Source organism: Pedobacter sp. 05T44 (assembly GCF_056395985.1).
Window position 1 is genome coordinate 57672 of the sequence record NZ_JBFTKO010000015.1, and the last position, 57671, is coordinate 115342.

A 57671-nucleotide genomic window follows, 5' to 3' on the forward strand; every position below is an offset into this window, starting at 1 on the left:
CGCTTTTACGCACACAATGGACACGATCCGGGCGAAGAAGAGCCTGCTGTTTTATATTGGTTTGAATATAAGCCGGGAAAAATTCCCTCTTGGATTCCTCATCAGATCGACGACAATTCCGGGATAGGCCTGCAAGTTGTAACTCAAGATATGAATAAGGATAAACTCATAGATATTGTTATTGGAAACAAAAAAGGAGTGTTCTATTTTGAACAATTGAAAAAGTAGCTTTTTTTGTATATTTATGATAACCAAATATTTAAATAATGAAAAAGCAATTGACGCTCCTAATTGTTGCTGTATCTTTATTGCTGGTAACATGTAAAAAAAAATCAGGACCTGATGAGCCTGAGCAAACTCCTGTTAAATTATTGTCCAGAATAATAGAGGTAAGTGGATTTCCAACACCAACCACAAAATTTACGATCTATACTTATGATGAGAAAAAGAGGATAAGTACAATTAGCTGGGCCGGAAAAGAATTTGCGACATATACCTATCATGGCGATGAGCTATTTAGCATAGATACAAAGTTCGGTAATAAGAGAAATCTTTCGGAATTTTCGTATGCTGATGGAAAACCAAAACAAATAGTCAGGAAATTTTATACCGATGGGGAATTAAAAGGAGGGGTCACGCTCGGGAATATTTATACCGGAGATAAGATTACCGAAGTTCACGTAAATGAATCTGGTACTGTGGCACAAAAGCGATTTTATCGGTATGCTGGAGATAATATTGTCGGGTATGATAGTCAAACGGATGTATTTATCATAAAGGAATCTACTTTTGGAACTAAAAAAAGCATGTATTTTAATTCACGATTAAAATACATAAATGGAATAGAGACCTTTGACAGGTTTTCACCTAATGATTTGCTTGCTTCAGTTATAAAGTATCCAAACGGCGCGGAACTTCGGCAAAAAAATACATTCACTTACGATGATGATGACTTTCCTGTAACTTTGTTAACGGAGGCTACATTTGAATCTGGCGAAAGTGCAGGAACCTTTAGATATACTTTTGAGTATAAGATGTATTGATTCTACGGATAATGTAAGTTTTCTTCGGTTTCTGCAACCTATTGAGAAATTGAAGAAATATGTATTTAATTATTAATCTATGGATGAGCAGCCCTTTTTAGTACTGATTCAGGAACATCAGGGTATCATCCATAAGATTTGCAGATTATATCGTGATAGTAAGGAAGATCGGGAAGATCTTTTTCAGGAAATCACCTATCAACTATGGAAGTCCTTTCCTTCATTTAAAAGGGAAGCAAAGGTAAGTACATGGATGTACCGTATTGCGCTCAATACCGCAATTGCTTCGTTTCGGAAAAAAAGACTTGATGTTGAATATCATCAAGTGTTGCCGGATTTGCCTGATGACGAGGTAGATGAAGAATATGCCATTCGGCAAGAAAGCTTGTTTGCAACGTTAAAACAACTTAACGAAAGTGAAAGGGCTATTGTTGCCCTTTACCTTGACGACCTTAGTTATAGGCAAATTGCTGAAATAATTGGCATAAATGAAAACAACGTAGGGGTTAAGCTCAATCGAATAAAACTCAAAATCCAAAAACTTTTAATCAGATAATTATGGAAACTGATCCACTTAAATTAGCATGGAATGCTGTACAAACGCCAGTTAAAACGAATAAAGAACTGAGCTCAATGCTTATCGAAAGCAAACACCCGGTGCTTAAGGGCATCAGAAAGCAATTTACAATAGAGATAATCGGATGGTCGGTATTTTTGCTTTGCTATTATACCATGTTTGACGGCGATCAAAAGCCCATTGCAATCAATATATTACTCGTTGTATCTATGCTTTTTGCACTTATTCATAATGTTTTGGGCTACAATTTTTCAAAAAACCTTATTAATGGAGGCACAATCAAGTCATCATTAGAAAGATACCTGTCAAAAATTAAGGTTTATGCAACGGTATCAATCTCTTCCAGGGCTTTCCTAATCACAGGTTTTCTAGTCTTTTTTACTTATAATATAAACTTTACAACAGGCAAATACGTTTTGTTGGCTGGAGTTATTGCTGTATCCCTGGTGCAATTGCGCTGGTTATTCCTTTTATGGACAAAGCGACTCAAAGTGCTCAACAATACAATTATGGAATTTAGTGTGGAAAAAGAGACTCAGTAGGACACATTTGTTTAGACTTAACTATATCGTATGTACTTGTTTCTGGATTGGTTTTTTACAGCATTACACTTAATCATTATTGGATTTAACCTGGTAGGGTGGATTTGGAGAAAGACAAGAGCACTTCATTTTGTTTTTGTACTATTAACAGCCGGCTCATGGCTGATATTAGGTATTTGGTTTGGACTCGGTTATTGCCCAATAACTGATTGGCAGTGGCAACTAAAGGAAAAGCTGGGCGAAACCAATTTACCAAACTCTTTCATAAAGTATTTTGTCGATAAAGTGACCGGGGGGGATGTATCTTCCACATTTGTTGATATTGCCACAGCTTCATGCTTTATCGCAGCAGTATTATTATCCGTTTATTTAAATTTTATTAAAAAGAAACGATAAAGGCTTATTTGAACAGGTTCATTAATGACTCAGAACAAAATGATTGGAAACAAAAAAAGCATCCTTTTAAGGGATGCTTTTCTTTAATTTATAAAATGAGTTGATTAACTGATCTTAACATTAATTGCGTTTAAGCCTTTTTTACCTTGCTCAACGTCATAGCTTACTGAATCATTCTCACGAATGCTATCGATTAAGCCTGAAGAGTGTACAAAGATTTCGCTATCGCCATTAGCTGGCACGATAAATCCAAAACCTTTTGTCTCATTGAAAAACTTTACTGTTCCTTGTTGCATTATATTGTAATTTAATTATTTTCAAATGTACATTTAATTTATTGAAAAACAGCAATTTATTAAAAATATATTCATATATTCTTTAATTGATACTTCAAGCCAACCTATTTTGATCTTTTTGAGGTTAGTAAAATAACCACCCCTGCAATCAAAACTACACCACCGATGTATGGAGGCCAGTTTACACTTTTTTCCCTGTCTGCCGAAATCTGAATAGGGCCGGCATCAATCAACTTTTCTTTTTTGGTGTAGGTAAATCCTGTCCAAATCAGCATAACAACGCCAAGGATTATCATTACTAATGCTATTGTTTTGTTCATGGCTATCTCTTTAATTTATTTTATACAACAGCCTTGTATATTAAATGTTTGATTATAATATTTTGTATTTTGCATAATGAGTTTTTTAACCGCTGAGTGGCGAAAGCTAGCTATAGCTAATTATGCTATTGATAAGAATTTACTTATTCCCTATTTGCCGGCTGGCACAGAGCTGGATTTATGGAATGATACCTGTTATGTAAGCTTAATCGGCTTTCTGTTTAAAAACACAAAGCTGTTGGGGTTCAGTATTCCCTTTCATGCAAACTTTGAAGAGATAAACCTTCGGTTCTATGTCAGGTATAACGATAATGGAGTCGTAAAAAGGGGTGTGGTATTTATTAAGGAAATAGTGCCAAAATTTGCATTATCAATAGTAGCCAATGCTATTTATAACGAAAACTATGAGGCAATGCCAATGAGTCACTGTATAAAGGAAAATGAAGAAGATCGTTATGTAGAATATAAGTGGCGGTATAACAATCAATGGCAAAGTTTTAGTGTAACGGCAAACAAAGCCCTTTCAGAAATCCAGACGGGAAGCGAAACCGAATTTATTACAGGCCACTACTGGGGATATGCAAGATATAGCTCAGAAAAAACTAACGAATATGAGGTAAAACATCCTAAGTGGGCCCAATACAAAGTAAAAAGCTTTAATATCGCTGTTGATTTTGGATTGGTATATGGACAGAATTTTAGTTTTCTTACACAGCAGCAACCTGTATCGGTAATGCTCGCCGAGGCCTCTGATATTTCTGTTGAACGAAAGAATACGATTCGTATTTAAATACTTATTATTATTGCGTATCCGGATCATATTCCAGCGGAAGCTGATCTGCTATACGTTTACGACCCCAAAATCCCTGGATCAATAGGTTTTTGTATCCTGCATAGCTACCTCTAACATCAACCTGCGCATCCAGTTGTAAAACAGATCCGGTTTCGTCCATCTCTATGATTTCCCAGCTTCCTTTTGATGGGGCAAGGGATGCCACTTTTTTCTTATCATAAACGGTATAGAGTCGCTTTTTATATTTAAAGGTGATAAAATTGCTGTCTGCGCGTTCAATAAGCTGTTCTGTGTACACTGGAGTTGGATCTATCATTAATGGAAAATCAACGTTTTTTATAACATGCGTAAGGAAGCCTTCCTCCTGAGTTTTGTTTTTATAAAGCGCTCTTAAATAGTGCATGAGCGATCCTTCATATGCCATTTTTCTATTTGCTTTCCAGGTCTGCTGCTCTTCATTTGAGCCCTTAATATCTTCAAAAATAGATTCTCCATCATAGATCGTTGCATCAGCTGTTTTATTGTATTGAAATTTCCTCAGTAAGTATTTAATACGATATCCAAGTTTTCGGTTTTCTATGATCAGAAAATCAGGCGAATTGGCTTTTAAAATAGCCTTTTCTGTAGAGAAATCAATGATATCTGTATTCAATATCTTGCATTCTTTTGCATTTTTAGATTCTCCCATGAAATATTTAGTGAATGTTTTTAGAAAATTCTTGCGCTGATTGTTATCGCCAATAATCACTTCGTCTAAAATGATTTGTTTTTCCTCTAATGTGAAATTGAGAACAACCGATTTTTCTAAAACAACTGCATTTTGTTTTATTGAGCCGTAACCCAACATATTAACCACAACCTGATAAGTACCAGGCACAATACCGGAAAATTTAAATTCGCCTTTAGTATTGGTTGTTGTTGATTTTTGAGATCCGTCAATAAATATTGTGGCGGCCTCAATTTGTTCAGCTTTGGCATTTGTTACTGTTCCAGATATGGTAAAAGTTTCCTGAGCATTTACACCAGTACAAAACAGGGTGAATAGTATAAAAATGATTGTTTGTTTCATTAGAGAGTAGTTAATCGTGTGTTTTTTATTTAAAGTTTTTTTGCTGTTATGATTATAATGTCTCGTTCTATAAAATCTCCAAGGCTACCTTTAATGTTCTCTTTCTCCTGAGTAATTTTAGCAATGGAAAAACCAGCTTTAATGAGTGTTTCTGAAACGGTTTCCTTGTCATATAGCCGAAACTTCCATTTTGTAAAAGGAAGTTTTTTCATGAAGTCTTTGTCGGCAAAGCCGATGCTGAAACTGCCGCCTGGCTTTAATACCCTGTAAATTTCCTTAGCGTAAACATCGGGGGTTTCCCAAAAATAAATGGTATTTACCGTAAATATTTTATCAAATGAACCGCTTTGGAAGTCAATGTCATGGCCATTAGATAATTCAAACGAAACAACATTCTTATCAACAAACGCTCGATTTATTCTTGTTGCCTCCTCAATCATAGTTTCAGAGATGTCAATACCAAAATAATGAACTCCTGTTGATTTGGTGATGATGGAATTTACATGGCTTCCATTGCCCTGACCGATTTCTAAAACATGATCATTCGCTTTTATGTCCAGTTGCTGTATGGTCCTGGCAATCATATTTTCATTTGAAATAGCCATTCTTTCGCCGGTTTTTATTCCATTATCACCCTTTGGTGAGCTTAGTTGGCTAGCCATTTCTTTTAAATCATCATCATTCCAGGTTGTGCTCATAGTGTATTGTATTGGCTTAAGTGTTGTGACTATTCAAATAAGATTATCTATTTCTAAAAGTAGAGATATAAGGTCAGCTTACCAAGCAAGTATTTTGTTATGGAACAAATAAATTAAAACTATTAATCGTTTGTTATATTGGAGCGTGTTTATAATTCCAGTTTAAATTTTTGCGAAATACATGATTAAAGTTTTAATAACAAGAAAAATACCTCAACGGGGAATTCAATTACTCGAAGAAGCGGGTTATAAACTGACTATTTATACGGAAAAAAGGTCCTTGCCACAGAAAGAGCTAATTGAGCTTTGCAAAAATAATGATGCTCTGCTAAGTGCAGGATCTAACAAATTAAATGCTCACTTTTTTGAGGAGTGCAGTCACCTGAAAGCTGTAGCATTGATGAGTGTTGGGTATGATAACGTAGATATTGAAGCAGCAACCTCTTATAAAATACCTGTTAGCAATACTCCTGATGTACTTAGTAATGCCACCTCAGATGTGGCCTTTCTCTTGATGCTCGCGGTATCCCGTAATGCCTTTCAGATGCATAAAAGAATTGAACGCGGTGGTTGGTCGTTTTTTGAGCCCACCGCAAATTTAGGAATAGAATTAAAAGGAAAAACACTTGGTGTTTTTGGTTTGGGAAGGATCGGGGTAGAGCTTGCTAAAAAGGCTAAGGCAGCATACGACATGAATGTCATTTATCACAATAGAAATCGCAATACTGAAGCAGAGGAAATATTGGATGCAAAATATGTTTCTTTTGATCAGCTATTATCCGAAAGTGATGTATTGTCTGTTCATGCCAATCTTTCAAACGAAACCAAGAATTTATTCAATGGATCTGCGTTCGAAAAAATGAAGCGCAGCGCTTTGTTTATCAATACAGCAAGGGGAGGCTTACACAATGAAGCCGATCTGATTAACGCAATTCAAGATAAAACCATATGGGGAGCGGGTCTGGATGTTACCAATCCCGAACCTATGGATAAAGATAATCCCTTGCTTAATTTGCCGAATGTTTGTGTGCTGCCACATATTGGTTCTGCAACTGAAGAAACCAGGGACAAGATGGCCGTTATGGCTGCAGATAACCTGATTGCCGCATTAAGTAACAAAGTAATGCCGCAGATCATTAATCGCGAAGTTTACAGTAGTAATCATTAAATTGCCACATAATTCAAATTTCATGAAAAACTTACTTTTAAAAACGATAGCTGTTTTGTTAATCTTTGTTGCCAATTCAAATATTTCTAAAGCACAACAAATACCGTCTGCTCAGTTACAGAGCAATCCTTGGACTAAGAGTCAACTTATGGAGCCTTCTGTTCTGGCAAATATGATCGAAAAAGGGCAGAAAATCCGTATTTATAACATTGGTGTTGTTGAAGATATAAAAGGTGCCACACACCTTGGCGCTGCCAGTGAGAAACAAAATGTAGAAAAGCTGACTAAAGTAATAAAAGGCCTTCCAAAAAATGAAATGATAGTAGTGTATTGCGGCTGCTGTCCAATGGATAAATGCCCTAACATCAGGCCTGCCTTTAAAGCGTTAAATGAGCAAAAGTTCACGAAAGCATATTTATTAAATTTAACAGTTAATTTAAAAACTGAATGGATCAATAAAGGCTATCCGCTAGCCCAAACCGTTAAATAAAAACCCGTCAAATATTTGCTATATTAGTTCCTAAAAAAAGAAAATGTCTCGAAAATTAGTTCCGGCTTCTACGCTCTTCTTGTGCTTGATAACGTTGCTTGTTCAGGCCCAAACAACAACATCATCAGTTGGAATCACTCCCGTTAACGCTTTGTCACATTACCTGAATAACGGTGATAACACCTACAAATGGGAAGTAAAGGACTCTTATGATCTTGATGAACTGAAAGTATACAGTATTCTGCTTACTTCGCAAAAGTGGAGAGAATACACCTGGACCCACCAGCTTAGCATAATCGTTCCAAAAGAAAATAAGTACGACGGAGCGTTGTTGTTTATTACCGGTGGAAGCATAAATAAAGAAGGCATGCCAAATTGGAGTGATAAAGGCGATGGCCTGGTTAAAAGTTTTAGTGCAATAGCAAAAGAAAACAAAGCTGTGGTTGCCATACTCAAGCAGGCACCGAATCAACCTCTTTATAATAATTTAACGGAAGATGCATTAATATCATACACACTTCATAATTACAAAAAAGATGGCGATTACAGCTGGCCATTGTTATTCCCAATGGTTAAATCTGCAAAAAGAGCGATGGATGCCGTTCAGGAATTTTCTAAACAAAAACTACATCATAGTATTAACCGTTTCGTGGTATCGGGGGCATCCAAACGTGGCTGGACAACCTGGCTTACCGGAGCTTCTGATAAACGGGTAACCGCAATTGCACCAATGGTGATCGATATGCTGAACATGCCGGTAAGTATGAACTATCAAATCAAGGTTTGGAAAGATTATAGCATCCAGATAGAAGATTACGTTAAACTAGGTCTTGTACAGGATCTGGGTACCGGGAGCAGCAATGACCTGGCCACCATGATTGATCCATATTCGTACCGCAAATCACTAACAATGCCTAAAATGATCGTAATGGGCACCAATGATGAATATTGGCCAATAGACAATATCAAGAATTATTACGACAGTATTCCCGGTCAAAACTTAATTCATTATGTGCCAAATGTGGGGCATGGGCTTGGTGACGGTAAAGAGGCCATGACTACCCTAAGCTCATTCTTTGGACTCACTATGTCAAAGTCGCCTTATCCGGTTTGCATATGGAAATCCTCTCAAAGTGAACAAGGAGTAAAGGTTAGCATTAAAACTACAGCAGATAAATTAATTGATGTTACCGTATGGCATGCTGATTCGCCGGATCTGGATTTTCGAAATGATAAATGGGAGGCCAGAAAGCTGGATGTTAAACCTAAATCAGAGATAAATACTTTAGAGCAGTATCCTGATTCAGGTTATAGAGCTTTTTATATTAATTTAAAGTACAAGGATTCTAAAGGTGGTGAGTATGTTGAAAGTACCAGAGTGTTTATGACGGACGATAAAAAGCTTTTATAGACCGTCATCTTTTCCATTAGTTGTTTTCAAGAAATGTAGTCAGTAAATTCTTTAAATAAAGTTCTGGCTTAGGCATTTTAACTACAGTGCCAGGTTCCTTATCTTGATTTTGTTTGATATAATTGGCTTTAATTTTACCCCAATCTTTAGAGTAGAGCTTAATAAACATATCTACAAAATCTTTGTCTGTGTAATCTTTTGGAAGTTTACTCAATACTGCTTCAATTTTCTCTTCTTTTCTATGTAATACTGCCATAACGATTTTAATTGTGGCCGCTAAGTTATGGAAAATTAAATATGTAATAGACCATTATCGCCAATAAGGATGCTACAAGCGTATTCAGAAAATTTACCACATCATTACTCATGTAGTTTTTGCGTTCAAAGGTAGCTCCGAGTATCGAATCTGTCAGATTGCCAAGTATTCCTGCACCGATCACAATGAGGCTCATTTTATCAAACCCAGCGTAAATTAAGCCTATTACAGACGCACCGCATGTACCTATAAGGGTTCCTTCTAAACTTACAACTCCATCCAAACCATTTGCCTCTCTTTTAAAGGTCAGGATGTTATAAAATCTACGCCCGTACACCATGCCCAGTTCAGAAGATAGGGTATCGGCAAGGGCAGATGCAAGACTGGCAGCTGCCATTAAAACATATAGGTCTGAATGATGATGGTCAACAATTGCCAAAATGCCTGTTAACCCCGCAACTCCTCCATTTGCAAATACTTGTCCGGCATTTCTCCCATTGTTATCCAGAATTTCCGGATGGTATTTTGCCTTCAGTTGTTTTTTGTGAGCCGTAGCCGATACGCCAAGAATAAAAAAGGTAACAAGCATTAGTATCCCGGTTTCTCCTATACCTGCAAATACAAAGAAACCAATTAAACCCGCGGTAAGCGCTGCAGGGAACGTTAATTTTTTTGCCCAGACACATATCCCCATCATTGCAATCAGCAATATAACAGTAACCAATAAAACGGGGAGTGATGATGTAGACATATTTAGGTTAAACCGAAGTTTAAAATAGTTGTAATGTAACTGTAGGCTCTACCGAGGAAGAGCCTGGTTTAGTATTGGGCTTGGTCTTATGTTTATCAATCCAGGCAATATAATCTTCGGGTTTAACTGGCTCTTTTAATAATCCAGAACCGAATTGCATTTGCGAAACTCTTGCTTCAATTATTTGCCTGTACTTTTGGAGTAAGTGTTGTATTTGCTGTTGGATTTTGTTTTTCGGTTTAATCCTGATGTTTTTGTTTACAGGATTTAGGAGCTGAATAGTGATCTCCTTACTGAAATAGGCCAATGCAGATTCAATTCTATCCTGCAACACTTGTTGATCTTTAAAACCTGCTTGCTTATGTAACTGCTTCACCTGGGTCTGAAACTTTTCAGACAAGATCATAAGGTCTTTAACCGATTTATTCAATTGAGCAAGCAAAGATTTAAATTCTGGCAGGTGCGATTTAACGATCTCAGAGTTTGAACTGATTGTTTCCAATCCGCTAAGCACACGGTTTAGCGAAAAATGGTTTAATACTACCTGAAGAATGAATCTTTCCTGTTCAGTAATTAAAATGTGCTCTAAGTCATCTTCATTAGCGGGTTTCATGTAATTGATCACCTCCGTATTTGACCTTAAACTTTCAGTACTGATCTTTGATTTTAAAATAAGTCCGTTTAGTGTTCTAACACGACTCAAAGCAACATAAACCTGACCGGCAACAAATGATTTTCCGGCATCAATTATTGCATTGTCGAATGTTAATCCCTGACTTTTATGAATTGTAACGGCCCAGGCCAATTTAATCGGATATTGGGAAAATTCCCCAACTTGCTGTTGTATAATGGCCTGTTCAGGATCAGCTTTATATTCAAAAGATTGCCATGAAGATTTTTCCAATAACAAATCATCCTCCTGCGGAAAAGAGATATAGATCTCACCATCTTTAACAGACTTAACCTTTCCGATCTTTCCGTTATAGAATTTCCGATTATCACCTGTGTCGTTTTTTATGAACATGATCTGGGCACCTTCTTTAAGTTTTAAGGTCTGCTCTGCCTGCAAGCCCAGATCTCTAAACTCTCCGCTTACCTCTCCCTCAAAAGTATACTCTTCACCGGTTAACTCATCTAACTTTTCTTTGTTAATTGTATTAGCCTCAGCATTATGTGAGGTGATGATAATCGGATTTAAGTCATCAGTAGAGCTGAATTGAGGGTCGTATCTTTTGTTTAACAGATCCAAACTGCTTTCACTAATCTGATTGTTTCTGATACCATTCAGAATATTAATGAATTCAGGTTCAGTTTGTCGGAATACTGTGGTAAGCTCTATTTGTAAAAGTGGGTTTCTGCGGATTACAAGCGCATCAAAGAAATAAGGCGATGGGTATGCTCTACTTAGAAACGCCCAATCTTCTCTTTTAGTAACCGGTGGTAGTTGATATAAATCTCCAATTAGCAGGAGTTGAACCCCACCAAAAGGCATGGTATTTTTTCTAACCGATCTTAGTATTGCATCAATTACATCCAGCAAGTCGCAACGTACCATCGAAACCTCATCAATAACAAGTAGCTCCAGTTCATTAAATAGATTTATCTTATCTCTGGTATAGCTTAAATCAGAAACCATAGATTGAATAGAAAGTATTCCAGATTGCAGGTTCTCTAAACTAATATCACCCGGGAAAAAGGAGCCTGGAGGCAATTGAAAAAAGGAATTGATTGTGGTTCCCTTGGCATTCATTGCTGCAACCCCAGTAGGAGCAACCACGGCCATTTTTTTTGAGCTACTCGCCTTAATCCGCTTAAGCAGGGTTGTTTTTCCGGTTCCAGCCTTTCCTGTCAGAAAAATGTTCTGATTGGTATAGTCAATAAAAGATAAAACCTTGTCGAAAATTGAATTAGAAGAACCGCCATTACTCATACAGCAAATTTAACTGAAATTTTCTCCGGTTCCGAGAATTGTTGAAATGTTCTAAGGAATATTTATCTATTGTACGGATGTTCACTAATCCATCGAAATGGTCGTTCAGCAAGCTGATACTTCTTTCTCTTCAAAGTAATTGTAGCAGGCGTACCAAATAAATTGCCTTTAAGAATCAATTTATTGCTGTCAGGAAATTGGTAATTTAGCTTGTAGGTAACTTTTGGATTATCAGTAAATGATATGTCCAGAGTCTTTGATGTTTGAAGTACTTTATAAGTACACCATGCCGTTTCAGTTCCGTTATATTTGATAACTGCGTAGTCATTTCTGTCAAATGCCACTAGTTCCAATTTGCGACTCAAAAAAGAGGTGTCGGGAAGCGGCCCGTTCTTTTCTGATTTTATCTCCTCTATATCATAAGCGCCATAAACTACGGGCTTGTTATTGGTCTTTTTGCTAATTAGGGCTATGTTTAACGCGGTAAATAACGGAATTGCTGCATAGAGTAACACTGCAGCATACTTCAATACTATTTTAGAAATTCTGGCCCATTTTGTTTTAAAAACAGGAGCCTTTAATAGATTTAGTCTTACCAGTTCTCCCTTAAAAAAGAACTTAAACAAAATCCTAATATTAGGAGAAAGGATAATTAAGCACATCAAAACAAGAGCTGTACTCAGCAACTTTACCGGGACATCATAGAAGTAGTTAATGGCCATAATATTCGCTGAAGTCATCAGACATAAAAAAGCACCAATGGTTGCTGTTTTTCTGAAAAACAATAAGACACCCATCATTTCTGCTGTAAACATAAACCATTTGTAACCATCAGAAAAACCTAAAAATCTCCATGCCAAACCCATCGGAGAAGAATCTCCATAAGTTGTTGTAAGTTGGCTTAAGTATAATGATGGAAATTGTCCATCATTAAGTTTTGCAATTCCATAATGGACAAGCATAAAACCAACATAAAACCTACACACTACTATAGTCCAGTAGAATAGCTGATCATGGCTTTTTCTATCTCTGTCTAACGCCGACCATATAATTGTTCCAAAGAAAGAAACAAGGAAGACACAAAGAAGTAACACGTAGTCGTAAGTGGTATCTCCACTACCATTGGTGAAAGTGGTGATTTGGTACGAAAGGCTCAAATATTTTTGAGCAAACCAGGGAATAAAAGACTGCAGCGCAGGTATACTGAACTTCTGAATATAATATAGGAATGGAAAAGCCCCATTATTAAAGCATAAAACAAAAAGGATGCAAAATAAAAAAAGGAATCTGGTTAAAATGAGAGAGACGTATTTGGCCATATTGTATGTTCGGTTCTGATTGCTATAAGCAATTGTTAAAGTAAGAAAATAGTTCCTATCTTGTTCTACAAGAATAGAATTTTTTAACAAATAGCAATTCAACGCATCTCTTAATGAAACAACTTCTAATAATAGCTCTAATTTCATTATCAATTACTTCATGTAATTACGCACAGCAGCCTGCAAATGTCAACTCAGAATTACCTGGTAAAGCAATCAGTTATGAGGATTGGAAAAAAGAAGCGCAAACTAATATCAGGTTAAATCCCAAGTTTGGAGATGCTGTTAAAACGGACTCTCAAAAAGAAGCAGATCAACAGCTTATAGATGATTACCTGAAGCAACAAGGTAACCACCATAAAGGTGCAGAGATACTTATAAAACTGGGTTTTGAATATCTTTATAAAGGCGATGTTAGAACAGCAATGTACAGGTTTAATCAGGCGTGGTTACTGGAACCTAAAAATGAAAATGTATTCTGGGGATTTTCTGCTGTTTATTTTACACTAGGGGATCATGAAAAAGCGATGGAACAATTGAATGAGGGACTGAGTTTGAATCCTAATAGCTCAAACTTACTTACTGATAAAGCAACAATCTATTACGCCAGATTTCCCAACAGCAACAATCCCAAGGATTTGTCTGCCGCTATTGATTTATTAATCCAGTCGTATAAGATAGATCCTAAAAATCAAAATACTTTATTTAAGCTATCGGCAGTGTATTTTATGAAGCAGGATTGTAAAAATGCCCTGAAATATTATAATGAATGCAAGAAACTGGGAGGAAGGCCTATCACCAAAGAATTTACTGAAGCAATTCAAAAGCAATGCCCATAATATCTGATCATTTTTTCTAAATTTAGGCACCTAAACCAATTTAACCATGAAATTTATTTACTCCATTATGGGTATTTTGCTTACTGCTATGTTAAGTACAGCTCAGGCACAGCAAAAAGAAACTCCCAGTAAGCACGTCAAGAATAAGGTAATTGTAGCTTATGTTACGTCGTGGGGTAAGGTTTTACCCGATCCTAAACTGGTTACACACATCAATTATGCTTTTGGCCATGTAAATAAAACATTTGATGGCGTTACTATCGAGAATGAAGGCCGTTTGAAAGATATTGTTGAATTAAAATCTAAACATCCAAAGCTTAAAGTTTTGCTGTCTATTGGTGGGTGGAAAAGTGGAAGATTTAGTGAAATGGCTGCGTCTGTGGAAAACAGAAGCAAATTTGTTGACGATTGCCAAAGAGTAGTAAGTTCATTTAACTTAGATGGAATAGATATAGACTGGGAATATCCCACAAGTTCCGAAGCTGGAATATCTTCTTCCCCAGATGATACCAAAAACTATACTTTACTGATGTCTCAGATTAGAAATAAGATTGGTCATAAAAAATTACTGACATTGGCGTCTGTTTCAAATGCAAAGTATATCGATTTTAAGGCGATTACACCAATAGTGGATTTTGTGAATGTGATGACGTATGACATGGGGACCCCTCCAAATCATCATGCAGGCCTTTATCATTCAGAGTATACCAAAGACATCAGTGTGGATGAAGGGGTGACTGCACATTTAAATGCAGGTGTACCCGCCAACAAACTAGTTCTTGGGATTCCATTTTATGGGCATGGTAAAGGTGATATTGCCTGGTATATCGATTATAAAGACATCGTAAAACTAAACGGTTATACAAAAAAATGGGATGATGTGGCTAAAGCTCCTTATTTAGTGAATGATGCAGGAGAGTTTGTATTGACCTATGAAACGCCGCAGTCTATTGCTATAAAATGCGCTTATTTGCTTGAAAAGGGAATGCTCGGTGCGATGTACTGGGACTATACCGCAGATACTGAAGACGGGGAGTTGCGAAAAGCAATACACTCCGGTGTTTACAGCAGATAAAAGAGCAATCTAAAATCATTATTTCTCTTTTTCCAGAAAATCAGCAAGCTCTGCAGATTTGTTAAACTGTGGGTTGTGATCTGCTTTAAATATCAGGTATTTATAACCCCTTTCTTTGGCCCTCTCACCATATGCATAAAAGCTGTCTTTTTCAGGTTCTGTACCTTCTTGCACAGTTAATATGTATGTCGCAGGCAATTTTAAGGCCCTAGGGTTTTTTCTTGAAACAGGCTGAGTGAAGGTTTTGACAGACTGGGGTACATCTTTTGGAAGTGGCTGGTTTGGTTTAACCCATTGGGGAATCATAAAACCATTTGTTGATGCCATTCCAATATCATTAGTGCCAGTTTTTTTGGAAGTAGCTAAACTTTCTCCATCGTTAGGCAAAATTGCATCAAGAAAAACCAGCTTTTTAATTCGATCCGGGATACTATCGGCAACTCCGGTAATTACCATGCCTCCATAACTATGACCAACTAAAATAACATTGTGTATGTTTTCATAAAGAATCAGATTAACCACATCTTTGATGTGGGTATTCAGATCAATGTCAGGAGAACTCAAGTGGACACGTTCACCTTGACCGGTTAAACTTGGTCTGTAAACAATGTTGCCGTGGTTGGACATTATTTCATCAACATTTTTAAAAGCCCAGCTACCTCCCCATGCTCCGTGAACGATTACATATACAGGTTTTTCCTGAGCTAATGCATAATTGGCGACTAATAAACTTAAAATGCAAGTGACTATTCGTAGTGACTTTTTTGTGAATAAGACCATAATATGGGGATTGGGTTAGTGTTAAAATAATAGAACGCGCACCGTACACTGTATCGGTTTAAATATAGCAATACTTATTAGTAAGGATGGCAAGATTTTGTCTGAATATTAATGTAAGCAAGCATGCAACATTTACAATACGGTAGTGTCTTATAGGCATTAACCGCTTTAAATGAAACACTACATATTTCTGTTTTTCTTGCTTTCATATACACTGGTATGTCAGGCTCAGGATCCTTCAGTGCAAAAGAAATTGCAGGCGGTGAGAACTACCGAAAGCCCAAAAATAGATGGTATTCTCGATGATCACTGTTGGATAGATGTTCCTATCGCTACTGATTTTTTTGAAATCAGACCTGTACCAGGCAGGGTAGAAGGAAAGGAGAAGCGTACGGAGATGAAGGTGCTATATGACGATGCTGCAGTATATGTTTATGCGCGGATGTATGATCATCCTGATAGTGTTTCTCATGAATTGGTTTCGCGGGATAATATTGGCAATGCCGATTTTATCTCCATAGTTTTCGACCCTTTTTACGACAAGATGAATGGCAATGGTTTTTTTGTTACCGCTGCGGGAGTTCAGTTTGATGCCAAATACTCGCAAATTGGCGATGAAGATGAGAACTGGAATGCTGTTTGGGAAAGTGCAGTTAAGATCGATGATAAAGGCTGGACTGCTGAGATGAAAATTCCTTATTCTGCTTTGCGTTTTTCTGCCAAAGAGATTCAAAACTGGGGACTAAACTTCAGTCGCCGAATCCAGCGCACAAATGTTCAAACATTTTGGAATTTTGTTAATCCCAATGTAAATGGTTTTATTAATCAGGAGGGGCTTTGGATGGGCGTTAAGGACATAAAACCACCATTACGTTTATCATTTTCCCCTTATCTGTCTGCTTATGTAAACCATTATCCGGCCAATATTCCAGGTATAAAAAACACAACCGCGCGTTTCAATGGCGGTATGGATGTTAAGTATGGTATTAACAACAGCTTTACCTTAGATATGACCTTGGTGCCGGATTTTGGTCAGGTGCAGTCCGATAACCGAATTCTGAACCTAACACCCTTTGAAGTTAAGTTTAATGAAAACCGACAGTTTTTTACAGAAGGAACTGAACTGTTTAATAAGGGAGATCTGTTTTATTCAAAGCGCATTGGCTCTATTCCAAAATACTATAATCGTTCTGATATAAGCAGCACTGAAACCATCATTAAAGATCAAAGTGAAGCCAAAGTGCTAAATGCCACAAAGGTTTCCGGTAGAACCGCAAAAGGACTTGGCATAGGTATTTTTAACGCGATAACTAAAGCCATGCAAACCGAGGTTGAAGACCAGCAAGGGAGTATAAGAGAAACTGAAACTCAACCGCTAACCAATTACAACATTCTGGTATTCGATCAGTCTTTAAAAAACAACAGCTCTGCAACTTTTATCAATACCAATGTTTTAAGGCAGGGCTCTGCCTACGATGCTAACGTAAGCGCTTTATTGTTCAACCTTAATGACAAAAAGAATGTTTACTTTTTTAATGGGGCAGGTAAAATGAGCTATCTAAAAGGAGCCACCAGCAGAACAGGTTTTAATTATGAATTTAAAGGTGGTAAGCAGAGCGGAAATTTCAGATGGAGCTATAATCAGGTATATGCTGATGACAAGTTCGATAAATCTGATATGGGCTTTTTTACCAACAATAATTTTTTAGACCAGCTTGTTAGGTTTGGATATAATAATTACAAGCCAACCTCATGGTATAACCAACTAGAAAGCTGGTTAAATTTTGAATATTCCCGGCGTGTTAATCCCGGCGATTATCAGCGTTTTGGTGTCGTTACCGGTGCCTGGGTGCAATTTAAAAGTATTTGGTCGGTTGAAGTGGATTTAGACTACGGGCCAGAGGGAAACGATTTTTATGAAGCCCGAAACGGTCAATTGTACAGAACGCCTGCCCGGTTTGGGGCATCTGTTTATGTAAATCCAAATAATGCAAAGGCATATAACTTTGGAGGAAATGTAAAGTACTTCAAAAAGGAACTTTTCAATGGAAGGGAATATAATTTCTATTTTTTCCAGAACTTAAGATTAAATGACAGGATCGCTTTTGGTCTTGATTTGAATTTTAATCCAAGCTACGATTATGTCAGCTGGATAAAAGCGCAAGGTGATCAGGCAATTTTTTCCCGATATAACCGGAACACAGTAGAAAACTCATTTGATGCAAAATATTCATTCAGCAATAAGATGGGAGTGTCTGTTGTATTGCGGCACTATTGGAGTGATAGGAGAAATAAAGAATTTTATCTGTTAACCAATCAGGGTACGCTTGCTGCTTATCAGGGTGCTCCACTTACTGCAATGGATAGGAATTACAATGTTTTTAATGTCGATTTAATCTATGTTTGGCAGTTTGCCCCCGGAAGTGAACTTACCTTGTCATATAAGCAAGCTGCCGAAACCAATGATGATTTTTATACTAAACGCTATAACAGAAATTTCGAGGATATCCTCTCTGCGCCTCAAAACAAAAGTCTGTCTGTAAAGGTCTTGTATTACATTGACTATTTAAATCTTCGCAAGAAAGGTAAATAAATTGCCATCCAAATCACGAATAGAATTGATCTGGCGATCAAATGTATTTTGTTGTTTACAAAGGAAGTTTTGGGCTATTATTTGTGTATTATTAGGTACACACAAATGTAACCACTATGAAAAAGCTTCTCATGGTTGTACTGGCTAGCTATGCCATCACAGCCCGTGCCCAGGTGCACGAATCCCAAAACTTTCTTTACCTTAATTCCGACTCCGTAATCTATGCTAAAAGGATCATTTTCCGGCCTGATTTTTCTGGATTTTGGCAGCTACGGGCCGATTCCCGAAGAATTTCGCCCGAAAAAGTAAAATTCTTTAGTAACGAAAATGGTTTCTTCGCCAATACCAGGAGAGTCACTTTCGGACGCACTGCCGAATTCGCCGAGCGTATTGCAGAGGGAAAAATTAATATTTTTCAGGAAATTCCTTATGATGAATTTCTGGACGATAGGGCATACAGATATGGAGGCAGGCCAGAGCCTGTTGTTAACCTTCGGATGTATTACAACAAAGGATTCGATAATTTGAAAAAAGTAAATTATCAAAACCTTAAAAACGACATGGCCGATAATCCGGAAAGCATGGATATGCTGGCTGGCTACAGAAGAAGTATGAATACCAGCAAAATATTATATGCTGCTGCCGGAGCATCATTTGTGGCTGGTATTGTTTCTTTTCTGGTAAAAGGTAACAATATGCAAAAACTATCGCATACTGGATTCGGTCAGAGCAGTATGAACACAAAAGGTCCAAATGTTACGGGTACTTTATTGTTCTGGGGACTTGCTGCGGGTCTTGGCGTAGGAGGGTTTGTTGTACATACATCTGGATCAAGACATCTCGAAAGCGCTGTGGATGTTTATAACAGATAGTCTTCTACTTATCCATGAATGTTGGTATATTTAAGGAAATAAACCGAACCTCAACTATCTCAAAGCTAAATGGAAAGAAGAAAATTCCTTCAACTAGGGGTGGGTTTAACAGCTGCAAGCCTATTTACACCTGCATTTGTTAAATCCAACCCTTTAATTATACCAAACAAGTTACCGCTCTGGCGTGGCTTTAATCTGTTAGAGAAATTTAATGGAGACCATAACCAACCTTTTAAAAAAGAAGATTTTCAAATGATGGCCAAATGGGGTTTTAACTTTGCCCGTTTACCAATGTCATACCACTGCTGGTCAAAACCTGATAATTGGCTTCAAATGGACGAAAATGTGTTGAAAGAAATAGATCAGGCAATTGACTACGGAATTAAATACAAGATTCATGTTAACCTTAACCTCCATCGTGTCCCGGGTTATTGTGTTAATCCACCGGCAGAGCCACTTAATTTATGGAAAGATGAGAAGGCTTTAGAAGCTGCTGCCTTCCATTGGCAAACCCTGGCCAAACGATACAAGAGGATCAATAGTAAGAAATTGAGCTTCGATCTGATTAATGAGCCTTCAAATGTTGAGGAGCCAGATTACGTGCGGGTAGTTACACGGATTGTTAATGCCATCCGGCAAGAAGATCCTGATCGATTAATTGTTATTGATGGACTCCATTATGGAACTAAACCCGTATTTGGGGCATCCGACTTAAATGTTGGACAAAGTACCCGGGGATACGGACCTATGCAGGTAAGTCACTATAAAGCATCCTGGGTTAAAGCAGATTGGCCTGTTCCAACCTGGCCTTTAAATCCAGAAAGCAACGACAAGTGGGATAAAGATCGGTTAAAACTGGAAATATTTGATCCCTGGAAAAAGCTAATGGACCAGGGCGTAGGAGTACATGTTGGCGAATGGGGAGCATACCAGCATACTCCTCATGATGTATCGCTTGCATGGATGAAAGATAATCTGGAAATATGGAAGGAAAATGGCTGGGGCTGGTCGCTATGGAATTTGCGTGGTAGTTTTGGTATTCTTGACAGCGAGCGGCAAGATGTAGAATATGAAGATTACAATGGCCATAAGCTAGATCGTAAAATGCTGGAGCTGCTACAGCAATATTAAGATAAGTATTAAGATAGGTTGCTATACTAACACAGATTCCTTAAAATACCTGGCTTTATAATCCAATGGGGATAAGCCAGTTATTTTTTTGAAAACGCCTCTAAATGCTTTGTCATCTGAATAGCCAACTTCATTCATAACTTCATAAACGGTCTTATTTCCTTTTTCAAGTGTGCTTTTAGCAACTTCTACTTTTACTCTTTGCAAATATTCCACGGGAGTATTGCCAACTGCTTTAATGAATCGTCTGTCAAAATTTCTTCGGCTAATGGCAAGCTTTGAGGCAAGTTCCTCAAAGGAAATTTTCTCGCTTAGATTTTCTTCTATATAACTTTGTGCTTTACTAATAAGTTCATCGCCATGGTTTTTTTGTGTTCTGAAAATGTGAAAAGGCGACTGTGATGATCTTTCAATGTCAATTTGAAAAATCTTTGAGCAGATAATAGCTACCTCTCTGTTAAAATACTCTCCAACCAGAAAAAGTATCAGGTTCAAAAATGAATATCCACCCCCGTTGGTATATATTCCTCGTTCAGCGGTAATGAGCTTATCAATTTGAAGATTAATATTTGGAAACAACCGTCTAAAATCAGGCGCCAAATTCCAATGCGTGCAGCAACTCTTGCCATCCAGTAAGCCTGTGGCTGCGAGCAAAAATGCCCCGGAACACATTGAGGCAACTTCAGTACCACCCATATACTGTTCCTTTATCCATGCAATTAGAGAAGCATTGTTTTCCAGCAGATCAATGTCATAAGAAACAGAGGGGATGATCAGCAGATCAGTTTTTTCTATATCATTAATATTTATAGGTTTAATAGAAAAGAAACCGTCATCAACCTTTAACTCTGGCACAAATCCGGCTATCCTTACTTCCATCATGGGTTTGTTACCCATTTTTTGCCAAATGTCATTCGCGCGTGTTAGTATTTCAAATGAACCGGTTATGCTACTCAGGTTAATTTCCCCTTCAGGAACAACTATAGTCACTAGCTTCATGGTAAAAGTTTTTATTAAAGATACCAGATTCAGATCTTAATTTAAAACTCAGGTTCTCAATAGTATTGTGTTTCTCCAAAAAGGTTAATACGCCAGCAAACGACCGCAGGCAATAATTGCTACCCATACGGTGATCGAAACAAGGGCCGATATTTTTGTGGAAAACGGAAGTTCTTGATTTTGGGCGTCAGATTTAGGTTTGAATAAGAGTTTATGAAACACCAATACAATAAGGGCTGCAATTATCAGCAAAGCCATTTTTAGCCAGAATGTTGGGTCTATACCAAGGGTTTTTGAATTGGTCATGAATAATAACATTCCAGAGGGTATAACCAACAGCAATGCTTTTCTTGACCAGGGAAGCAAATGGCAGGATAAGCCGAATATGGAAAGGCTTTTTGAAAAACCCAGCAACCGCAGGTCGAACATAAATGCAGCGCCCACTAAAATTACAATTCCTGTGATGTGTACAATTTCCAAAGCCGGGTACAACCACAAGGATTGACGAATAGCAGCCGCCAAGGCTGTATTTTCTAACCAGCTGAGGAGATCAGATATAAACAAAGGCACAGCTATCGCAATTCGTATTTTACACTGTCTACAAATATCCTTTCTGCCCTCATTTCTGTTTTTTTAGTTTTATGAGGATAAGCAACCAACCTTACTTCTGTCCCCTTTTTAATCATATCAGCAGTTAGCCCACGATCTGTCATGCGGCTGGTAGGGGCTAAATAAACTGTCCATAATTGTTTTTTGTATTTTACTTTAGCCAAGGCATGCGGATTTTCATATACCGACTCTTCAATTGTGGTTTTAAAATCCAATACTTTTTTTTGATCATAATCAGCCCAACCATGGTGGAAAGCTGTGAAGGAAACGCAGAGCAAACAAAAGATTGCCAGCGAAATGCTTTTAAAATAATTCATAACCTGCAGATTTAATGATAGTTGAATATACCAAAAAAAATCCTTTGATCAAATAGCTTCTACAGGGAGCTTCGAACTTCCAGCTTCCATGGATTCTCAACTGTGTTAATCCCTTTTGTTTTGATCAGCTTTGCCATGGTCTTTCCCATCAGCTTAAAGTCGGTAGAAAGTGTCGTGATCCCACCGGCAAGAAGCTCTTTAAGGGGGGTATCATTGTAAGATATGATCCCAAAATCAGTACCTGCGGTAAGCTGTTGAGCAGTGGCCTGCTTCAAAAGATCCACCAGGTCCCTGTCATTCACCACAATAAATAAATCACCTTTTTCTATTGTTCTTGTGGTAGTCACAGAAAGATAGTCGTGGCCAAACCCATACTTGCTGCAAAACACTTTAAGACCATCATAACGCTCCAAAGGCTCCTTTTCTTCCTTTTGAATCATATAAATGTGCCTGTATTTGCGAATCAATTCTATGGCTGATTCCAAAGCCTCGTAGGTATCTGTTTCAAAATTCTGTGCCACCGATGAATATTTTCCTTTCAAATCTGCATGGAAATGGTCCAGCAAAAACACCCTGCCCGATAAAGATTCCAACAGCGGTTCAATTCCCTGAAACTTTCCCGACATGATGATGTAATCTGTATACTTGTTATTGGCATCATTTACCAACGTTTCAAAAACCTTTCTGTTGTAATTATGAAAATACAGATCAACTGTGGCGCTATTCCCAGCCGATTCCACAAAAGAGTTGAACAGGTCTTCTTTAAATTCATTGAATTCATTGAAGAGCAGGAATATATGATGTCCTGTCTGAATTTTGGTGCTCTTCACAAAATAACCAACCCCGTGGTTGGATGCAATAATACCTTTTGACATCAGTTCGCGTAAGCCCGCAAACACTGTGTCACGCGATAGGCCATACTCAGTTCTGAAATCATTGATAGAAGGTATCCTGTCTCCATTCTTGTATTCCTCTGTGCCTATTCGATCAATCACATGGCTTACTACAAGTTTATATTTTGATTTATTTTCTTTCACGTTTGGTGTATTGCTGGCAAATATAGTTACTTGCCAGACAAACATCGTAAATAAAAAATAAAAAAATCGTACCAGTTCGTACCAGTTGTAAAATATTTATATATTTGGAGACCAAACCACACACAATGAAACACTATTTCTTATTAAGCATCGGCATTACCACTGCTCTTTTTACCGATAGCATGGCACAAACCACTGGTGTTAACCAGAATGTCCAGCTAACCCAAAGCCTTAAAGCAAACATAAATGACACTTTCTGGAGTCCTAAATTCGAGCTTTGGAGAACCACAACTGCCAACGATGTGCTGAATAAGTTCGAAGGACAACACCTGCCTGCAAAAGAACAGGAAAGTAATAATGTGTTTAACAATTTCGATAAGATTGCCCAGGGAAAAAAAGGAACAGGCAGTCATGCAGGTTTGCCCTGGTTTGACGGCTTGATCTATGAAAGCATTCGCGGAATAGGTGATCTCACCATTCAGCATCCCGATCCAATATTACAGGCACGACTTGATGGGTATATAGATCGTATCTATGCTGCTCAAAAGGCCGATCCCAACGGATATATCAATACCTATACCGATCTAATGGAACCAACCCATCACTGGGGAGATAACGGTGGGCTTTTACGTTTTCAACACGATGTTTACAATGCAGGTATGCTCATAGAGGCAGGCGTTCACTATTACAATGCCACAGGTAAAACCAAACTGCTCGAAGTTGCTACCCGTTTTGCAAATTACATGAGCAACCTGATGGGGCCTATTCCTAAAAGAAACATTGTACCAGCCCACTCCGGGCCAGAGGAAGCGGTTATGAAATTATACTGGCTATATAAAAACAACCCTGGTCTTAAAAAGAAAATGGAGGTTCCGGTAAATGAAAAGGCTTATTATGATTTGGTAAGGTTCTGGATCGAAAATCGTGGTAACCACATCAACTACCCGCTTTGGCAAACCTGGGGCAACGACAAATCAGAAAAGTGGATCAAGGATCAAAAATATAAAGAAGGAGCGGTAACCAATGCCACTCGCCCTACCTGGGGCGATTATGCACAAGATTCCATATCTGTTTTCAAACAGAAAACCATAGAAGGTCATGCTGTGCGTGCCACTTTACTAGCTACAGGTATTACAGCCGTTGCTTTGGAGAGCCATGATCCTCAGTACATACAAACTGCAGATCAGCTGTGGAACAATATGGTTGGCCGCCGTATGTTTGTAACTGGCGGTGTCGGTGCCATTGCGCACGACGAGAAATTCGGGCCAGATTATTACCTTCCAACTGATGCCTATCTCGAAACATGTGCAGCTGTAGGTGCAGGATTTTTCAGTCAGCGTATGAATGAACTAACCGGCGATGGAAAATATATGGATGAGTTTGAACGCGTGCTGTATAACAACGTACTTACTGGTGTGTCTCTTTCAGGCGACCAGTATACCTATCAAAATCCACTCAATGCACATGATCATTCAAGATGGGCATGGCATTCTTGCCCATGCTGCCCACCTATGTTCTTAAAAATGGTTTCTGAACTTCCAAACTACATCTACGCATCTTCGGGCGATCGTTTGTTTGTAAACATGTTTATCGGTAGTGATGCCAATATCCGCCTGCCTGGCAAAACCTTAATCGCCATTTCACAGAAAACCAATTACCCATGGGAAGGAAAGATTAGCCTAACTGTAAATCCTGAAAAGGAATCGGCCTTTAGTTTAAGCCTCCGCATTCCAGGATGGGCAAGGGGGAAAGAAAATCCTTACGATCTCTACCGTTCCGATCTGCCTTCGTCATATACGCTGCTTGTAAACGGCAGCCCTGCCAAAGCCACAATGGAAAATGGTTATGCTGTAATCAGCCGCAAATGGAAAAAAGGTGACCAGGTGGAACTCCAGCTGCCTATGAAACCGCGTTTTGTTACTGCAAATAATCAAGTAAAAGACTTAAGAAACAGCGTAGCAATAGCGTCAGGACCTATCGTTTATAGCCTCGAGGCAGCAGATAACACTAATGTTGAACAGTTGCAGATCGATACTACTGCAGCATTGCAATCGCAATACAAAAACAACCTGCTAAAGGGTGTGAATGTGGTTACGGGCAAAACAGCTGACGGCAAAACTTTTACCGCTATCCCTTACTATGCTGTTGGAAACAGAGTCGCAAAAGGCTATAAAGTTTGGCTGCCGCTTCCTCAAACTGCACGAATTAAGGTAGATGTCGGTCAAATTCAAAATAAATTAAGCCCGCTGATCTACGGTTCAAATATTGAAGATGTGAACCACGAAATCTACGGAGGCTTTTACGACCAGCGCATATTCGGCGAGAGCTTTGAAGAACCTTCCACTGGTGTAAATCATAACCAATGGAAAAGGTTTACGGGCTATTGGACGGCAAAAGACGGTGCGGTTGCCATTATCCCTGGCAGAAACACAAATAGTGAAGTATTCATGACCGGTTCGCATCTAATAGGTGTAGAGCCAGATCATAGTGCCAAATTGATCTATGAGCCAAAAGAAGTAAGTAACGGGACCGTTCAAGCCGAGATCAGGTTTACCGGAAAAGGAGAAAGTGGTGCCCTGCTGGTTCGGGTAGCCAATGCAGGTGTAGGTGATGATGCTTTTGATGGGTATGAGATCAGCCTGAGCAGAGACGGTAAAAAGATAGCCCTTGGAAAGCACCTGCAAAACTTTGAATCACTCAAAGAAGCAGCTGCTAGTTTTGATCCTGAAACATGGAATAAAGTAAAGGTGGTACTAAAAGGATCCGAGATTGAAGTTTTCCTTAATGGACAACAGATGCTTTCCTTTAAGGATGAGCGTAACCCCTTGCTTAAAGGAAAGATAGGTTTGCGTACCTGGAGATCGCCAATGGAGTTCAGGAATATCTCCATACAAGAAAACGGAAAAACAGAACCACTCAGCCTTGTAAATGCCGCCAATGAGCAGGTGAGCTATAATTGGGATATCATCAGTTCAGGACAAGTAAAAGCCAATTTTGAGCTCGACAGCAATGTAGCCTATAATGGAAAAAAATCGCAGGTTATCACCTTTGCAACGGGTACCGGAAAAGTAGGAGTAGCCAACAGGAGTTTAAACCGTTGGGGTATTGCATTGCGTAAAGGGCAAACTTTTCAGGGAAGGGTATACCTAAAGGCAGAAAAACTAAGCGGCCCTGTAAGTATCGCGCTTGAAAGTGCTGATGGCAGCAAAACATATGCAATCAAAAAATTAAACGGTATAGGTGCCAACTGGAAGAAGTATGCATTTACATTGACCTCTGGCACCGCAGATAAAAATGCCAGATTGGCTATCTATATTTCTTCAAAGGGTAAACTTTGGATAGATCAGGCAGTACTTATGGGCACTGGTAAAGATCAGTTTAAAGGCTTGCCAATCCGGGCCGATATTGGCAATATGCTGGTGTCGCAAGGGCTAACCTTTTTGCGTTATGCCGGAACTATGGTGAATTCCCCGGAATACAGGTTCAAAAAAATGATTGGCGATCCCGACAAACGACCCCCATATCGAGGCCACTGGAATTGGTATACCACCAACGGTTTTGGGATAGAAGAGTTTCTTAAGTTTTGTGAAGCAACAGCCATAACACCTTGTTTTGCCATAAACATCTATGAAACACCGGAGGATGCGGCTGATATGGTAGAATACCTTAATGGAAATGTGAATACAGAATGGGGGGCAAAGCGTGCCAAAAACGGACATCCAAAACCTTATGGAGTAAAATATATAGAGATCGGGAATGAGGAGGTTATTTTTAATGGCGATAACAAAAAAGCATATGAGGAATATGTAGCACGCTTTAATCTCTTGTATGCAGCCATGAAAAAGAAAGATAGTTCTTTAAAATTCGTGCATGCAGCCTGGTGGCGCCCTGAATCGCCTAATATGGAGTACGTATTCAGGGAACTTAACGGCAAGGCCGATTATTGGGATCTCCATGTAGGTGGTGATGATCCAAAGGCAGGTCTGGATACGGATAAGCAACTTGCAGATATGCAACGTATGTTTAAGCAATGGGATCCGGCAACCCAAATGAAAGTTGCCGTTTTTGAAGAGAATGGGAGCAAACATGGTATTCAGCGCGCCTTGGGGCATGCTACTAATCTGAATGCAATCCGCAGACATAATGAATTTGTACTAACTTCAAGTCCCGCCAACGCACTGCAACCTTATCAGCAGAATGACAATGATTGGGATCAGGGTCAGATTTTCTTTACCGCGGGCAAGGCGTGGGGGATGCCCCCATTTTATGCACAGAAGATGCAGGTAGAGAATTATTTACCCTTACGTGTTTTAAGTAAAGTAGAAGGTGCTCTGGATGTAACAGCAGCGCGTAGCGAAGATGAAAAGACCTTGGCATTACACATTGTAAATATCAGTGCTGAGGCCATTACTACTGCAATTGAGCTTAACGGATTTGAAGGTAGAAATCCAGAGACCGAAGTTTATGTGTTGTCGGGTAAACTTACTTCAAAGAATACACCTTCCGAACCTGAACGGTATAAAACAGTAAGCTCAAAGGTAAATCTAAGTGGAGACGCACCTAAATATAGCTTCCCGGCACATTCTTACACCATTTTAAAATTTAAGAGATAAGCAGACTTTAACTTTTAAGCCCCAACTTCTTATTTACCACATCCTTATAGGTTTCGCCAATTGGCAGGTAGTTCTTATCGATCACAATCCTGCCTCGCTCTACAAAATCAATATGGCTGGTGTTAATGATATACGACTTGTGTATCCTTAAGAAAAGATGTTGGGGAAGGATCAATTCAATGTGTTTCATGCGCTCCAATGAAAGCACTCTGCCTCCAGAGGTATGAAAACTGATGTAATCGCCCAGGCCTTCAATGTAGTGGATCGATGAAAACAAGATTTTCTGCAGCCTGTGCTCAACCTTAATAAAAATATGGTCAGGTTCCATCGCCTCCGGAGCGTTTAAATTCATTCGTTTCTTAGCCTTGTTTACTGCAATCAAAAATCTTTCAAAAGTGATGGGCTTCATTAAGTAATCAATTGCATCGTATTCGAAGCCAGTTAAGGCATATTCCGGATAGGCTGTTGTGAGGAGGACCTTTGTTTGTCTCTGACGAATGATATTCATTACCTCGATACCCGTAAGGTTGGGCATTTGAATGTCCAGGAAGATCAGGTCGACGTTGCCGTTATGAATGAGATCGACAGCTGCTGTCGGGTCTGTGGTTTTCAATATCAGTTCAAGGCCGTTTGTACGCATTACATAATCTGCCAGTAACTTAACGGCATGGATCTCATCATCGAGGACTATGCAGTGCAGGATGTTACCATTCTTCATTGTTCAGTTCAAGTTTAACTGTAAATTGATGTTCATTGTCTCTGATATCCAATTTGTAACACCCTTTAAAAAGCAGTTCAAGTCTCTTCGTTACGTTGCCTATTCCAATCCCTCCGGTAAAATCCTTGCTTTTACTCGCTTTGGTATTGATACATGAAAATATCAGCTCAGCACCAGCCATATTGATGTCTATCCATAGCCATTCTTTATTTTCCGAGACATCTCCATGTTTAAAGGCATTTTCTATAAAGGGGATTAGCAATAAGGGCGGCACCTTCATTTCTTTTACATTACCAGTTACCTTCATATTAACGGCAACAGGGTTTTCAAAACGTAATTGCTGAAGGGAGATGTATTTCTCAATGTAACTGATCTCCTGCTCCAGTTCTATTTTTTCACTGCTGTCGTAGAGCATATACCTCAGCAATTCCGAAAGTCCTGCTATTGCCGGTAAGGCTTGCTCGGATTTGTGGTAAACAAGGGAATAAATTGTATTGAGGTTGTTGAATAGAAAATGCGGGTTGACCTGTGAGCGAAGGAATGAAAGCTCTGATGTGCGGTTCTGCAGTTCTAATTCTTTTTGCTCTAATTCCTTCTGCCGGGTGTACCTTATAAAATAGAATACCATTGCAAAAATGGTGTTTAACACATAAATGAGTATGTTATTTCTAAAAAAGAGGCTTAATCTTACAGGGTCAAGAGATAGTGCTATAGTTACCACATAGCTGATAAATAGACAAACCATAAAACAAACGCTTATAATAAGCGCCATGGTAATCGTTAGCTGCATATACTTCCGTGTAGGGTAGTACTTATACATTACCAGATAGGTCGACAACACGAACAGGAATGAGATACTCATATCTGTTACCATACTTAGCAATTGCACTGTGAAACTACGTTCATCTACCAGCGTCCACTTCCCATGGAGTAAGCCTGGTAGGTGCCCACTCACATGAACTAGCATGTAAAAAATAATAAAGGCACCCAACAGAAGCCATAGATTTTTCTTCATACTCAAAAATACACTATTTAGCTCATCAGAATATGCCCCTTTTTAAGCGTTTGTCGAGGACATCGCCTTGTTCACCGATTAGTCTTTTCCTGAAAGCCCTGGGGAGCTAATTTGGTTGAAACTTAATGCTAATTATGATGAAAATTTTTCTATTACTCTGTCTAATCGCAACTTCTTCCTTGGCTCAAACAACGGACCTTAAAGAAGTAAAAATTACCACCCGTAAAAAGGCTATAGAGCGTAAAATTGACCGCACTGTAGTAAATGTTGATGGCCTTATTAACGTTGCTGGCACCAATGCATTTGAGCTCTTAGGCAGGCTGCCTGGCCTAAGGGTTACCGAAGAAGGTACAATTAACCTGATGGGTAAGGGAGCTACGGTTTATTTTGATGGCAAATTAACGTATTTGTCGGGCGCCGATCTGATGTCTTATTTAAAAACAATGGGAACAGATCAGCTGGATAAGGTCGAGCTGATACCCAATCCTCCAGCCAGGTACGATGCAGCGGGTAGTGGTGGCGTTATCAATATCTTAACAAAAAAAAGCAAACAGGAGGGGTTCAATACCGGTATAACTTTAAACGGCGGAAAGGGTATTTACAGAAAAGTAAATGGCTCCTTCAATTTTAACTATCGCATAAACAAACTAAACCTTTTCACAAATGTAGGGGCAGGTAACCCTAAAGATTTCCAGAATTCCTCGGCAACCCGAAGCTTTAAAAATGAGACAGGGAGCTTAACTTCAATACTGGAACAGCAAGGCGAAATACTTTACAACAGGCACAACAGTAATGTAAAAGTAGGAGTCGATTATTACCTGAACAAAAGAACCACCATTGGTTTTATTTTCAATGGGCTAAGGAATCGGGTTAACGAACATGGAGGGATTAAAAATTTAATGATGAATGGCAATCGTGAATTGGACTCTATGGTAAACTCCAGTCATAGCGTAAACAACCTGTTCAGGAACGGTACGATGAATTTAAATATGCTGCACCAGTTCGATAGTACAGGAACCGAGCTCAGTATGGATGTCGATTACACACACTACAATTCCACCAACAACCAGCTTTTTGGCAACAATAGTTACAATGCCTCTGGTCAGGCATTGGGCTTAGAGCGCATCAGGGGGGATCTTCCAAGAACAATAGATATCTTTTCGGCCCGGGCGGATTATTCATTCTCATTAAAAAATAATTACAAACTCAGTGCGGGTCTAAAATCAAGCTTTATAAAAACAGATAATCAGGCCAACTACTTTTCTGGCGCTGCTGAACTGGAACAACCAGATTACAATAGAACAAACGCATTCCTATATCGAGAAAACATCAATGCCTTATATGTCGAGGGGTACCGTGAATTTGGTAAGCTTGGTGTTAAGGTGGGGCTTAGGACGGAACATACCAGTTCCAAAGGGCATCAGCTGGGGAACATACAAAAATCCGATTCATCCTTTGTAAGGAATTACTTCAATGCTTTTCCGTCATTCTTCCTTTCCTATAAGCCCGATTCTACAAACCAGAATCAGTTCTTTTTAAGCTATGGAAAACGCATCAACAGACCTGCTTATGATCAGCTGAATCCTTTTCTTATGGTAGTGCAAAAGTATAATCAGGAGTCTGGTAATCCATTTCTTAGTCCCGAGTTTACCAATAATATTCAGCTCACTCATGTATTTAAAGATAAACTGACCACCAACGTTTATTATTCATTTATGTCCAATACCAGCAGCCCTGTTATCAAAGCCATTAATGATGTATATATCAAGAGACCAGAAAACGTCGGATCTGTTATCATAACAGGATTAATGCTTTCGTATAATCAGGATATTTTCAAATGGTGGAATGCCGATTTTACGGTCAATCCTGAGCGGGTACATTTACAATCCGAGTTCAATGGGATTACTGTAGATACAGCTGTGGTTATGCAGTCGTTTAACTGGTATAACCGCTTTTCTTTAGGCAAAACCTGGAGTGCCGAACTTGCTTTTGACTGGGGAGGCCGAAATTATTCCAATCAGGTAACAACTTTTGGGCTAGCGGGCATTAGAGCAGGAGTTAAAAAGCAACTGTTTTCAGGTAATGGTTCAATAGGGGTTAATGGCAGCGATTTATTCTATTCAGCCATACGCAAAGGCAGTATCCATAATGTAGCTGGTTCCAGTGCTATATTTAGAAACAGGCAGGATACCAGAACAGTTATATTTTCTTTCAGTTATAGGATCAGCAAAAATGCCAAGAACAACAAGCGCTTAAGAGACCGTAATGGCGCCTGGGATGAACAGGACAGGATTAAAGGCTTGTAAGTCTGCGGCCTAAAATAACAAGGGGGTGTTCAAAAAGTATGAACGCCCCCTGTTACTATTAACTAACCTTCCCTAATTAGTACAATCCCAACTCGGCTAAAGCTGCAAACTGTAATCCGTCATGCGCAGAATTGGCGATGACCTTTATGTATTTGAAAGTCTTTGCACTTCCAAAATCAAAGTATTGAGGCCCGTCTGCGTTTGCGGCAACATAGTTGTTTACCGAAGTAAAATTAATGCCATCAGTGCTGGTCAGTACCTCGAAATTCTTAACCGCACGGCTCAAACCACTACGTTGAGTTAAACTAAGGCCGCTTGCAGTTTTAGAAGATCCCAGGTTGATCACCACATTATGAGGGTAGGAGGTTGCTGAACTTGACCAGCGCGAATGCCAGTAAGTACTTCCACTTCCATCAATCAGTGTACTGGCCCTGCCATTTACGGCACCCTCACCGCTTGTTTCCTCAGAACTGAATGAAGCAATGCTCCAGCCTGTTTTACTAAGCTCGTTTCTGGTACTGAAATTTAAAACAGGAATCCCACCTGCAAATGTATAGCTATAGATCTGTTGAGTAACAGTGCCATTGTCGTGTACCAGTTTAACTTTTAATTCATAAGGAATCCCATCTGCCTTTTCTACCAGATCGGCAATAGGCATCACTACCCTAAAGCTGTCGGTACCTATTTTTTTCGATTCCCAGCCGATGGCGTTGTAATCGTGGTTCACACCTGTACCCTCGTTGTTCACGTTAGGATCATTAAAATAGAGAATACTCGTTACATTGCCGGTCGACGTAAATTTACCTGATACTATAATCGAAGATTGGGCGCTGGAATAGCTTGCATGTATTTTATTGATACTCGATGTTACTGAGCCATAATATGTATTGCTATTGTTGTTAAATACCTGATTGGTATTTAAAACCGCCGCATCAACAGCAGTTAAAAAAGTAGGGCTTTTACCTAGGGTACCATTGCCCGCCCACATTAAAGCCATACCTAGCGTAGCATCTTCCGAAACCTTTTGCCTGTTATGTGGCAGGTTCAGTCCGTGGCCTAATTCATGAATCATACCGCCAAACCATACACTGAATCGATTGCCGACAGCGTCCGTTTTGCCAAGATTCTGGATATCCATTTCTTCATAGTCCAATGCATAACACCACCTGCCGGTACCATAAAAAGGACCCCCGTTAGGCGTGCCATTGGCACCAATGGAATATCTTGGTATAATGATTAGCGTATGGTCGCTTGTATTGTCGGCCGGGTGAGCAGCAAAGTAAGCATTCACTTCACTAGCTACCGCTCCCGAGCCACCTGAATATGGATAGCCGCTTTTAGGTAAGCTACCTCTTATCGTAATGATCTTTACGCCATCTGAACCGTCATTGGCAAGGCCGAAAGTTTTATAACCATAGCCATTACGGTTCATTTCCTGTTTGTACCATTCCTGGGTCCACAATAACAGGTCGCTCAATCTTTTTTGATAGCCGGCCAATGTATCCAGGTCGCTGGGTACAAAGTAAACGATGTTTACATTTCGGGTTTGGGTAATAATTTCAGCGGTGGAGTCATGAACCGACAAATTTTTTTCTTCTGATTGGATGTGTTCTGCCTTCTTACATGAAAATGTGAATAGAATACTGCAAAAAACGCACGCTAATAAAAGATTACTTTTTTTCATAAAATTTGGTTAAGGATGAATTGATATGAAAAAGTAATAAAGTATCCAGCAATGTTGTAAGTCAAGGTGTTACAACTGCTGCGCAAGCGTTTGATAAAGGCTTTAAAGCCAGATGTCTCAACAGAATGTCCCTGATTTGGTTGAAATTAAGTCCGGGAATTTCCAAATAACATTTCCCTGTTTGAAATTTCTTTGCAAAGAATTAACTAAAAACGCTTCTGCATACCGAAAATTTATGCAAACGTTTGTGTGAAATTTTGATATTATTCATTTGAACTTATATCTTTAGTTTACCTGAGTTCATAATGGAAGATGAAGACCAAATATTACTGGAACAACTTAAAGGCGGAGATTACACCGCTTATGAGCTGATTTTTAAGAAATATTATAAGGTTCTTTCCACTAAAGCATATTTTATGCTGGAGGATGATATGGAGGCCGAGGACCTGGTTCAGAACCTTTTCATCGCTATCTGGCAGAAAAAGCTTTTCCTGTCCATCAATACCTCAATAAAGGCTTATTTGCTACGCTCAGTTCACAATCGTTGCTTAACAGTTCTCAGAGATAAGAAGGTATCTGAGCGTAAGCTTAACGCGTATACAGAAGAACAAAGCTGGCAGGGAGAAGAGGATCAGGAAACAAATCAGGAAAACGATTACCAGGGAAAGTTTGATCTCATATTTGAACAACTGCCAACTCAGCGCCAAAAGGCATTTAAGCTGGTATATCTGGAAGATAAAAAATATAAGGAAGCAGCAGAGGAAATGGGCCTCTCTGTAAACTCCATAAAAACCCATTTAAAACTGGCTGTAAAGGCCCTGCAGAAAAAACTCATTAATTTTAAATGAAATATTCACCTGATAATCGCTTAATTGCGTCTAATGTGTAGTAATGGAGTATAACGAGGAATATATACAAGGTCTTTTATTTGAAAAGATAGCTGGAACGATCAGTGAACAGGATAACCTTGTTGCGGAGCATGCCATTGCAAGCCACGCCGAAGTGCGAAAGTTCTGGGAGGTATTGAAAGCTAAAATGGGAAGCCCCAAAGCAGCAGCATTCCTGTCCGGACTCAATCCTGATCAGGCCTGGGAAAAGACAAGCGAAAGCCTACACCAGCAACCTGGTTCATTTTTCAGCAGAAACAGATGGGCCTTAAGTGGTATTGCTGCAATGCTGGCCATTACCCTTCCACTTGCATGGTATTTTAACTCCACCAATCAAACCCAAACATCACTTCAGAACCAGGCATTTAAAGAAGTATACCTTAAAACGGATCAGGGAAAAGCGGTCGATCTTTCCAACAATAAGCAGATTAAATTAGGCCAAACCCAAATCAATACCAAACAAAAGGAGCTAAGCTATAACGCCGGTAATGCCGATAGTCAGGAATGGGCGACACTATTTGTTCCGGTTACTAAAGACTATAAAATTAAACTGTCAGATGGTACCACAGTGTGGATGAACGCTGCATCCAGTCTGCGTTTCCCTTTCCAGTTCGGAAAACAAACAAGAGAGGTTTATTTAACCGGAGAGGCCTATTTCGAAGTGGCAAAGAACCCTCAACAAGAATTTATAGTACATACTTCTTATGCTGATGTGCATGTGCATGGAACTTCTTTTAATGTAAATGCATATACCGCTCAAAATTTCACTGCAGCGCTAGTGGAGGGGGCTGTGTCGGCTAAAAAAGATAACCAGGTTATTAAATTAAAACCTGGAGAGGAAGCCGTAATCGGAAAAGAGCATCTGGAGGTCAAAACATTTGATGCGCAAGAAGTACTTTCCTGGCGAAACGGTACTTATTCCTTCCATAACCAACCACTATCCCAGATCTCGCAGGTCTTAAATCGCTGGTTTGATGTAAAAATTGCCTGGCAAACACCAGCAGTTTCCCAGCAGACCTTTACTGGCGAAATTGACAAAAACCTGCCCCTGGATGTAGTAATCAGTAATTTGAAACTTACTTCAGGTATGCAAGCCGAGCTAAAAAATGGAATATTGACCTTTAGGTAATATTTTTTAAAACACCATTCACCCATTCGGGTAAAAGCTGCGTCTTAGAGCAAACCTTATATAAACTTTAAATGTATGCTTAAAAAACTAACCCGATTAGGCCGGCTATCTTTGCCGGTTATTTTGATCTTGTTTATTTTATTGCCAGTTCGTGCAAATACGCAAGGCATCAGCAAGATCAGCCTCAAAGGCAAGAACATTACCATTGCCACATTATTTAAAACCATTAAAAAACAAACTGGTTTAACCGTATTCTACAGTAATAAACTGTTGGACGATACCGAAAAAATCACTGTCGACTTTAATCAGACCGAACTGGCAGAAGTATTAAACTCCACGCTTAAAAGCAAAGGGCTTAGCTGGGTAGTTAAAGAAAAGTACATTGTACTGCAAAAAGCGGTCGCACCAGCTGTTCCTGTCGATAATAAAGCAGACCAGGGCGCGGTGAACAATGCACGTCAAAAAATCGGAGGAACGGTAACCGATGCTTCGGGAATGGCAATGCCGGGAGTAGGCGTAAAAATTAAAGAAACCAATGCCGGAACTGTTACTGATCAGAATGGGCGTTATTCAATTGAAGCTAATAGCGGAAACACCTTACTGTTTTCCTACGTTGGTTATACTTCACAGGAAATTCTTGTGGGTAATCAGACCAGTATCAATGTAAAACTGCAGACCGACGATACTGATTTGACAGAAGTTGTGGTGGTTGGTTATGGAACACAGAAAAAAGTGAACTTAACAGGCGCAGTTTCTATGGTTACCGGAAAGGATCTTGCTGCACGTCCGATGGGACAAACCTCAGCTGCGCTGCAAGGGATGGCGCCTGGCGTTACCATCAGGCAAAGTTCCGGAAGGCCAGGTGGCGATGGTGGACAAATTCGTGTCCGCGGCATAGGTACTATGGGCGATCCCAATCCACTAGTAATGATCGATGGAATCGAAGGTTCGATCAATAATATAGATCCCAATTTAATCGAATCCATTTCTATTCTTAAAGACGCTGCATCATCGTCAATTTATGGTTCCAGAGCGGCGAATGGAGTGGTTTTAGTCACAACCAAGCGGGCAAATGCCGATCAGATCAGCATCTCTTACAACAATTATATTGGCTGGCAAGATGCAACAAATTTGCCGAAGCTGGTAAATGCCCTCGATTATATGCTGTTAATTAACGAAGCATATGCTAATACCGGCCGTACCCCTCTTTATTCAGATGCGCTAATCCAAAAGTATAGAGAACAAAATGGTGTCAGTTCTGATCTATATCCTAATACGGATTGGCAAAAAGAAACATTAACAGGTTCCGGATTACAACAAAGTCATTTTCTAACCATACAGGGCGGTACGCAAAAGGTAAAGCTATTGGGATCTTTCGGGCTTCTCGATCAGAAAGGTATCATTGAAAATTCAGGTTTCAAACGTTATACCATACGCAACAACGCTGACATCACTTTTTCTGATAAACTGAAAGCCAGAGTGGATCTTCAATTCGTAAATGCTATCACTACCGAACCTGCGGCAACCTCGGACCCTAATGCTTCTGCCTCAGGCGAGATATTCCAGTGGATGAACGGAATTCCAGCAAATCAGATTGGCATTACTGAAAATGGCCAGTGGGGAGTGGGATGGAACGGTGTCAACCCCATATCGGCAACCAGAGATGGGGGGACAAACAGGCAGAGAGCACCATTTGGTAGTATCAATGCCACTTTAAATTATAAACCTGTAGAGTGGTTGGAGGCAGAGGCAGCTTATTCACCAAAATACGCACTTTCATCTGTCAAAAATTTCAGGAAAGCGATCCAGTCATATTTACCCAATGGCACACGTAGTTTCCTTACCCCCGCCTTAACCTCACTAACACAAAAGCAGGACCAATCATTTTTTAACAACATGAGGGCTACCATCACAGCAAGCAAGAATTTTGGTGATCACGACCTGAAATTTTTAGTCGGTGGGTCTCGGGAAGATTTTTATACCGAATCACTAAATGGTTTCCGCGATACTTATATACTTCCCCAATACCCGGTACTTAACAGCGGCTCGGCTTTAAATCAAACCGCAACCGGAGCTGCCGAAGAATGGGCACTGCAATCATTATTCAGCAGATTGAATTATACTTACAAAGGAAAATACCTGTTCGAGATCAATGCACGCTATGATGGTTCCTCTCGCTTTTCAACAGGCAACAAATATGGTTTCTTTCCATCTGCGTCAGCAGGATGGAGAATTTCGGAAGAGAACTTCTTCGGCGGACTAAAGAATACCATTAACGAAGCCAAACTCAGGCTTTCCTGGGGTAGGCTTGGTAATCAACTCATTGGTACCTATCCGTTCACCACCGCACTGGCATTGGAATCTACTGCTTTAGGCAAGCAGATCGTAAATACGGCAACCTTGAATGCCATGGCCAATAAAAATATTTCCTGGGAATCCACCGAAGAAAAGAACATTGGTATAGATCTGACCCTTTTTAGCAGACTGAACGTTACAGCTGATTATTACCAAAGGCGTACAAGAGATATTCTCCTGTCACTCGATATTCCCTTGATTATTGGCTTAGATGCTCCTTTTCAAAATGCAGGAATTGTTGATAACAAAGGCTGGGAGTTGGGTGTAAACTACAAGGGGAACGTCAAAGATTTCAACTATAATGTGAGTTTTAATCTGTCTGATGTGAAAAATACCGTGATCGATATGAAAGGCATCAATCAGGCTGCCAGGCTCCAGGTAAATCGAGAAGGTTATTCAATTGGTTCACTTTTTGGCTACGAAGCACAAGGTTTTTTTTCATCTGATGCGGAGGTGGCTGCTCACGCTAAACAGTTCGGTACGGTTAAGGCGGGTGACATCAAATATAAAGATCAAAATGGCGACGGCCTGATTACCGAAAGTGATAAGATCATCATAGGTAGTGTTATTCCCAGATTCACTTTTGCTTCCAATATTGGTGCATCCTACAAAGGCATCGATTTTTCGATGTTGATACAAGGCGTAGGTAAAGCCAATGGTTATGTGAACGGGCCTGGCGTTTTGCCCTTTAATGTAGGTGGAGCGCTTGGGGGAACGATTCGAGAGGAAAATAAAGATCGCTGGTCGCCGGAGAACCCAGGCGCTAAATATCCAAGACTCGCTTTTGGTGAATCGAACAATGAGCAGGCTTCCAGTTTCTGGATGAGGGATGCGTCTTATTTACGTGTAAAAAATATCCAGATCGGTTACACCCTGCCAGCTAATGTTATCAAAAAACTGAGTATAAACCGCCTCAGGGTATTTGCAAATGGTTCAAATGTGGCCTCGTTCGATCGCTTTCTTAACGGATACGATGTAGAAGCACCAATTGGTTCAGGAAGTGTCTATCCCCAGGTTAAACTATACAGCTTTGGTTTAGAAGCTACATTTTAAATACGAAACAGATGAAAACAAATATATACCTAATTATGTTAGCTGTTGTTTTGGTAACAGTTACACCATCATGTCAAAAGGGATACCTGGATAAAAGTCCCTTGTCAGGTCCATCAGATGAAACTTTTTTCGCCAACCAGGATGAACTTATTCTCGCTGTTAATGGTTTGTATAAATATGCAGCTTATGCTCCACTTGATGGGATGCCACTTAACCTCAGTATCGATGATGGAACAGATATCGGTTGGGACCGCAACAATAGTGCCTTACAGAGTATTGGAAAAGGTAACCAGGACAGTAACAATACTTATGCCTTAGAAATATGGAAACAAGCCTATAGAGTAATCGCTAAGTGTAATTTTATTCTGGATAATCTTGATAAAGTAAAAGACAAAACTACTCCGGCTATATTTAACCGGTCAAAAGCTGAAGCCCGTTTTATCCGCGCGTATACTTATCAGTACCTTATTGATTACTTTGGTGGTGTACCATTGGTTACTAAAATGTTAACCCTCGAAGAATCCCAGATCCCAAAAACGGCTAAAGCTGAACTGGCAGATTTTATTATCAAAGAGCTGACCGAAGCCGCCCTGGATTTGCCAAATAGTTATACAGGCGCCGATGTTGGTCGTGCTACAAAAGGGGCAGCACTATCCATTAAAGCCCGAACTGCACTAAATAATAGCAAATGGCAGGATGCTGCCGACGCTGCCAAAGCGGTAATGGACCTAAAGACCTATACACTGCACAACGATTTTGGGGCTTTGTTTAGTTATGCGGGACAAAATTCCAACGAGATCATCTGGGCATTTCAATACCTTCGTGCGTCAAAGACCAAAACTCATGCTACTCCAACTGCACTTCTGTCCAGGAATGGACAAGGTTTCTCAAACAAAGTACCCTCACAATCCCTGGTAGATGCGTATCCATGTACCGATGGATTGAATATTGATGAATCACCACTTTTTGATCCTAAGGTTCCGTACAAGAACCGCGATCCCAGACTTGGTTTTACCATCGCATTGCCCGGATCAATATATTTCAATTACCAATTCGAAACGCATAGAGACAGTTTAAAATGCTGGAATTACGATACCACACCAGCAACACGGGTCGATAATCAGGAAGCCATCAATGCCTTCGCAACCTTTACCGGCTATTGCTGGCGAAAATATGTAGACCTGGCTGATAAACCAGATCGTTCAAATTCAGAACTCAACGTAATCCAGATACGCTATGCCGAAATCCTGTTGATTTATGCCGAAGCTAAAAACGAGCTCAATCAGTTAGATCAATCTGCTTATGACGCCATTAATCTGGTAAGACAACGCCCTAGTGTAAACATGCCAGCCATTGCATCGGGTAAATCACAAACCGAGTTTCGCAGTCTGGTGCACAAAGAACGACTTTATGAGTTAGCAATGGAAGGTTTCAGACAAACTGACCTGCGCAGATGGAATATCGCTGAGAAAGCCATGACCGGAAACTTCTACGGAAGGGTGCAAAGAGGTCTGGTTGCAGCGGCGCCACAAATAGATGAGAATGGTTTAGCAGATTACACAAATGTACCTAACCGTGCCGATTTGAGGGTAATAGAAATACGCACCTTCAATAAAAATAGAGATTACCTATGGCCAATCCCTAATATAGAGGTGGTTACCAATTCTAAATTAATTCAAAACCCTAATTACTAGTTATGAAAAATCTTTTTCTTTACCTGCTGATACCCGTCCTGACCGTCGCCTCGCTGAAGCCTGCACTAGCGCAGCAACCTGCAAAAACAGATTATGACATCTGTATCTATGGAGGAACGTCCTCTGGTGTAATTGCTGCTTATACAGCCGCAAAGCTTGGCAAAACGGTACTTTTAATAGAGCCCGGAAAACACCTGGGCGGGATGAGCTCCGGTGGCCTTGGCCTTACTGATATCGGTAATAAATATGCCATCAGCGGCTTAGCGCTCGATTTCTATAGGAGAATAGGGCAGCACTATGGTAAATTTGAACAATGGGTATTTGAACCTCATGTTGCCGAAAACCTGTTTCAAGATTATATTAAAAGAGCCAAAGTTGAGGTGCTATACCAAAATCGCCTGACAACGGTTGCCAAAACCGGAAACATCATCAGCGAAATCACGCTCGAGAGTTCAACCAAAACAGCGCCAGACAATAAGGTTAAAGCCAAAATGTTTATCGATTGTTCTTATGAAGGTGATTTGATGGCAAAGGCAGGTGTGTCCTATACGGTGGGGAGAGAAGCAAATGATTTGTACAAAGAAACCTTTAATGGCGTTCAGTTCATGAAAGGACATCAGATGCTGGATGGGATAGATCCCTACAAAACTCCGGGTGATGCTTCAAGCGGATTGGTTTGGGGAATTAATCCGGGTGTGCTTGAAAAAGATGGAACAGGAGATAAAAAAGTTCAGGCTTATAACTTTAGAATCTGCTTAACTAAAAATAAGGATAACCAGATTCCAATTACCAAACCGGAAAACTATCAGCCAGAGAAATACGAATTGCTGATCAGGCAAATGGAAAAACGACCATGGAAATCCCTGCAAGATGGCTTTATCTGGAGTGGCATGCCCAATGAAAAAACCGATATCAACAACAGAAATGGTTTCTCTACTGATATGATAGGTATGAACTGGGAATATCCAGATGCGGACTATCAGAAAAGGGCCGAAATATGGAAGGCGCACGTTGATTATACCAAAGGCCTGCTCTATTTTGTAGGTAATGATCCCCGTGTTCCTGAACACATCAGGACTGAGCTTAACCTATGGGGATATCCTAAAGATGAGTATACTGATATGGGAAACTGGTCGCACCAGCTTTACATCAGAGAAGCCAGAAGGATGGTCGGAGAGTTGGTCATGACCCAGCACCATTGTCAGGGAAAGGAAATTGTTAAAGATGGGGTAGGAATGGCTGCTTATGGCATGGACTCTCACAATTGCGACAGACAGGTAATCAACGGCATGGTAAAAAACGAAGGCAATGTGGAAGAGCACGGCTTCGGACCCTATCCAATTTCTTACCGTGCAATTATCCCTAAAGAAAGCGAAGTGGGCAACCTTCTGATTCCGGTTTGCCTTTCTGCAAGTCATATTGCCTACGGTTCTATCCGCATGGAGCCTGTGTTTATGGTACTTGGACAATCTGCTGCGGTAGCTGCGGCAAAAGCTATAGACAATAAGCAGACCGTACAGAAAGTAGATGTTTCACAGATCCAGGCTCAGCTAAAAAGAAATCCACTGGAAGATGGCAGTGCACCTGAAATTCTGGTAGACAACAGTGACGCAAGCAAAGTCGTGAAAAAAGGAGACTGGACTGTTAATACGCACGGTGGTTATGGACCTGATTATTTTCTTGCAGACTCTACTTCTTCAAGTCCAAAATCAATCAGATACAAGCCAGAGATTTCTAAAAAAGGAAAGTACGAACTGTATACTTATTATCCGAAATTAAAAAATGCTGCTGCGGTTACTGTCATCAACGTTCATGATGGCACTAGCACCAAGGAGGTTTTGATAAAAGATGCAGAGGTTAAAGTAGTGGGCCAAACCTCAGGTGAATGGGTTAGTTTAGGTACATACTCCTTAAGCTCTGGTAATAAGGCCTATGTAGAGATCTCAGCAAAAGGATCAGAAGGCGCTGTAGTAGCAGATGCGTTGCTGCTTGTGCCTGTAAAGTGAAGTATAAAGCAGGGTGTAGCCTAAAATAGGCTTCACCCTGCTTTATTACGCTTACCGACAGTGCATGATGGTTATCAGGTAAATGTTCCCTAACTTGGTTTTGATTTAAACCAAATGTATAACAGACCAATCCTGACCACACAAAACGTGAAATATATTCTAGGAATCCTTCTTTCCATTACTTATTCAATTTCTGCAACCGCTCAATTGGCAAAGGTGCCCTTCGTGCCTTCACAACAAGAGATCAACCGTCCATTTGGCAAGCAAGATGAGTCCTCTTTTCTCAAACCCTCAAAAGTTTACTACCCAGAAACCTGGTTCCATTACATTGGCGGTAACGTATCAAAAGAAGGAATCACCAGGGATCTGGAAGCAATAGCAAGGTCCGGTATTTCCGGGATCCAGTTATTTCACGGGCAGTTTGGTGGTCAATGGCCAGGCGTTAGCCCACAAATTACCAGTCTTAGTGCCCATTGGGACGATGCAGTAAAGCATACCGCTCAGGAATGCCGCCGTTTGGGACTCAGGTTTTCTATGAACAACTGTCCGGGATGGGCCACTTCCGGAGGTCCATGGATTACACCTGCCAATGCAATGCGGAACCTGATCTGGAACCGAACTGATGTAGTTGGCGGCAAAACCATCAATCAGGTATTGCCAATACCAGAGCCAAGTACCGAGGAGTGGAGAGATTATAAAGACATTACCGTACTTGCTTTCCCAACACCTGTTGGAGATACCGGAAAGCCACTTATACCTCAATCTGTTAACAGCAATACCAGCTTTAAATGGGAACCCTATTTTGCGGGAGAAGCCAAAGATCCTATCCGCCTGGCACCGGCAGCACCTGCCAAACCTTATTGGGTAGAGGTCGAATTTCCAGATGCCACTGCACTTCGCAGTGTAGAATTTTCATGTGTTCAGGCCTTTAATCATGGTCAATCTTACGAGCCGGGGGTAGCAATAGCGATACAGGGAATTTTGGCCGACGGTAAAATAAAAGACATCCTGCGTGCAGAAATGCCACAGGCAAACTGGCAGGACGACCGCCCAATTACCTTCGCTTGCTCAGAACTTGCCGGCGTAAAAAAATACCGCATTTCTATTTCCAATAAATACGACATGGCGCTTAGTTCCCTTCGTCTGTTTTCTGCCGCACGCAAAAACAGCTGGGAATCGGAAGCCGCCTGGACATTAAGGAGCCTTGACCGTGCTGGTCAGAACCCTAAACAATCACCAGAAGCATTTGTTAAGCCCGATCAGATCCTTGATATTTCGGATAAGATGGCTGCCGACGGAAACTTAAACTGGCAGGCACCCAAAGGCAATTGGACAATCCTGCGCCTGGGTCATGTTAATTCCGGAAAGAGAAATGGACCGGCACCTGCCGAAGGAACCGGATGGGAAGCAAACAAGTTTTCCAAATCAGGCGCTGATGCACATTTTGCAGGTTACATAGGCCGACTTTCGGGCGCAAATGGACCACTCGCCGGAGGGCTGCTAAATGGTATGCTCATCGATAGCTGGGAATGTCATACTCAGAGCTGGACCCAGGATATGGAACCCGAATTTAAACGTGTTTCCAGTTATCAGCTTCGCAAATGGCTGCCTGCTTTATTTGGCTATGTGATTAAAGATCATGAAACCACTGCACGCTTTTTGACCGACTGGCGCAAAACCCTTAATGACCTGTTAACCAATAATTATTATGGTCGCATGTCCTCGCTGGCAAAAGAAAATGGATTATCCGTAACCTACGAAACCGGCCCCGGAGATGTAGTACCTGCCGATATCATGGAGTATTTCAAATTTGCAGATGTACCTATGTGCGAGTTCTGGCAACCCATGAGCGATGGATTTGTCGGCTCTATCAACTTCAAGCCAATCAAGCCAACGGCTTCTGCGGCAAGGATGTATGGGAAACCACGTGTAGCGGCAGAGTCGTTTACAAACATATCACTCAGCTGGGACGAACATCTGGATATGCTCAAAGAGGTCGCCAACATAAACAGTGTGCAAGGGGTTAGCCATTATGTATTTCATACTTACACACATAACCCACAAACTCCTTTTCTGGCTCCTGGCAGTTCATTTGGAGCAGGAATTGGTACGCCATTCTTAAGGGGACAAACCTGGTGGCAATATATGCCTGATTTCACAGATTACTTATCGAGGTGCACATATATGCTCGAAAGAGGCAAGCCAGTGTCTGATGTGCTGTGGTATCTTGGAGATGAAACCAATCATAAACCGGATCAGAATGCGGCTTTCCCGGAAGGATACAAATACGATTATTGTAACCCCGATGTGTTGTTGAACCGACTGAAAGTAGAAAATGGGATGGTAGTAACTCCGGAAGGCATTCGCTACCGGGTATTGTGGTTGCCGGATGCGCCACGTATGTTGCCTCAAACACTGGAAAAAATACAGTCGCTTGTACGTAATGGCGCAACGGTTGTGGGTAATGCACCTGAAGGACTTGCTACACTAACCGGTGGGGATGCAGCAAAACAACGTTTTAATGCTGCGGTAAAGGATCTGTGGGGTGGAGCTGGCAAAGGTTTAAGAAAGGTTGGTAAGGGACATGTTATTTCAGACATGACGATCGATCAGGCATTGATCACATTAAAGATCGCACCCGATGTAACCGGAGGGGATGCCTTATGGGCACACCGGAGTATCGAGGGGGCAGACTGGTATTTCGTGACTGCGCCAAAAGGCAAGGGATTTAGTGGTGAATTGAGTTTCCGGGCAAAAGGAGAGGTAGAACTGTGGGATCCGGTTACCGGCACTTCCAAACCTGCCGAAAGCCAGCCTAATGCTGATCGCACAACTGTTAAACTTAATCTGGCACAGGGAGGTTCATGCTTTGTGGTTTTCAGGAAAAAAGAAAGCACAGGAGTCGCAGTTAAATTTAAAGCAACCGAAGCAGTGGCTACCCTGCCGATCTCAGGATTATGGAAGCTCGCCTTCCCTACAGGATGGGGTGCTCCTGAAGCGCTTGAGATAACTGAACTAAAGCCTTGGAAGGACCTTGATATTTCAGCAGAAGGAAAAGCATTTTCGGGAACAGCAACCTATACAACCACATTCAATATAGATAAAACAGCACCTGACCTGGAGTATGTCCTCGATTTAGGGAAAGTTGATATGGCTGCGGTTGTAAGCTTAAATGGTAAAGAAGTTGGCAAATTATGGGCCGCACCGTATCGAATCAATTTAAAGGATTTCATTAAACAGGGACAAAATACGCTGAGTGTGCAGGTAACGAGCACCTGGTTCAATCGTCTGGCTTTTGATGCAGGGCAACCTGAAGACAAGCGTAAAACGTGGACTATAGCAGGGCCGGGCAAAGGTTCGGCTTTACGTGTATCGGGTCTACTGGGGCCTGTAAAACTTGATGTCCAAAAGTAAATTGTCACAAACACCCCTGTATTTTGTCCTTATCGTCCCTTATTGGCAATGACTATTCGCGTTAACTTTGTTTTAATCAAATGTGGATACCATGAGGAAAATAATTGCTTGTCTGTTTTTAACAATGGACGGGGTGATCCAATCACCAGGAAGTAGGGATGAAGATCCTAAGAATAACTTTAAATGGGGAGGATGGTCATTCCCTCACTGGGATGATATTATGAACCAGTCAATGGCTAAAATCACCGCTGAGCCTTATGATTTGCTATTGGGAAGACGTACATATGAAATTTTTGCTGCGTTTTGGCCACATCAACAAAATGATCCTACTTCTGAAACGTTTAACAAGGTTGAGAAATATGTAGTGGCTACCACTAAAGTGGACACCTCCTGGGTAAACACTTCTCTTATTACAGGTAATGTAGTACAGGAACTGGAAAAACTCAAAGCATCAGATGGCCCTGATTTGCTGATTTATGGAAGTGCCGGCCTGTGTCAGACTTTATTTGAACACCATCTGATTGATGTGCTGCATACCTGGACATTTCCTGTTACCTTAGGTAGCGGTCAGCGGCTTTTTGAAGAGGGTACGCAGCCAGAGCAGTGGAAGCTTGCAGATGCTATTGTGTCTTCTACGGGCGTCATCATGGCAAACTATTCTCCTGATGGGGATGTAAAAACAGGTTCTATGTCCGGTGGTTAGTGCTACAGCATATTGCCGTTAGCCACTAACTTGTATTTTAACGCGCCTTCAGCATACAGGTAGTATCCATCTTTTGCGCGCACTGTTTCAAATTCTCCAAAGGGTAATTTCAGATGCTTATTGTTAGCAGAATAACCTCCGGTAATAACATTGGCGGTCCATTTCTTTGAATCCTTAAATTCATAGATTTCAACTTTATCTGCACTAAATTGGCAAATCGTTTCCATATATTCATCATTGCCGATGGCAAGCCTAATCAAACGGAATTGTTTTCCTTCTAAAGAAACAGGGATGGGCTTGATACATCCTGCCAAAAAAATGCTGCAGAATGCAAAGTAGAGGAGCGTTTTTCTAAATGGCATAATACTAATGTACCAAATTATTAATCTTCTTAACAAAAGTTATTAGCCGCATATTTCGCGGTGATTGACTAAGCTAATTGCCGCAAATCTTACCGTCGCTAGAAAATTACTTTAAAACTGGTATATTAGAGATATGGGATACGCTCTACTATTTTTAATCCTGATTGGTTACATGATTTATGGCATTGTTAGTGTAATTAAGAACAAACAATTGAACCGTGCTGAAAAAACCGTGTGGATTATTATAATTGTTTTCTTACCTGTTTTAGGTGCGTCAATGTATTTAAGGGGTACTTTTGTGGCACGACATTGAGCCAAACACAAAATTCTTTCATTGAAAAAACTATATAAGATTCAGGGACAACTATCGAAACACGACAATAAATTAAGGTGCATTTATCACAATACCCCTAGAGAGGTATTGTTACAGTGGATAGGGAATATCAAATTTGACTATAACAATTAACAACCATATCTAATTATTAACATGGAAACTCAAACCAACTCACCACAAGTAGCTGCAAATTTAGATGTTTGCGAAACCTATCCACAGGATTTGATCAACGCAGGGAACCCCATTTCCGAAGCAAGGGCAAGAGAAAGCATCGGCTATTATCTTGCTGCCACAACCGGACCGAATGATCCTGAACATATTTTTGGTTTTGAATATGGACTGAACACACTCCGTACCTTTATGGAACAAATTGATGACTATAATAAAAACGCAGGAGAGAAAATCGTTGCTGTGCGAATTTATCATGCCGTATCGATTCGTCCTAATGATGCTTCCAAAACCCCTAGAAGAGATGAAATTTTAATACCGGTTCTTGAAAGTGGTAATGATTTGTATAAAGTGGCACCAATAGTTGGCCCCCCAATTATCGTTGGCGACACAAGACCATGCCCAAATCAATGTAAATTAACGCTCTTAACAGAATAAATCACTAATGCCGGATCTTAGAGACACTATTTTTTTTATCTCATCGATATCAGATGTCTCTGAGATCCTGCCTTTAACCGCATGGTTGTTTGTTGCTCAAAAAAAAATGCCTTACACGTTGCTGGGTATATTATTTCTTATCTCCTCGATATTAAAAATATACTCATTGATCACTGCAGAACTGCATATTAATAATATGCCGGTATTTCACCTGCTAGCTTTAGTAGAAATTGCGCTTGTTTATTGCTTTTACAACCAATTGATTTTTAGAAGAATTCATTGGCTGGGGTTAATCGCAATAACACTAGTAAACGTCTTAAATACACTTTTTTTACAGGATATCCATAGCTTCAATTCGCTTGCCTGGGCATTTAACATGATCTTGCTTATTGTGCTGGGACTAATGTACTTTTATAAGATCTATAATGACGACGATGACTATACACCCTTAAACGAAAGGCCAGCCTTTATCATTACCTCCGGTTGGTTAATTTATGCGTCCGGTGCACTTTTTACGTATTTGCTGGGCACAGAAATATTATCTGGCACACCTGATGGATTTTATAAGAATGCCTGGGTTTTTCAATGTATTTCAAATATTCTTAAAAATGTTATCATAGGGTATGGTTTCTGGTTAATTGGGAAAAAATGTCTAACCTGATCTATCTTCTGCTGGGCACATCATCAATGGTACTCATGATGGTGGCAATTATCTGGTTTGTTTTCGCATTCCAGCGAAAACTTGCGGCCAAAGCAAAAGCCTATAAAGAAATTGAAGAATTGATGCAAAAGCAGGAACTTAAGTCGGCATATGTGCTTATAGAGGCGCAGGAGCAGGAACGAAAGCGGATAGCTGCAGAATTACATGATAATGTAGGTAGTTTACTTGCTACCTTAAAGATTTACAGCGATTTATCGGTTACTCATGCTGATCCGGATTACATCAAAGAATTGAACGGAAAAATGAATGTAATAGCAGAGGATCTGGGTCTGGAAATCAGGAAACTTTCGCATAAACTAGACCTTAGGGCTTTGTCTGGCTTCGGATTAAAAGCTGCACTGCTACAACTCGCCGAAGCTATAAATGAATCAGGCAAGCTGAAGGTACTAGCAGTTATCGATATAGCAAGTCCACTGCCCGAAGAAATATCTTTGCAACTGTACAGGATCATTCAGGAACTATTTACGAATACCTTAAAACATGCCATGGCAAGTGAGGCGAGAATTGAAATTACGGTAATAGATCGTGATGTTACCTTGATTTATGAGGATAATGGAAAAGGCTTTGATATCAACGATCAGGCATCAATGGGAATGGGAATAAGCAATATCAAATCAAGAGTGAGCCACATTAACGGGAAACTCACTTTCGACTCTTTGTCTAATGGAATTACTTACATTATAGAAATCACAAACTATGGATGAGCTATTGATTTACATTGCAGATGATCATGCTATTTTTGTGGAGGGGCTTAGTGAAATACTAAAAGCGCAGCCTCATCTTAAAATCATAGGAACGGCAACTGATGGCCAGGAACTGGTTGAGTTAATGTTGCAGAGAAAGGCCGATTTGGTAATTCTGGATATAAATATGCCAAAGCTTAATGGAATTCAGTGTACAGAATGGATCAAAAAAAATAGCCCTAAAACAAAGGTGGTTATATTAACCATGTTTCCTGAAAAGTCATATATAGACCAATTGATTAAGGCAGGGGCCGATGGTTGTCTCTTAAAAAGCCGGGGAAGCAAGGATCTGTTAGAGGCCATAGAGCGGGTAATCGACAGTAAATCTTATTTTGATAGCATTACTGATTTTATTAATCCAATTGAGCATTTACCTTATCACATAAGTGAAAGGGAAATTGAAATTATACGCCTGGTTGTAAATGGGCTTACAAGTGCCGAAATAGCAGGTAAACTGTTCATTTCAGAACATACAGTAAAAACTCATCGAAAAAACATCTTCAGAAAAATGGGTATCAATAGCACAGGTCAGCTGGCTACATTTGCTATCAATAACGGGCTGATTGCTTAAAAAGCCAGGTCGTAACGTTGTTCAACAAGCGGTTTGCCAAAATCATTTGAAGGCTTTTCTTCTGTTAACCTAAACCCAAATTTTTTGTAAAGGTGATGAGCTGCCGGTAAATGATCAGTTGTCCACAAATAGGCATGTTTATATTTACGTTCTTTTGCAAAATCCATAAAAAGCTGCATAAGTGTGTTGCCCAGGCCCAATCCCCGACATTCAGGCTCAAAATAGAAATAGCGCAACTGGGCGGTACCGTTTTCACGGTGCATCAATAGCATAAAACCTACTATCTTATGCCCCTGTTCGCATATCCATGCCCGATCGAGCTCGGGATCATGATTTTTATAAAATTCGTGCAAGCCTGCACCAACGTAAGATTCAAAGTTTACGCCATAATTGTACTCTTCACCATATATCTTGCCATGCCTGTACATTACATATCCCAGATCACCTGGTCTTATTTCTGTGCGGATGGTAATGTCCTGTGTCTTTTCCATTTCTTATTTACTAATTTTTGAAAGAATATTTTGGATGGCCTCCATGTGCGAGATCAGTTTATTAACCTCTTGATCATTAAGATTTTCCATGATGTCTGCAATTTGATTGTCACTGGCCTTATTGAGTTTTTCATACTCCTTTGCACCTGTAGCCGACAATGCAATCAGTTGCACTCTGGCATCTGCATGATCTGATGTTTTTTCTATCAGGCCTTTTTTCTCAAAGCTTAGCAATACCCTGCTTAAATAGCTTTTGTCCATGTCTAGTAGCTCAGTGATTGTTTTGGCATTGATTTTTTTAGCGTGATAGATCTCATACATTACCCTTACTTCTGGTAGTGTAAATTTGCTGTCAAGTAGGAATTTGTCAAGCAAGCCAATCACTTTGGTATAAAACCTATTAAAAGCCCTGATTTTATCTACATCATGTTTATCCATAAACAAAAATAATAATTATGGTTGACAAAGTCAACTAATTTAAAGTCATTTTCTTTATGATTAGATTATGGGGTGAAACCACTGAAACATTTCCTTTATTTGTATATGCCAATTATCAGAATAGAAACTTTCATAAATGCTGATCGGGCAACGGTCTTTGATCTTGCCAGAAGCATCGATCTTCATCAAATTTCAACGGTACATACCAATGAAAGAGCTGTTGCAGGAAAGATGTCGGGGCTCATTGAATTAAATGAATCGGTGACATGGGAAGCCAGGCATTTTGGGATTGTACAGAGATTGAGTTCTAAAATAACTGAAATGAAATCTCCTGATTATTTTGTGGATGAAATGGTTTTCGGAGCTTTTAAGTCATTTAGGCACGAGCATATTTTTGAAGCAAGTGGAGCAGGCACATTGATGACAGATGTTTTTAATTATGTTTCTCCGCTTGGAGTTCTGGGGAAACTGGCAAATGTGCTTTTTCTTAACCGATATGTAACAGATTTGCTGGTTCAAAGGAATAAAGTATTAAAGGAATATGGCGAAAGACAACAGGGGCTTTTTAACTTTTAATTATCGTGTAGATTTAGTGTTATTTAGAGCTTTTAGAGGTAAACAAAGGCTATTAGACATGTATGACGTAAATATGTCGTAAACAAGTCGCAAAACAATTTCGGCCTTAGTAATACCTTTGTCATGTACATAAAACGTTCTAAAATGAAAAATATAGACTTAGCAAAAAAGATTAAAGAACTACGCAGTCGCAAAGGCATGAGTCAGGAAGAGCTGGCTGAAAAATCTCAACTTAGCCTAAGAACAATTCAACGAATTGAGGGAGGAGAGACTGAAGCAAGAGGGGATACCTTACAACGTTTGGCAAAGGCTTTAAATGTAACTCCTGATGAATTGATAGATTGGACAGAAAGTGAGGATCGCGGTTTTCTGGTGGTGCTAAATTTATCTGCACTTAGTTTTATAGCTTTTCCAATACTGGGAATAGTAGTGCCATTGGCACTGTGGATGCTCAAAAAAGACAAAATTAAATACATAAATGAGACTGGTAAAAGGCTATTGAACTTTCAAATATCCTGGTGCATTTTAGTTATGTTCTTCTCTATTTTTCCGATTGTTACCCAAATCTTTCATATTGGCGGCTCAATAGTTAGGGGATTTCAGATTTTTAATTTAGGCGCTATGGAATCATTTATACTGATGGTGCCCATACTGTATGTTGTTAATCTGGTTTTCATCATTGTAAACACGATAAGAAGTTACAATACCAGAAAAGTATTCTATCAGCCAGCTATTCCTTTTTTAAGATAAAAGTTTAAATTGCAATCTTTATACCTATTTTATGGATCCTAACGAACTCAAAAAACTAGACAGAATACCAACAAGCGACAGGCACTGGGTATTTCGCACTCCTTTTTACGGAATTATTATGTTTATCATCGTGTTAGTCTTGATGTTTATTAAAAATTGGCTAACCGAGTAGCACACTTAACGCAATGAAAAAAATATCCGTCCTTTTTATTTTAGTCATGCTTTCAATCTCATTTGCTCAAGCTTTGTAGATTGAACCAAATCTTATAATGTCACACAGACCTACTAGATATCCTGCCTTCGATTTTGCTGCTTGATGAAAATTTCTCTTCGCAATAGCCATTAATAAGGTGCATTTCCAGACTCTCAATTAGGTCATCAGAAAGAATTTTATTGGCATATTCAATTATATGAATGCTACCAGATTTACATAAATAAAATGCAATCTTTTCATCTGCATCACAAAAGTAAATAAACTCAGGAGCCCGTGCATCACAGCGTTCTATCCAAAATATAATTTCAATAAAGGTGGGTAGGTCAATCAGGCTAATTTTAAAAGCTTCATCATATTCTAAATCCTTTGTTATCGCATTAAATTTCTGAGTGGCTTTTTGGAAAGGAGGATACTTATTGTCTGAATTTCCAACGAAACTTAGTTTCAGGTCTGAGATAACAATCAAATCGCTCACATTTAGTTTGATCAACAAACTTGTAAGCTTTTCAGATAGTGCAATTGTAAATGTAGTGATATCGGTATGATCAAAAGAAATAATGCTATAATAGCTTCTTATGTCATGAGGTGGAATGTCTATTGCGTCGTGCATTTCCATATACCACTTACCGTCATCACCATCTTCAAATAGAGGATCATCATCAAGCATGGACTTCTGAATTTCAACTATCTTCGAGGTTATTATTTTATAAGTATCAAAAACGAGTTTTCGGGTTATTAACTCTATCATTTTTTTGGTTTTAGGTGTCAGTTACCACATCGTCCCAGTCATCGTTGTAATAGGTAAGCCAATTTAATGCATAGTGGCGCTCTTGAATAATTCCAGCATCGAAATTTAAAGCATCCAAATTATTTAATTCGGCGTTTCGCACTGCCCAATGCATTCTATAGGTTAAATCAAGGAGATCAAGTATTTCTGGAATTGGACGTAGCAATGCAGCGTCGATAAATTCTTTGGGATCTGTCATGAGATCAGGTAGCAAACTAAGCCATTCGGATACCTGTGTTTCTTCAACGGGCATTTCCAGTTTGTCAACCTTGCCAATCGCCCATAATAAAGTAAGCATGGCTTCTGACTGCCAAGAAATGTTTATCCGGTCCTGTTCAGTTAATTCGTATTTAAAAAACTGTTTTTCTTTATCTGAGATACTCTTATGAAGATTTTGTTCTTTTAGAAAATCAATAACTTCTTGTTTAGAATCAGGTTCATCAACAACATAATTAAGGTAATCTAAGATTAAGATTCTGCGAGCTACTTCTTGTGCAGTTCTCAACTTAACTTCATGTTCCTCATCAATTAAGGGCAATTGTTCAAGTATTGGAACCCCTAGTGATTTTAATAGCTTTTCTGTTTTGAATTTCCTGTCTAATGCTGTCATGGGTATAGCTTAATTTAAAAGCCTGCCTTTGGATATTGAGGAGTTCTAATATATTGATTTATCCACAAATTGCTATTAGAAAATATCTACTTATCTTTAAGAAAACCAAATTGAATATTCTGGGACAGGTTATTAAGTTAATTAATTATAGTTCCGAAGGCAAATTGCTATACTCTGAATCATTTAAATATGATGAACAGAAAGTATTGTTAAAATTTACCCATACTGTACCTGATTCAACTAATAAGAGCTATCAGGCTATTTATTCTTCAGATGTTAAAGGAAAGCGTTTGAGCGAGCGGGTATATGCACCCAATGGTTACATACTTTATACGAGTAAATTCGCATATGATTCTGAAAATCAGTTAATGGAGGAGGTGAGCTATAATTATAGCGGTGCTTTTGACTTTAAAAAGAACTTCAAATATGTTTATGATAAAACAGGCAACTGGACTTCATTGGTTAACAAGAATAAGACCAGCTCTTACCTTACTATCAGGGAAATTCAGTATAATTAACTCTCTGGTTATTGTTTTACATCGTTGGATTTTGCAGATAAATGCTCCATTGCTGTATTGGTGAATCCTTTTTCTTTGCTAATACAATGGCTGAGTTGGTGCCCCCTTCAGGATCGACAGGGGTAAGGTATAAATCGGTAGCTTTCAATCTGATCAGGTAGATGTCTTTTTTCACTTTAATAAACTCATATTGCTGATTCTTGGCATCTGCAACAAGAGGCTGTTCCTCCATAACCACAGCATCCTTTGCTTCGCCGAGTGGCTGAAAAGTCTTTTTGGTAAACAGATTTTTGAGCTGATAAGTATTTTCCCCGGTATTTTGAAAATCCCAGGTCATGCATTTCCAGTTTTGAGGATCATAGGCAACCAAGGGAGTTCCGTTTTTGCCACTGGCATCCTTAACGCGAAGCAACATTCCTGTTTTAACATTCTTGATGGCGTAAGTGCCTTTTATTTCCTGTGCGTACGATGCACAGGTAAATAGAAATATCAGATAAAAGATAGATGTGATAAGCTTCATATCAAGTTATTTACATTATAAATGTACTTATTATTTTACCTTTAACCAGTAGCGTTTTACACCTTGCCATCGTTTTAGTGTAAAAACCAAATTAACAGCTTTATGAAAAAATTTCTATTCGTTTGCGCGATACTATTTATCGCTAATCTAGGATGCAAAAAAAATAATATTGGTGGGGGTGGGCTATGCGCCTGTTCACCTATAACCGAACCTGAATTAAAATTGGTTATAAAAAGCAGCACAGGTGCTGACCTGCTAAATGACAAAATCGAGGGGGCATACTCGAAAGATGAAATTAAAGTATTCCAAAAATCGGGAGATGGAACCGAGACTCCCGTTAACTTTAGTATCAGACCTCCATTTTCTTATGGCGAAGAAAAGTTCAATTTCAATTCGCTATTCGTAGGACTTAATTTTTTAAGAAACTCAAAAGACACCAAGATTCTTCTAAAGCTTGGTGATAGCAAACCCTATGAACTTAGTTTTGCATTAAATGAAGGTATGTATGATATCAATAAGCTATTGATTGATGACAAAGAGGCTGAAAGTGACAATGGAACCGTTAGTAAGTACCTTAGAATATTTTATTTAACGGAGTAGTTGTAGCACTTCCTTTTATCGAAAAAAACAATAAATTGCATTAAACTTTTTCTTGTATGAGCGATGAAATAACTTCGGGTGGTAGCAATGTCCACAGATATGAGAATCATATTCCTAAAGGATTTGAGCCGGCAATCGGAGATGGAGATAACATTGATGCCATTTCAAATCATATTGAAAAGCATGTAGGCAAGATCGAGTCCGTATTTCACGAAATTGTATCCGATAAAGTGCATATAGACGTTCACTGGGTTAAACCGACTGAACACCGCCCGTATCATACATTGGTTACAAGTGGAATGAGTGATAAGCCTATGAACGTTCCCGAAGAAGCTGATAATTTGCAATACGCTGAACTTTGCGTATTACTACCTTCCAGTTGGAAAATTAACGCTGAATCTTACGCACTTATGGAAGAAATATTTAGTGATGAGAACAATTATTGGCCAGTTAGGTGGTTGAAGAGTATTGCCCGATTTCCACATGAATATGACACATGGATAGGGCCATATCATACCATTCCAAATGGGGAAAAAGCCGAACCATTTTCAGAGAATACTAAACTGGGTTGTATGTTTGTTTTCCCATCAAATAATCTTCCTTCTGAGTTTACTCAGCTGGAAATTAGCGAAAATAAGGTGATAAACTTTTACTCACTGTACCCAATTTACAAAGAAGAGATGAATTACAAACTTAATAAAGGATCTGATGCACTATTAGATAAATTTCGAGAATTTAGGGTTAGTACCGTTATTGATGTTAATCGAATAAATACTTGTGCAAGGAAGAAATTTCTTGGGCTTTGGTAATGTGTGCTCCCTTGTCATACCGAATTTATTTAATTAGAATAGGTCTCATATTCCACTAATATGAACAAACACCCGGATACAAATTACAATAGATTTGAAGAGATTGACAGCGAAGATCTTGAGGATATATTGATGCAAATCGAACATTCATTTGAAATTAAGTTTGATCATGATGACTTTCTCAAAGTAACCACATATGGCGAAATGTGTGATGTGATTTTCTCTAAAGTTGAGTTAGCCAATAATAACGGATGTACAAGCCAACAGGCATTTTATAAGCTGAGAATGGCAATAGCCGATACATTTTCCATTGATAGTGGAATTATAAAGTCAGATACCTTAATCGAAAACATTGTACCGAGAAAAAACAGGATTAGGATGATAAAGGAACTGAAGCGTAATCTGGGTATTAATCTCAAGATTTTATCTCCGCCTCTCTGGTTTATAATAGCCGATATCGTTTTATTTTTATTAGGATTATGCGCTTTCTTTTTCAGCTGGAAAATCGCTGTTGTTATTATTGTAATATCGGTGCTGGGATTTATAATAGGTGATGTATTTGGTAAAGAAATTGATTTTGAAACCGTTCGTGATCTTGTAAAGGAGATGATCCATAAACACTATTTAAAATCCCGAAGGGATAAACTCACAGTCAATAAGGAAGAAATGCAGCAGATTTTAGACGACATTTTAATTGAAACTTTCTATCTTGAAAGGTCATCTCTTGTAAGAGATGTAAAGTTTGGTTGGATTAAATAAATTAATGGAATGCCATCACTCATACTTAAGCGCCTCAACAGGGTTCGCTTTTGCAGCCCTGTAGGCCTGGAAACTTACCGTCAAAAATGCAATGATTGCTGTTCCTGCTATTGATATTAACACAATTGATAAAGATATGGTGGTTCTGAACTCAAAATTAGTGAGCCACTTGTTCATCAGGTAATAAGCCAAAGGTACGCCAATACAAGCCGCTACAAATACCATTTTAAGGAAGGAGAGCGAAAGAAGGCTCATAATACTTCCAACAGAGGCACCCAAAACTCTACGTACGCCAAACTCTTTTGTCCGCTGTTCGGCGCTGTAAGCCACTAGTCCGTAAAGGCCCATGCACGAGATTAATATGGCAATGCCAC

General features: G+C 39.6%; 57 protein-coding genes (2 of these 57 cut by a window edge). 34 read left to right on the forward strand and 23 right to left on the reverse strand.

Features of this window, described 5'->3' with window-relative positions; translation table 11 throughout:
* From AC1DDK_RS20155 to AC1DDK_RS20175, 5 genes are all read left to right on the forward strand, one after another.
* Window positions 1–228: the 3' end of an FG-GAP-like repeat-containing protein gene (locus tag AC1DDK_RS20155; protein WP_337717811.1), read on the forward strand. It extends 963 nt beyond the left edge of the window; 228 of the gene's 1191 nt are visible here — the last part of the coding sequence; its start codon lies beyond the left edge, outside the window; its stop codon occupies window positions 226–228.
* A gap of 38 nt (window positions 229–266) precedes the next feature.
* Window positions 267–1043, forward strand: a complete 777-nt coding sequence (locus tag AC1DDK_RS20160; RefSeq protein WP_337717809.1) for a hypothetical protein — start codon at window positions 267–269, stop codon at window positions 1041–1043.
* Between the two features lie 79 nt (window positions 1044–1122).
* Window positions 1123–1599, forward strand: a complete 477-nt coding sequence (locus tag AC1DDK_RS20165; RefSeq protein ID WP_288883856.1) for an RNA polymerase sigma factor — start codon at window positions 1123–1125, stop codon at window positions 1597–1599.
* 2 nt (window positions 1600–1601) lie between these two features.
* Window positions 1602–2162, forward strand: a complete 561-nt coding sequence (locus tag AC1DDK_RS20170; protein ID WP_337717808.1) for a hypothetical protein — start codon at window positions 1602–1604, stop codon at window positions 2160–2162.
* 30 nt (window positions 2163–2192) lie between these two features.
* Entirely contained in the window at window positions 2193–2558 is a 366-nt protein-coding gene (locus tag AC1DDK_RS20175) for a DUF2784 domain-containing protein (RefSeq protein WP_172662483.1), read from the forward strand.
* 104 nt (window positions 2559–2662) lie between these two features.
* Here AC1DDK_RS20175 and AC1DDK_RS20180 read toward each other — a convergent pair whose 3' ends face one another.
* Window positions 2663–2854: a cold-shock protein gene (locus tag AC1DDK_RS20180; protein ID WP_012780707.1), complete on the reverse strand. Its 192-nt coding sequence runs from the start codon at window positions 2852–2854 to the stop codon at window positions 2663–2665.
* Window positions 2855–2958: 104 nt separating this feature from the next.
* Entirely contained in the window at window positions 2959–3174 is a 216-nt protein-coding gene (locus AC1DDK_RS20185) for a hypothetical protein (RefSeq protein ID WP_172662484.1), read from the reverse strand.
* 76 nt (window positions 3175–3250) lie between these two features.
* On the opposite strand from AC1DDK_RS20185, the gene AC1DDK_RS20190 reads away from it, so the two are divergent.
* Window positions 3251–3964, forward strand: a complete 714-nt coding sequence (locus AC1DDK_RS20190) for a YqjF family protein (protein ID WP_477612329.1) — start codon at window positions 3251–3253, stop codon at window positions 3962–3964.
* A 10-nt stretch (window positions 3965–3974) separates the two neighbouring features.
* On the opposite strand, the gene AC1DDK_RS20195 is transcribed toward AC1DDK_RS20190, so the two are convergent.
* Window positions 3975–5036: a carboxypeptidase-like regulatory domain-containing protein gene (locus AC1DDK_RS20195; RefSeq protein WP_337717807.1), complete on the reverse strand. Its 1062-nt coding sequence runs from the start codon at window positions 5034–5036 to the stop codon at window positions 3975–3977.
* Between the two features lie 29 nt (window positions 5037–5065).
* Window positions 5066–5734, reverse strand: coding sequence for a class I SAM-dependent methyltransferase (locus AC1DDK_RS20200; protein WP_288883850.1), 669 nt, complete (start codon window positions 5732–5734; stop codon window positions 5066–5068).
* 181 nt (window positions 5735–5915) lie between these two features.
* Between AC1DDK_RS20200 and AC1DDK_RS20205 the strand changes: the two genes are divergently transcribed.
* The 3 genes from AC1DDK_RS20205 to AC1DDK_RS20215 are packed head-to-tail and all read left to right on the forward strand — an operon-like array spanning window position 5916 to window position 8803.
* A complete protein-coding gene (locus AC1DDK_RS20205; protein ID WP_337717804.1) occupies window positions 5916–6902 on the forward strand; it encodes a 2-hydroxyacid dehydrogenase in 987 nt (328 codons plus the stop codon).
* 22 nt (window positions 6903–6924) lie between these two features.
* A complete protein-coding gene (locus AC1DDK_RS20210) occupies window positions 6925–7392 on the forward strand; it encodes a rhodanese-like domain-containing protein (RefSeq protein ID WP_337717801.1) in 468 nt (155 codons plus the stop codon).
* A 43-nt stretch (window positions 7393–7435) separates the two neighbouring features.
* Complete coding sequence (locus tag AC1DDK_RS20215; RefSeq protein ID WP_337717800.1) at window positions 7436–8803, forward strand: PhoPQ-activated pathogenicity-related family protein; 1368 nt, start codon at window positions 7436–7438, stop codon at window positions 8801–8803.
* Between the two features lie 16 nt (window positions 8804–8819).
* Here the strand turns inward: AC1DDK_RS20215 and AC1DDK_RS20220 are convergent, their stop codons facing one another.
* The 4 genes from AC1DDK_RS20220 to AC1DDK_RS20235 form a co-directional block, all read right to left on the reverse strand.
* Window positions 8820–9059, reverse strand: coding sequence for a hypothetical protein (locus AC1DDK_RS20220; protein WP_172662490.1), 240 nt, complete (start codon window positions 9057–9059; stop codon window positions 8820–8822).
* Between the two features lie 25 nt (window positions 9060–9084).
* Window positions 9085–9810 carry a DUF92 domain-containing protein gene (locus AC1DDK_RS20225; protein WP_337717798.1) on the reverse strand — a complete coding sequence of 242 codons (726 nt, stop codon included), beginning with the start codon at window positions 9808–9810 and terminating at the stop codon, window positions 9085–9087.
* 19 nt (window positions 9811–9829) lie between these two features.
* Window positions 9830–11740 carry an ATP-dependent DNA helicase gene (locus AC1DDK_RS20230; RefSeq protein WP_337717796.1) on the reverse strand — a complete coding sequence of 637 codons (1911 nt, stop codon included), beginning with the start codon at window positions 11738–11740 and terminating at the stop codon, window positions 9830–9832.
* Window positions 11741–11802: 62 nt separating this feature from the next.
* Complete coding sequence (locus tag AC1DDK_RS20235; RefSeq protein WP_337717794.1) at window positions 11803–13206, reverse strand: hypothetical protein; 1404 nt, start codon at window positions 13204–13206, stop codon at window positions 11803–11805.
* Here AC1DDK_RS20235 and AC1DDK_RS20240 point away from each other — a divergent pair.
* Window positions 13173–13898, forward strand: a complete 726-nt coding sequence (locus AC1DDK_RS20240; protein ID WP_337717792.1) for a tetratricopeptide repeat protein — start codon at window positions 13173–13175, stop codon at window positions 13896–13898. The genes AC1DDK_RS20235 and AC1DDK_RS20240 overlap by 34 nt on opposite strands.
* A gap of 46 nt (window positions 13899–13944) precedes the next feature.
* Window positions 13945–14973 carry a glycoside hydrolase family 18 protein gene (locus AC1DDK_RS20245; RefSeq protein ID WP_337717790.1) on the forward strand — a complete coding sequence of 343 codons (1029 nt, stop codon included), beginning with the start codon at window positions 13945–13947 and terminating at the stop codon, window positions 14971–14973.
* Window positions 14974–14991: 18 nt separating this feature from the next.
* Here the strand turns inward: AC1DDK_RS20245 and AC1DDK_RS20250 are convergent, their stop codons facing one another.
* The gene (locus AC1DDK_RS20250) at window positions 14992–15753 is read right to left on the reverse strand and encodes an alpha/beta hydrolase (RefSeq protein ID WP_216854456.1); all 762 of its coding nucleotides are present in this window, start codon (window positions 15751–15753) and stop codon (window positions 14992–14994) included.
* A 172-nt stretch (window positions 15754–15925) separates the two neighbouring features.
* Between AC1DDK_RS20250 and AC1DDK_RS20255 the strand changes: the two genes are divergently transcribed.
* The 3 genes from AC1DDK_RS20255 (at window position 15926) to AC1DDK_RS20265 (ending at window position 20349) form a co-directional block, all read left to right on the forward strand.
* The gene (locus tag AC1DDK_RS20255; protein ID WP_337717788.1) at window positions 15926–18346 is read left to right on the forward strand and encodes a DUF5916 domain-containing protein; all 2421 of its coding nucleotides are present in this window, start codon (window positions 15926–15928) and stop codon (window positions 18344–18346) included.
* A 116-nt stretch (window positions 18347–18462) separates the two neighbouring features.
* Window positions 18463–19218: a hypothetical protein gene (locus tag AC1DDK_RS20260; protein WP_337717786.1), complete on the forward strand. Its 756-nt coding sequence runs from the start codon at window positions 18463–18465 to the stop codon at window positions 19216–19218.
* Between the two features lie 69 nt (window positions 19219–19287).
* Window positions 19288–20349 (forward strand): glycoside hydrolase family 5 protein, encoded by a 1062-nt coding sequence (locus AC1DDK_RS20265; RefSeq protein ID WP_337717784.1) that lies wholly within the window; start codon window positions 19288–19290, stop codon window positions 20347–20349.
* Window positions 20350–20370: 21 nt separating this feature from the next.
* Here the strand turns inward: AC1DDK_RS20265 and AC1DDK_RS20270 are convergent, their stop codons facing one another.
* The 4 genes from AC1DDK_RS20270 to AC1DDK_RS20285 all read right to left on the reverse strand — a co-directional run bounded on the left by AC1DDK_RS20270 (window position 20371) and on the right by AC1DDK_RS20285 (window position 23311).
* Window positions 20371–21348 carry a GlxA family transcriptional regulator gene (locus AC1DDK_RS20270; RefSeq protein ID WP_172662499.1) on the reverse strand — a complete coding sequence of 326 codons (978 nt, stop codon included), beginning with the start codon at window positions 21346–21348 and terminating at the stop codon, window positions 20371–20373.
* An 84-nt stretch (window positions 21349–21432) separates the two neighbouring features.
* On the reverse strand, window positions 21433–21918 hold the full coding sequence (locus tag AC1DDK_RS20275) for a DUF6644 family protein (RefSeq protein WP_477612353.1): 486 nt from the start codon (window positions 21916–21918) through the stop codon (window positions 21433–21435).
* Window positions 21919–21920: 2 nt separating this feature from the next.
* Window positions 21921–22274: a DUF6152 family protein gene (locus AC1DDK_RS20280; RefSeq protein WP_172662500.1), complete on the reverse strand. Its 354-nt coding sequence runs from the start codon at window positions 22272–22274 to the stop codon at window positions 21921–21923.
* Window positions 22275–22333: 59 nt separating this feature from the next.
* A complete protein-coding gene (locus AC1DDK_RS20285) occupies window positions 22334–23311 on the reverse strand; it encodes a GntR family transcriptional regulator (RefSeq protein WP_288883054.1) in 978 nt (325 codons plus the stop codon).
* Window positions 23312–23436: 125 nt separating this feature from the next.
* Here AC1DDK_RS20285 and AC1DDK_RS20290 point away from each other — a divergent pair, with 125 nt between their 5' ends.
* Entirely contained in the window at window positions 23437–27924 is a 4488-nt protein-coding gene (locus AC1DDK_RS20290; protein WP_337717780.1) for a beta-L-arabinofuranosidase domain-containing protein, read from the forward strand.
* Window positions 27925–27931: 7 nt separating this feature from the next.
* Here AC1DDK_RS20290 and AC1DDK_RS20295 read toward each other — a convergent pair whose 3' ends face one another.
* Both AC1DDK_RS20295 and AC1DDK_RS20300 read right to left on the reverse strand, forming a co-directional pair.
* The gene (locus AC1DDK_RS20295) at window positions 27932–28642 is read right to left on the reverse strand and encodes a LytR/AlgR family response regulator transcription factor (protein WP_337717778.1); all 711 of its coding nucleotides are present in this window, start codon (window positions 28640–28642) and stop codon (window positions 27932–27934) included.
* Window positions 28629–29657: a sensor histidine kinase gene (locus AC1DDK_RS20300; RefSeq protein WP_337717776.1), complete on the reverse strand. Its 1029-nt coding sequence runs from the start codon at window positions 29655–29657 to the stop codon at window positions 28629–28631. The genes AC1DDK_RS20295 and AC1DDK_RS20300 overlap by 14 nt, the downstream gene beginning before the upstream one ends.
* Before the next feature lie 134 nt (window positions 29658–29791).
* Here AC1DDK_RS20300 and AC1DDK_RS20305 point away from each other — a divergent pair, with 134 nt between their 5' ends.
* On the forward strand, window positions 29792–31963 hold the full coding sequence (locus tag AC1DDK_RS20305) for an outer membrane beta-barrel protein (RefSeq protein WP_337717775.1): 2172 nt from the start codon (window positions 29792–29794) through the stop codon (window positions 31961–31963).
* Between the two features lie 76 nt (window positions 31964–32039).
* Here AC1DDK_RS20305 and AC1DDK_RS20310 read toward each other — a convergent pair whose 3' ends face one another.
* Window positions 32040–33647, reverse strand: a complete 1608-nt coding sequence (locus AC1DDK_RS20310) for a discoidin domain-containing protein (RefSeq protein WP_337717773.1) — start codon at window positions 33645–33647, stop codon at window positions 32040–32042.
* Window positions 33648–33952: 305 nt separating this feature from the next.
* On the opposite strand from AC1DDK_RS20310, the gene AC1DDK_RS20315 reads away from it, so the two are divergent.
* From AC1DDK_RS20315 to AC1DDK_RS20345, 7 genes are all read left to right on the forward strand, one after another.
* Window positions 33953–34495, forward strand: coding sequence for an RNA polymerase sigma factor (locus AC1DDK_RS20315; RefSeq protein WP_337717771.1), 543 nt, complete (start codon window positions 33953–33955; stop codon window positions 34493–34495).
* A 43-nt stretch (window positions 34496–34538) separates the two neighbouring features.
* Window positions 34539–35663, forward strand: a complete 1125-nt coding sequence (locus AC1DDK_RS20320; protein ID WP_337717769.1) for a FecR family protein — start codon at window positions 34539–34541, stop codon at window positions 35661–35663.
* Window positions 35664–35738: 75 nt separating this feature from the next.
* Window positions 35739–39071: a TonB-dependent receptor gene (locus AC1DDK_RS20325; protein WP_337717766.1), complete on the forward strand. Its 3333-nt coding sequence runs from the start codon at window positions 35739–35741 to the stop codon at window positions 39069–39071.
* Between the two features lie 11 nt (window positions 39072–39082).
* The gene (locus AC1DDK_RS20330) at window positions 39083–40765 is read left to right on the forward strand and encodes a RagB/SusD family nutrient uptake outer membrane protein (RefSeq protein ID WP_337717764.1); all 1683 of its coding nucleotides are present in this window, start codon (window positions 39083–39085) and stop codon (window positions 40763–40765) included.
* A gap of 2 nt (window positions 40766–40767) precedes the next feature.
* A complete protein-coding gene (locus tag AC1DDK_RS20335; protein ID WP_288883039.1) occupies window positions 40768–42771 on the forward strand; it encodes an FAD-dependent oxidoreductase in 2004 nt (667 codons plus the stop codon).
* Window positions 42772–42885: 114 nt separating this feature from the next.
* Window positions 42886–46185 (forward strand): glycosyl hydrolase, encoded by a 3300-nt coding sequence (locus tag AC1DDK_RS20340; protein WP_337717763.1) that lies wholly within the window; start codon window positions 42886–42888, stop codon window positions 46183–46185.
* A gap of 91 nt (window positions 46186–46276) precedes the next feature.
* Window positions 46277–46888, forward strand: a complete 612-nt coding sequence (locus AC1DDK_RS20345; protein ID WP_288883036.1) for a dihydrofolate reductase family protein — start codon at window positions 46277–46279, stop codon at window positions 46886–46888.
* 2 nt (window positions 46889–46890) lie between these two features.
* Here AC1DDK_RS20345 and AC1DDK_RS20350 read toward each other — a convergent pair whose 3' ends face one another.
* Entirely contained in the window at window positions 46891–47250 is a 360-nt protein-coding gene (locus AC1DDK_RS20350) for a hypothetical protein (RefSeq protein ID WP_048905970.1), read from the reverse strand.
* 172 nt (window positions 47251–47422) lie between these two features.
* On the opposite strand from AC1DDK_RS20350, the gene AC1DDK_RS20355 reads away from it, so the two are divergent.
* The 5 genes from AC1DDK_RS20355 to AC1DDK_RS20375 all read left to right on the forward strand — a co-directional run bounded on the left by AC1DDK_RS20355 (window position 47423) and on the right by AC1DDK_RS20375 (window position 50225).
* Complete coding sequence (locus tag AC1DDK_RS20355) at window positions 47423–47563, forward strand: PLDc N-terminal domain-containing protein (RefSeq protein ID WP_477612361.1); 141 nt, start codon at window positions 47423–47425, stop codon at window positions 47561–47563.
* 174 nt (window positions 47564–47737) lie between these two features.
* Complete coding sequence (locus AC1DDK_RS20360; RefSeq protein ID WP_048905968.1) at window positions 47738–48190, forward strand: hypothetical protein; 453 nt, start codon at window positions 47738–47740, stop codon at window positions 48188–48190.
* 7 nt (window positions 48191–48197) lie between these two features.
* The gene (locus AC1DDK_RS20365; protein ID WP_288883033.1) at window positions 48198–48851 is read left to right on the forward strand and encodes a hypothetical protein; all 654 of its coding nucleotides are present in this window, start codon (window positions 48198–48200) and stop codon (window positions 48849–48851) included.
* Entirely contained in the window at window positions 48839–49615 is a 777-nt protein-coding gene (locus AC1DDK_RS20370; RefSeq protein ID WP_294875256.1) for a sensor histidine kinase, read from the forward strand. The genes AC1DDK_RS20365 and AC1DDK_RS20370 overlap by 13 nt, the downstream gene beginning before the upstream one ends.
* Window positions 49608–50225 (forward strand): response regulator transcription factor, encoded by a 618-nt coding sequence (locus tag AC1DDK_RS20375; protein ID WP_288883031.1) that lies wholly within the window; start codon window positions 49608–49610, stop codon window positions 50223–50225. Before AC1DDK_RS20370 ends, AC1DDK_RS20375 begins: the two co-directional genes overlap by 8 nt.
* On the opposite strand, the gene AC1DDK_RS20380 is transcribed toward AC1DDK_RS20375, so the two are convergent.
* On the reverse strand, window positions 50222–50716 hold the full coding sequence (locus AC1DDK_RS20380) for a GNAT family N-acetyltransferase (RefSeq protein ID WP_337717761.1): 495 nt from the start codon (window positions 50714–50716) through the stop codon (window positions 50222–50224). The two genes, AC1DDK_RS20375 and AC1DDK_RS20380, sit on opposite strands and share 4 nt — an antisense overlap.
* 3 nt (window positions 50717–50719) lie before the next feature.
* Window positions 50720–51154, reverse strand: coding sequence for a MarR family winged helix-turn-helix transcriptional regulator (locus AC1DDK_RS20385; RefSeq protein ID WP_337717759.1), 435 nt, complete (start codon window positions 51152–51154; stop codon window positions 50720–50722).
* 105 nt (window positions 51155–51259) lie between these two features.
* Between AC1DDK_RS20385 and AC1DDK_RS20390 the strand changes: the two genes are divergently transcribed.
* Both AC1DDK_RS20390 and AC1DDK_RS20395 read left to right on the forward strand, forming a co-directional pair.
* Complete coding sequence (locus tag AC1DDK_RS20390; protein WP_288883027.1) at window positions 51260–51730, forward strand: SRPBCC family protein; 471 nt, start codon at window positions 51260–51262, stop codon at window positions 51728–51730.
* A 144-nt stretch (window positions 51731–51874) separates the two neighbouring features.
* Complete coding sequence (locus tag AC1DDK_RS20395) at window positions 51875–52480, forward strand: helix-turn-helix domain-containing protein (protein ID WP_337717757.1); 606 nt, start codon at window positions 51875–51877, stop codon at window positions 52478–52480.
* A gap of 272 nt (window positions 52481–52752) precedes the next feature.
* On the opposite strand, the gene AC1DDK_RS20400 is transcribed toward AC1DDK_RS20395, so the two are convergent.
* Together AC1DDK_RS20400 and AC1DDK_RS20405 are read right to left on the reverse strand one after the other, a co-directional pair.
* Window positions 52753–53442, reverse strand: coding sequence for a hypothetical protein (locus AC1DDK_RS20400; protein WP_337717756.1), 690 nt, complete (start codon window positions 53440–53442; stop codon window positions 52753–52755).
* A gap of 10 nt (window positions 53443–53452) precedes the next feature.
* Entirely contained in the window at window positions 53453–54091 is a 639-nt protein-coding gene (locus tag AC1DDK_RS20405) for a DUF4272 domain-containing protein (protein ID WP_337717754.1), read from the reverse strand.
* A 110-nt stretch (window positions 54092–54201) separates the two neighbouring features.
* Between AC1DDK_RS20405 and AC1DDK_RS20410 the strand changes: the two genes are divergently transcribed.
* A complete protein-coding gene (locus AC1DDK_RS20410) occupies window positions 54202–54609 on the forward strand; it encodes a hypothetical protein (protein ID WP_337717752.1) in 408 nt (135 codons plus the stop codon).
* Between the two features lie 16 nt (window positions 54610–54625).
* Here the strand turns inward: AC1DDK_RS20410 and AC1DDK_RS20415 are convergent, their stop codons facing one another.
* A complete protein-coding gene (locus AC1DDK_RS20415) occupies window positions 54626–55129 on the reverse strand; it encodes an RICIN domain-containing protein (RefSeq protein ID WP_172662530.1) in 504 nt (167 codons plus the stop codon).
* A gap of 102 nt (window positions 55130–55231) precedes the next feature.
* Here AC1DDK_RS20415 and AC1DDK_RS20420 point away from each other — a divergent pair, with 102 nt between their 5' ends.
* Genes AC1DDK_RS20420 through AC1DDK_RS20430 form a run of 3 tightly spaced genes read left to right on the forward strand, consistent with a single transcriptional unit; the run spans window position 55232 to window position 57297 of the window.
* Window positions 55232–55729 (forward strand): hypothetical protein, encoded by a 498-nt coding sequence (locus AC1DDK_RS20420; protein WP_337717750.1) that lies wholly within the window; start codon window positions 55232–55234, stop codon window positions 55727–55729.
* 56 nt (window positions 55730–55785) lie between these two features.
* Window positions 55786–56538 (forward strand): suppressor of fused domain protein, encoded by a 753-nt coding sequence (locus AC1DDK_RS20425; RefSeq protein WP_337717748.1) that lies wholly within the window; start codon window positions 55786–55788, stop codon window positions 56536–56538.
* A 60-nt stretch (window positions 56539–56598) separates the two neighbouring features.
* Window positions 56599–57297 carry a hypothetical protein gene (locus AC1DDK_RS20430; RefSeq protein ID WP_288883015.1) on the forward strand — a complete coding sequence of 233 codons (699 nt, stop codon included), beginning with the start codon at window positions 56599–56601 and terminating at the stop codon, window positions 57295–57297.
* Between the two features lie 15 nt (window positions 57298–57312).
* Here AC1DDK_RS20430 and AC1DDK_RS20435 read toward each other — a convergent pair whose 3' ends face one another.
* Window positions 57313–57671: the end of an ABC transporter permease gene (locus AC1DDK_RS20435; RefSeq protein ID WP_337717746.1), read on the reverse strand. Its footprint extends 2014 nt past the window's final position; the window shows 359 of its 2373 coding nt (coding positions 2015–2373); the start codon falls outside the window, past its right edge; it ends in the stop codon at window positions 57313–57315.

What these genes read in the sequence shown, in the direction of transcription:
- AC1DDK_RS20430 (WP_288883015.1), top strand. Translation starts at nt 56,599, where the DNA reads ATGAACAAACACCCGGATACAAATTACAATAGATTTGAAGAGATTGAC.
- AC1DDK_RS20260 (WP_337717786.1), top strand. Translation starts at nt 18,463, where the DNA reads ATGAAAAAGCTTCTCATGGTTGTACTGGCTAGCTATGCCATCACAGCC.
- AC1DDK_RS20330 (WP_337717764.1), top strand. Translation starts at nt 39,083, where the DNA reads ATGAAAACAAATATATACCTAATTATGTTAGCTGTTGTTTTGGTAACA.
- AC1DDK_RS20160 (WP_337717809.1), top strand. Translation starts at nt 267, where the DNA reads ATGAAAAAGCAATTGACGCTCCTAATTGTTGCTGTATCTTTATTGCTG.
- AC1DDK_RS20180 (WP_012780707.1), bottom strand. Translation starts at nt 2,854, where the DNA reads ATGCAACAAGGAACAGTAAAGTTTTTCAATGAGACAAAAGGTTTTGGA.
- AC1DDK_RS20235 (WP_337717794.1), bottom strand. Translation starts at nt 13,206, where the DNA reads ATGAAATTAGAGCTATTATTAGAAGTTGTTTCATTAAGAGATGCGTTG.
- AC1DDK_RS20190 (WP_477612329.1), top strand. Translation starts at nt 3,251, where the DNA reads ATGAGTTTTTTAACCGCTGAGTGGCGAAAGCTAGCTATAGCTAATTAT.
- AC1DDK_RS20320 (WP_337717769.1), top strand. Translation starts at nt 34,539, where the DNA reads ATGGAGTATAACGAGGAATATATACAAGGTCTTTTATTTGAAAAGATA.
- AC1DDK_RS20170 (WP_337717808.1), top strand. Translation starts at nt 1,602, where the DNA reads ATGGAAACTGATCCACTTAAATTAGCATGGAATGCTGTACAAACGCCA.
- AC1DDK_RS20340 (WP_337717763.1), top strand. Translation starts at nt 42,886, where the DNA reads ATGTATAACAGACCAATCCTGACCACACAAAACGTGAAATATATTCTA.
- AC1DDK_RS20255 (WP_337717788.1), top strand. Translation starts at nt 15,926, where the DNA reads ATGAAACACTACATATTTCTGTTTTTCTTGCTTTCATATACACTGGTA.
- AC1DDK_RS20325 (WP_337717766.1), top strand. Translation starts at nt 35,739, where the DNA reads ATGCTTAAAAAACTAACCCGATTAGGCCGGCTATCTTTGCCGGTTATT.
- AC1DDK_RS20240 (WP_337717792.1), top strand. Translation starts at nt 13,173, where the DNA reads ATGAAACAACTTCTAATAATAGCTCTAATTTCATTATCAATTACTTCA.
- AC1DDK_RS20350 (WP_048905970.1), bottom strand. Translation starts at nt 47,250, where the DNA reads ATGCCATTTAGAAAAACGCTCCTCTACTTTGCATTCTGCAGCATTTTT.
- AC1DDK_RS20195 (WP_337717807.1), bottom strand. Translation starts at nt 5,036, where the DNA reads ATGAAACAAACAATCATTTTTATACTATTCACCCTGTTTTGTACTGGT.
- AC1DDK_RS20375 (WP_288883031.1), top strand. Translation starts at nt 49,608, where the DNA reads ATGGATGAGCTATTGATTTACATTGCAGATGATCATGCTATTTTTGTG.
- AC1DDK_RS20210 (WP_337717801.1), top strand. Translation starts at nt 6,925, where the DNA reads ATGAAAAACTTACTTTTAAAAACGATAGCTGTTTTGTTAATCTTTGTT.
- AC1DDK_RS20400 (WP_337717756.1), bottom strand. Translation starts at nt 53,442, where the DNA reads ATGATAGAGTTAATAACCCGAAAACTCGTTTTTGATACTTATAAAATA.
- AC1DDK_RS20425 (WP_337717748.1), top strand. Translation starts at nt 55,786, where the DNA reads ATGAGCGATGAAATAACTTCGGGTGGTAGCAATGTCCACAGATATGAG.
- AC1DDK_RS20230 (WP_337717796.1), bottom strand. Translation starts at nt 11,740, where the DNA reads ATGAGTAATGGCGGTTCTTCTAATTCAATTTTCGACAAGGTTTTATCT.
- AC1DDK_RS20165 (WP_288883856.1), top strand. Translation starts at nt 1,123, where the DNA reads ATGGATGAGCAGCCCTTTTTAGTACTGATTCAGGAACATCAGGGTATC.
- AC1DDK_RS20355 (WP_477612361.1), top strand. Translation starts at nt 47,423, where the DNA reads ATGATTTATGGCATTGTTAGTGTAATTAAGAACAAACAATTGAACCGT.
- AC1DDK_RS20280 (WP_172662500.1), bottom strand. Translation starts at nt 22,274, where the DNA reads ATGAATTATTTTAAAAGCATTTCGCTGGCAATCTTTTGTTTGCTCTGC.
- AC1DDK_RS20250 (WP_216854456.1), bottom strand. Translation starts at nt 15,753, where the DNA reads ATGGTCTTATTCACAAAAAAGTCACTACGAATAGTCACTTGCATTTTA.
- AC1DDK_RS20185 (WP_172662484.1), bottom strand. Translation starts at nt 3,174, where the DNA reads ATGAACAAAACAATAGCATTAGTAATGATAATCCTTGGCGTTGTTATG.
- AC1DDK_RS20390 (WP_288883027.1), top strand. Translation starts at nt 51,260, where the DNA reads ATGCCAATTATCAGAATAGAAACTTTCATAAATGCTGATCGGGCAACG.
- AC1DDK_RS20175 (WP_172662483.1), top strand. Translation starts at nt 2,193, where the DNA reads ATGTACTTGTTTCTGGATTGGTTTTTTACAGCATTACACTTAATCATT.
- AC1DDK_RS20370 (WP_294875256.1), top strand. Translation starts at nt 48,839, where the DNA reads ATGTCTAACCTGATCTATCTTCTGCTGGGCACATCATCAATGGTACTC.
- AC1DDK_RS20225 (WP_337717798.1), bottom strand. Translation starts at nt 9,810, where the DNA reads ATGTCTACATCATCACTCCCCGTTTTATTGGTTACTGTTATATTGCTG.
- AC1DDK_RS20395 (WP_337717757.1), top strand. Translation starts at nt 51,875, where the DNA reads ATGAAAAATATAGACTTAGCAAAAAAGATTAAAGAACTACGCAGTCGC.
- AC1DDK_RS20270 (WP_172662499.1), bottom strand. Translation starts at nt 21,348, where the DNA reads ATGAAGCTAGTGACTATAGTTGTTCCTGAAGGGGAAATTAACCTGAGT.
- AC1DDK_RS20405 (WP_337717754.1), bottom strand. Translation starts at nt 54,091, where the DNA reads ATGACAGCATTAGACAGGAAATTCAAAACAGAAAAGCTATTAAAATCA.
- AC1DDK_RS20300 (WP_337717776.1), bottom strand. Translation starts at nt 29,657, where the DNA reads ATGAAGAAAAATCTATGGCTTCTGTTGGGTGCCTTTATTATTTTTTAC.
- AC1DDK_RS20200 (WP_288883850.1), bottom strand. Translation starts at nt 5,734, where the DNA reads ATGAGCACAACCTGGAATGATGATGATTTAAAAGAAATGGCTAGCCAA.
- AC1DDK_RS20380 (WP_337717761.1), bottom strand. Translation starts at nt 50,716, where the DNA reads ATGGAAAAGACACAGGACATTACCATCCGCACAGAAATAAGACCAGGT.
- AC1DDK_RS20420 (WP_337717750.1), top strand. Translation starts at nt 55,232, where the DNA reads ATGAAAAAATTTCTATTCGTTTGCGCGATACTATTTATCGCTAATCTA.
- AC1DDK_RS20290 (WP_337717780.1), top strand. Translation starts at nt 23,437, where the DNA reads ATGAAACACTATTTCTTATTAAGCATCGGCATTACCACTGCTCTTTTT.
- AC1DDK_RS20415 (WP_172662530.1), bottom strand. Translation starts at nt 55,129, where the DNA reads ATGAAGCTTATCACATCTATCTTTTATCTGATATTTCTATTTACCTGT.
- AC1DDK_RS20245 (WP_337717790.1), top strand. Translation starts at nt 13,945, where the DNA reads ATGAAATTTATTTACTCCATTATGGGTATTTTGCTTACTGCTATGTTA.
- AC1DDK_RS20385 (WP_337717759.1), bottom strand. Translation starts at nt 51,154, where the DNA reads ATGGATAAACATGATGTAGATAAAATCAGGGCTTTTAATAGGTTTTAT.
- AC1DDK_RS20215 (WP_337717800.1), top strand. Translation starts at nt 7,436, where the DNA reads ATGTCTCGAAAATTAGTTCCGGCTTCTACGCTCTTCTTGTGCTTGATA.
- AC1DDK_RS20335 (WP_288883039.1), top strand. Translation starts at nt 40,768, where the DNA reads ATGAAAAATCTTTTTCTTTACCTGCTGATACCCGTCCTGACCGTCGCC.
- AC1DDK_RS20360 (WP_048905968.1), top strand. Translation starts at nt 47,738, where the DNA reads ATGGAAACTCAAACCAACTCACCACAAGTAGCTGCAAATTTAGATGTT.
- AC1DDK_RS20365 (WP_288883033.1), top strand. Translation starts at nt 48,198, where the DNA reads ATGCCGGATCTTAGAGACACTATTTTTTTTATCTCATCGATATCAGAT.
- AC1DDK_RS20315 (WP_337717771.1), top strand. Translation starts at nt 33,953, where the DNA reads ATGGAAGATGAAGACCAAATATTACTGGAACAACTTAAAGGCGGAGAT.
- AC1DDK_RS20265 (WP_337717784.1), top strand. Translation starts at nt 19,288, where the DNA reads ATGGAAAGAAGAAAATTCCTTCAACTAGGGGTGGGTTTAACAGCTGCA.
- AC1DDK_RS20205 (WP_337717804.1), top strand. Translation starts at nt 5,916, where the DNA reads ATGATTAAAGTTTTAATAACAAGAAAAATACCTCAACGGGGAATTCAA.
- AC1DDK_RS20295 (WP_337717778.1), bottom strand. Translation starts at nt 28,642, where the DNA reads ATGAAGAATGGTAACATCCTGCACTGCATAGTCCTCGATGATGAGATC.
- AC1DDK_RS20220 (WP_172662490.1), bottom strand. Translation starts at nt 9,059, where the DNA reads ATGGCAGTATTACATAGAAAAGAAGAGAAAATTGAAGCAGTATTGAGT.
- AC1DDK_RS20305 (WP_337717775.1), top strand. Translation starts at nt 29,792, where the DNA reads ATGATGAAAATTTTTCTATTACTCTGTCTAATCGCAACTTCTTCCTTG.
- AC1DDK_RS20345 (WP_288883036.1), top strand. Translation starts at nt 46,277, where the DNA reads ATGAGGAAAATAATTGCTTGTCTGTTTTTAACAATGGACGGGGTGATC.
- AC1DDK_RS20310 (WP_337717773.1), bottom strand. Translation starts at nt 33,647, where the DNA reads ATGAAAAAAAGTAATCTTTTATTAGCGTGCGTTTTTTGCAGTATTCTA.